This is a genomic window from Spirosoma pomorum, from assembly GCF_054776615.1.
On the sequence record NZ_BAAHBP010000039.1, the window covers coordinates 288,358 to 335,667 of the forward strand.

At 48.0% G+C, this 47,310-nt stretch carries 34 protein-coding genes and 1 rRNA gene (1 of these 35 only partly in view); 22 read left to right on the forward strand and 13 right to left on the reverse strand.

Features of this window, described 5'->3' with window-relative positions:
* A protein-coding gene (locus tag ACYVAD_RS25125) for a ComEA family DNA-binding protein (protein WP_461142296.1) crosses the window boundary here: on the forward strand, positions 1 to 2,050 show its 3' portion. 41 nt of this gene lie to the left of the window's left edge; only the last 2,050 of its 2,091 coding nucleotides appear in the window; its start codon lies off the left edge, out of view; its stop codon occupies positions 2,048 to 2,050.
* Positions 2,051 to 2,075: 25 nt separating this feature from the next.
* Here ACYVAD_RS25125 and ACYVAD_RS25130 read toward each other — a convergent pair whose 3' ends face one another.
* Positions 2,076 to 5,078: a PVC-type heme-binding CxxCH protein gene (locus ACYVAD_RS25130; RefSeq protein ID WP_461142297.1), complete on the reverse strand. Its 3,003-nt coding sequence runs from the start codon at positions 5,076 to 5,078 to the stop codon at positions 2,076 to 2,078.
* 300 nt (positions 5,079 to 5,378) lie between these two features.
* On the opposite strand from ACYVAD_RS25130, the gene ACYVAD_RS25135 reads away from it, so the two are divergent.
* From ACYVAD_RS25135 to ACYVAD_RS25155, 5 genes are all read left to right on the forward strand, one after another.
* Entirely contained in the window at positions 5,379 to 5,939 is a 561-nt protein-coding gene (locus ACYVAD_RS25135; RefSeq protein WP_461142344.1) for an RNA polymerase sigma factor, read from the forward strand.
* Positions 5,932 to 7,533: a hypothetical protein gene (locus ACYVAD_RS25140; protein WP_461142298.1), complete on the forward strand. Its 1,602-nt coding sequence runs from the start codon at positions 5,932 to 5,934 to the stop codon at positions 7,531 to 7,533. Before ACYVAD_RS25135 ends, ACYVAD_RS25140 begins: the two co-directional genes overlap by 8 nt.
* 4 nt (positions 7,534 to 7,537) lie before the next feature.
* Positions 7,538 to 8,005 carry a hypothetical protein gene (locus ACYVAD_RS25145; protein WP_461142299.1) on the forward strand — a complete coding sequence of 156 codons (468 nt, stop codon included), beginning with the start codon at positions 7,538 to 7,540 and terminating at the stop codon, positions 8,003 to 8,005.
* Positions 8,006 to 8,091: 86 nt separating this feature from the next.
* Complete coding sequence (locus ACYVAD_RS25150) at positions 8,092 to 9,339, forward strand: serpin family protein (protein ID WP_461142300.1); 1,248 nt, start codon at positions 8,092 to 8,094, stop codon at positions 9,337 to 9,339.
* Positions 9,336 to 9,770 (forward strand): META domain-containing protein, encoded by a 435-nt coding sequence (locus tag ACYVAD_RS25155; protein ID WP_461142301.1) that lies wholly within the window; start codon positions 9,336 to 9,338, stop codon positions 9,768 to 9,770. The genes ACYVAD_RS25150 and ACYVAD_RS25155 overlap by 4 nt, the downstream gene beginning before the upstream one ends.
* Before the next feature lie 1,157 nt (positions 9,771 to 10,927).
* On the opposite strand, the gene typA is transcribed toward ACYVAD_RS25155, so the two are convergent.
* Positions 10,928 to 12,742 (reverse strand): translational GTPase TypA, encoded by a 1,815-nt coding sequence (typA, locus tag ACYVAD_RS25160; RefSeq protein WP_461142302.1) that lies wholly within the window; start codon positions 12,740 to 12,742, stop codon positions 10,928 to 10,930.
* Positions 12,743 to 12,974: 232 nt separating this feature from the next.
* Positions 12,975 to 13,181 carry a hypothetical protein gene (locus ACYVAD_RS25165; RefSeq protein WP_461142303.1) on the reverse strand — a complete coding sequence of 69 codons (207 nt, stop codon included), beginning with the start codon at positions 13,179 to 13,181 and terminating at the stop codon, positions 12,975 to 12,977.
* Positions 13,182 to 13,252: 71 nt separating this feature from the next.
* On the opposite strand from ACYVAD_RS25165, the gene ACYVAD_RS25170 reads away from it, so the two are divergent.
* Positions 13,253 to 13,669 (forward strand): gamma-glutamylcyclotransferase family protein, encoded by a 417-nt coding sequence (locus ACYVAD_RS25170; RefSeq protein WP_461142304.1) that lies wholly within the window; start codon positions 13,253 to 13,255, stop codon positions 13,667 to 13,669.
* Positions 13,670 to 13,713: 44 nt separating this feature from the next.
* Here the strand turns inward: ACYVAD_RS25170 and ACYVAD_RS25175 are convergent, their stop codons facing one another.
* From ACYVAD_RS25175 to recF, 8 genes are all read right to left on the reverse strand, one after another.
* On the reverse strand, positions 13,714 to 14,019 hold the full coding sequence (locus ACYVAD_RS25175) for a hypothetical protein (protein ID WP_461142305.1): 306 nt from the start codon (positions 14,017 to 14,019) through the stop codon (positions 13,714 to 13,716).
* A 119-nt stretch (positions 14,020 to 14,138) separates the two neighbouring features.
* A complete protein-coding gene (locus ACYVAD_RS25180) occupies positions 14,139 to 14,996 on the reverse strand; it encodes a dienelactone hydrolase family protein (RefSeq protein WP_461142306.1) in 858 nt (285 codons plus the stop codon).
* A 78-nt stretch (positions 14,997 to 15,074) separates the two neighbouring features.
* Entirely contained in the window at positions 15,075 to 16,367 is a 1,293-nt protein-coding gene (locus tag ACYVAD_RS25185; RefSeq protein ID WP_461142307.1) for a metallophosphoesterase, read from the reverse strand.
* Between the two features lie 196 nt (positions 16,368 to 16,563).
* Positions 16,564 to 20,007, reverse strand: coding sequence for an efflux RND transporter permease subunit (locus tag ACYVAD_RS25190; protein ID WP_461142308.1), 3,444 nt, complete (start codon positions 20,005 to 20,007; stop codon positions 16,564 to 16,566).
* Positions 20,008 to 20,137: 130 nt separating this feature from the next.
* Positions 20,138 to 21,277 (reverse strand): efflux RND transporter periplasmic adaptor subunit, encoded by a 1,140-nt coding sequence (locus tag ACYVAD_RS25195; protein ID WP_461142309.1) that lies wholly within the window; start codon positions 21,275 to 21,277, stop codon positions 20,138 to 20,140.
* A 24-nt stretch (positions 21,278 to 21,301) separates the two neighbouring features.
* Positions 21,302 to 22,963 carry a TolC family protein gene (locus ACYVAD_RS25200; RefSeq protein ID WP_461142310.1) on the reverse strand — a complete coding sequence of 554 codons (1,662 nt, stop codon included), beginning with the start codon at positions 22,961 to 22,963 and terminating at the stop codon, positions 21,302 to 21,304.
* 21 nt (positions 22,964 to 22,984) lie between these two features.
* A complete protein-coding gene (locus ACYVAD_RS25205) occupies positions 22,985 to 23,581 on the reverse strand; it encodes a TetR/AcrR family transcriptional regulator (protein WP_461142311.1) in 597 nt (198 codons plus the stop codon).
* Positions 23,582 to 23,855: 274 nt separating this feature from the next.
* Complete coding sequence (gene recF, locus ACYVAD_RS25210; RefSeq protein ID WP_461142312.1) at positions 23,856 to 24,980, reverse strand: DNA replication/repair protein RecF; 1,125 nt, start codon at positions 24,978 to 24,980, stop codon at positions 23,856 to 23,858.
* A gap of 182 nt (positions 24,981 to 25,162) precedes the next feature.
* On the opposite strand from recF, the gene pdhA reads away from it, so the two are divergent.
* The 8 genes from pdhA (at position 25,163) to ACYVAD_RS25250 (ending at position 34,036) form a co-directional block, all read left to right on the forward strand.
* Positions 25,163 to 26,209, forward strand: a complete 1,047-nt coding sequence (gene pdhA, locus ACYVAD_RS25215) for a pyruvate dehydrogenase (acetyl-transferring) E1 component subunit alpha (protein ID WP_461142313.1) — start codon at positions 25,163 to 25,165, stop codon at positions 26,207 to 26,209.
* A 148-nt stretch (positions 26,210 to 26,357) separates the two neighbouring features.
* The gene (locus ACYVAD_RS25220; RefSeq protein ID WP_461142314.1) at positions 26,358 to 27,296 is read left to right on the forward strand and encodes a ring-cleaving dioxygenase; all 939 of its coding nucleotides are present in this window, start codon (positions 26,358 to 26,360) and stop codon (positions 27,294 to 27,296) included.
* 25 nt (positions 27,297 to 27,321) lie between these two features.
* Entirely contained in the window at positions 27,322 to 27,969 is a 648-nt protein-coding gene (locus tag ACYVAD_RS25225; protein WP_461142315.1) for an alpha/beta hydrolase, read from the forward strand.
* Between the two features lie 11 nt (positions 27,970 to 27,980).
* On the forward strand, positions 27,981 to 28,277 hold the full coding sequence (locus ACYVAD_RS25230) for a muconolactone Delta-isomerase family protein (RefSeq protein ID WP_461142316.1): 297 nt from the start codon (positions 27,981 to 27,983) through the stop codon (positions 28,275 to 28,277).
* An 83-nt stretch (positions 28,278 to 28,360) separates the two neighbouring features.
* The gene (locus ACYVAD_RS25235; protein WP_461142317.1) at positions 28,361 to 28,837 is read left to right on the forward strand and encodes a guanyl-specific ribonuclease; all 477 of its coding nucleotides are present in this window, start codon (positions 28,361 to 28,363) and stop codon (positions 28,835 to 28,837) included.
* Positions 28,834 to 29,280 carry a barstar family protein gene (locus ACYVAD_RS25240; RefSeq protein WP_461142318.1) on the forward strand — a complete coding sequence of 149 codons (447 nt, stop codon included), beginning with the start codon at positions 28,834 to 28,836 and terminating at the stop codon, positions 29,278 to 29,280. The genes ACYVAD_RS25235 and ACYVAD_RS25240 overlap by 4 nt, the downstream gene beginning before the upstream one ends.
* A gap of 100 nt (positions 29,281 to 29,380) precedes the next feature.
* Positions 29,381 to 32,734, forward strand: a complete 3,354-nt coding sequence (mfd, locus tag ACYVAD_RS25245) for a transcription-repair coupling factor (protein ID WP_461142319.1) — start codon at positions 29,381 to 29,383, stop codon at positions 32,732 to 32,734.
* A 39-nt stretch (positions 32,735 to 32,773) separates the two neighbouring features.
* Positions 32,774 to 34,036, forward strand: coding sequence for an SUMF1/EgtB/PvdO family nonheme iron enzyme (locus ACYVAD_RS25250; RefSeq protein WP_461142320.1), 1,263 nt, complete (start codon positions 32,774 to 32,776; stop codon positions 34,034 to 34,036).
* Between the two features lie 46 nt (positions 34,037 to 34,082).
* Here ACYVAD_RS25250 and ACYVAD_RS25255 read toward each other — a convergent pair whose 3' ends face one another.
* A complete protein-coding gene (locus ACYVAD_RS25255) occupies positions 34,083 to 34,667 on the reverse strand; it encodes a ComF family protein (protein WP_461142321.1) in 585 nt (194 codons plus the stop codon).
* Positions 34,668 to 34,859: 192 nt separating this feature from the next.
* On the opposite strand from ACYVAD_RS25255, the gene ACYVAD_RS25260 reads away from it, so the two are divergent.
* The 5 genes from ACYVAD_RS25260 (at position 34,860) to ACYVAD_RS25280 (ending at position 43,802) form a co-directional block, all read left to right on the forward strand.
* Positions 34,860 to 35,204: a hypothetical protein gene (locus ACYVAD_RS25260; protein WP_461142322.1), complete on the forward strand. Its 345-nt coding sequence runs from the start codon at positions 34,860 to 34,862 to the stop codon at positions 35,202 to 35,204.
* 21 nt (positions 35,205 to 35,225) lie between these two features.
* A complete protein-coding gene (locus tag ACYVAD_RS25265) occupies positions 35,226 to 38,528 on the forward strand; it encodes a DUF4175 family protein (RefSeq protein ID WP_461142323.1) in 3,303 nt (1,100 codons plus the stop codon).
* Positions 38,529 to 38,677: 149 nt separating this feature from the next.
* Positions 38,678 to 40,537 carry a tRNA uridine-5-carboxymethylaminomethyl(34) synthesis enzyme MnmG gene (gene mnmG, locus ACYVAD_RS25270; RefSeq protein ID WP_461142324.1) on the forward strand — a complete coding sequence of 620 codons (1,860 nt, stop codon included), beginning with the start codon at positions 38,678 to 38,680 and terminating at the stop codon, positions 40,535 to 40,537.
* Between the two features lie 82 nt (positions 40,538 to 40,619).
* Entirely contained in the window at positions 40,620 to 41,501 is an 882-nt protein-coding gene (locus ACYVAD_RS25275; RefSeq protein WP_461142325.1) for a class I SAM-dependent methyltransferase, read from the forward strand.
* A 537-nt stretch (positions 41,502 to 42,038) separates the two neighbouring features.
* Positions 42,039 to 43,802 (forward strand): tetratricopeptide repeat protein, encoded by a 1,764-nt coding sequence (locus ACYVAD_RS25280; protein ID WP_461142326.1) that lies wholly within the window; start codon positions 42,039 to 42,041, stop codon positions 43,800 to 43,802.
* A 51-nt stretch (positions 43,803 to 43,853) separates the two neighbouring features.
* Here ACYVAD_RS25280 and thrC read toward each other — a convergent pair whose 3' ends face one another.
* Entirely contained in the window at positions 43,854 to 45,164 is a 1,311-nt protein-coding gene (thrC, locus tag ACYVAD_RS25285; RefSeq protein ID WP_461142327.1) for a threonine synthase, read from the reverse strand.
* A gap of 118 nt (positions 45,165 to 45,282) precedes the next feature.
* Here thrC and pruA point away from each other — a divergent pair, with 118 nt between their 5' ends.
* Entirely contained in the window at positions 45,283 to 46,914 is a 1,632-nt protein-coding gene (gene pruA, locus ACYVAD_RS25290) for an L-glutamate gamma-semialdehyde dehydrogenase (RefSeq protein WP_461142328.1), read from the forward strand.
* Positions 46,915 to 47,245: 331 nt separating this feature from the next.
* A 16S ribosomal RNA gene (locus ACYVAD_RS25295) occupies positions 47,246 to 47,310 on the forward strand; the annotation flags it as partial.

Below are 47,310 nucleotides of genomic sequence, written 5' to 3' on the forward strand. Positions count from 1 at the left end.
AGTGAGTATATCTGTTTATGCGCAAACTGGCTCGCTCCAGCAGCGAGAGATTAACCTTACTGACTACTTACAGGAGCTGTTTCCAGTACAGATTGAGGGAATTGATTACCAGTCGGTTTATGACGGCCTGACGCAGTTATACGCAAATCCTCTCAACCTGAATACAGCCTCCCGCGATGAACTGGCGGCTACGTACCTGCTTACCGAACGGCAACTAAGTAGCCTGATCGAGTACCGAACTACGTTTGGCGATCTGTTGGCCATCCAGGAATTACAAGCCATTCCAGATTTTGATCTGCCCACCATTCGCCGGTTGCTCCCTTTCGTGACAGTTACAATAGGGAACGGCCTACTAGGCGCTCTACCCAATCCAACCGACCATTTCCTGATCGTTCGGTACGAACAGATTCTGGAACAACAAAAAGGGTTTTCTCCGGCCGTACCCGACAAAAAAGGACAATTACCAACGCGCTATCTGGGTAATTCGCAGCAATGGTATGCCCGATACCGCTACAGCCGACCAGGCGCTTTTAGCATTGGCCTAACAGCGGAGAAAGATCCCGGTGAGCTGACGGGCTGGCAACCAGCGAAACGCCAATATGGCGCAGATTACGTTTCGTTTCATCTGCAAATCCAGAACCGACGTCGCTGGCGAAACATCGTTGTAGGAGATTACCAGCTTCAAATTGGGCAGGGGTTAATTCTGTCATCAGGCTTTGTGCTAAGCAAGAGTTCAGAAACTGTGCAGACGGTTCGCCGGTCAACGCTGGGAGCCCGGCCCTACACGTCTCTTACTGAGTCCGGTTATTTTCGGGGTGTAGCTGCTACGTATGCGCTTACCGCCAATGTCGACCTGACGCTGCTGGCGTCCCGAAATCGGCGTGACGCCAATACAACGACGGGTAAGGTAGATGAAGGAGTGATAGCTACATCCCTGCAAACGTCGGGCCTCCACCGTACACCATCGGAGATTGACGATCAGGCTAGCCTTACCGAAAATAACGTTGGAATTCACCTGCTGTATCGGAACCGACGGCAGCTACAAGTAGGCTTAACTGCCTTACAAACTACGTACGACAAATTTTTTCGAAAGCGTGACCTGGCTTACAATCAGTATGACTTCACGGGCCACCGAAATCTGGTCGTTGGGGTACACGGCGGTTACGTCTGGCACAACTGGAATTTATTCGGTGAGTTAGCCCACAGTACGGGTTCGCAAACGAACAGTGGCGGAACCGGTTTTGTCGGCGGAGCACTAGCCAGCCTGACAAAGCGGCTGGATTTGGCATTTGTGCTTCGGCATTACAACAAGAACTTTCACAGTTTTTACGGTAATGCTTTCAGCGAAAGTGGCCAGAACAGCAATGAAACTGGGCTTTACATGGGAGCCAAATACGTTATCTACCGGAAATTAACGCTCGGCGGATTTTTTGATTTTTTCCGCTTCCCCGGCCTAAAATACCTAGTTGACGCGCCGTCAGCTGGTTTTGACTATTTAGTGCAGGCTCGTTACACACCTAATCGGCAAACGTCTTTTTACGTTGTCTACCACGACGAGCATAAGGAGAAAAATTTGCCCACTGATAGTAAGCTTAAAACCATAGTGGGTACTACGCGCCGAAGTTTTGTTCTCAGTGCCGAATACGTGCCCGTTCGGGGTTTAACGCTCCAATCCCGAGCGCAGTGGGGTAGTTTTGGGTACGCCGGTCAGTCGGCCTCCCGTGGCTTTGCCTTAGTTCAGGACGCTACGTTTACCTGGCGACGAGTTAGTATAGCGGGTCGGCTCGCTCTGTTTAATACGGATGATTACGATAGCCGTCAATACGTCTATGAGCGTAATGTTCTGTATGCGTTCTCGTTCCCCGCTTACTTCAACCGGGGCGTTCGGCATTATCTCTTATTCCAATACGGATTTAATCGGCACTTAGACGTATGGCTGCGCTGGGCTCGGACGGACGTAACGAATCAGCCCACGGTAGGATCCGGGCTCGATTTGATCGACAAACCCCATAAAAGCGAGCTAAAGGCCCAGATCCGGTGGCGATTCTGACCACCGGAATAGTACAGACGCACGCTTATTCTTTTTTCAGGAAAGCAATCAGATCCGTCAGTTGCTGATCAGTTAGGCCAATGGTTGACGCGCTGGGCATCAGGCTCCGATTATGCTGCCGCCGTGAGGTAACATCACTTACTTCTAATACGTGGTTTTGACCGGTAATTCCCCGAACAGTTAAGTTCTTGGTAGTTTCATTGGTAATGAATCCGTAATACGTTTGTCCAGATTTCGTCACGATCATCCAGGGCTCATAACCGGGAGTTAATTCTGCACCAGGATTAGTGATTGCTTTCAGCAGTCCGTCCCGATCCAGTTTTTGGTGGATATTCGTCAAGTCAGGGCCAACTTCTTTCCCCTTCGTACCGTAACGGTGGCAGTTGGCACAGCTGGTCGTAAAGACTAGCTGACCAGCCAGCACGCTGCGGTTTGTGCTTGCAGTAGTTGATTTCTTTCGGTTTTCAATCGTCAATACGTACGGTTCTTTGACGGCTACTTTGGTTGATTCGGCAATGACTTTGGCCGGCTCGGCGGTAGTTACCCGCACTGCCTCTTCGCGTGGAGCCGGCTTCACGGGCTCGCCAGTGGCTACCACCGCTGAAAGACTCGAATCCTGAGTGGACAGATCAGGCTGCACTTTGGTTTCAACGGGGCGACTCACCTGGGTTGTCTCGGCCTGTGCAACAACTTTTTCTTCCGGTTTGACAATCGGTTTTGGCTTAACTGGTTCGTCAACCTTGGGACTGGCAACGACGTTCTCTGTTGCTGGCGGTGGCGCTTGCCGAGTTCGGAGTCCGGGCGCGTTTTTTTTAAGCCAGAAGGCAGCTTGCTCAGCAACGGGCTTATCGGTTGTCGTTGATAGTTCCGTTAAGGCGCTGGTGGCCTCTGGATTACTAATGAATCCCAACGTAGTCACGGCCTGCTTTCTGTCGTCCAGTGACAGTTTTTTAGATTCTGCGCGCTTTCTCAGCATTGGTGTAGCCGCCGTTGGATGGAGCATCCAGATCAGATTGGCCACACGAGGGCTCCAATCGACCGGGTCAGCGGGTAACGTAGCGCGCAGATCAGAAAACAGAGCGTCAGCTTTGCCATCAGTCGCCTGACTAAGAGCGGCCAGATAAAAGGCATCCTTCCCATCGTAGTCCCGCACCAGGTTCATCAACATCCGACGGCAGTCATCGTAAGGGACATCACGGAGTGCAACGGCCACTTCTCGTCGAATGGCCGGGTCCTGATCTGTTGACAGGTTGCCTAAGAGCGGCAACAGCGTTTGCTGGCCAGCCGTTAGCTCTGGGTTAGCGGTAGAATTTTCGGGAGTAATGCTGCGCAGTGCTCGTAAGGCTACCAACCGAATACGCGGATCGCCAGACTTCAGTAGTTTTTCTACCTCGAACTGTCCTTCGGTACCCAACCGAGCCAGCAAGTATATTGCCCGCGACCGGTGATACGGATTCAGTGATGACAACAACGCCATAACCGGAGCCAGTGCTTTTTCTTTCTGAGCAGCCAGAGCCGCAAAGCCAGCCGCCCGAACGCTAACAGTCGGGCTTAGCAACGCACTAATCTGACCAGTGGTCGTCTGCAAATCGATGCGTGGATTTTGTAATGTTTTACCTCGGGGGAAAATCCGGTAAATTCGACCACGACCTTCACGATCGTTCATCTGATGACCACCCTCAACGGCATCATACCAATCGGTTACGTACAGCGCGCCGTCGGTTCCAATTGCTACGTCGTTTGGCCGAAACCAGCGACGGGTATCGGTTTCGATCTTGCCGGGTTTATAATCAGTCGGGAGTTCAGGTAATGTACTCAAAAGCGGATAGGGGATAAGGCGATAACCGGCCCCCAACGTACTGGCTCGATAACCGATCAACGCGTTACGTCCTGCATCGGTGGAGAGAATCATTCCCCGGTAAGGCGCGCCCAGGAAATCATCTTCGTAAACGACCATTCCCTTGGGAGAACCGAGCCCAGTTTGATCGCCGATAGGGAGAATGCCAGGATCATCCTGATGCCACTGTGCTATGTCAACTGGCTGACCGGGTCGCTGATCCTGTTGCCAGGTTCGGGTTCCTCTCGCCCCGTAAGCGCCTAGATTCGCTCCTTCCAGTAGCCAGTTGGTTCGGCTAATTCCGTTAGCTACGTCGCCATTGTTATCGCTTTGCCACTGGTTTCCGTACGAATCCATGGCTGTTTCGTAACTGTTCCGGTAGTTATTGCCAACGACTTTCATACCAGATCCGTCGGGATTAGTGCGTAACGTGAGCCCCCCCGTCCAGACGCGTCCGTCGTCGCTAACGAGATTACCTTCGTTACTTTTATTATAGGGCGAACCACCCGTATAAGGACTACCCGCTCGTAGCATCCAGCCGTCCTTGTCTGTCACGATATGCGGGCCGGCGTCACCAACGTTAACGTAATAGCGACCGTCGGGACCCGCGCTGAGCGCATGTAGGCCATGATCATGATCCAACCCGCCAAATCCAGCCAGTAGAATTTCTTTCCGATCCGGTATATCATCGCCGTTATCGTCGGAGTAGACAATGATATTCGGTGAGCAGGAAACATAAACCTTATTTCCAATCACCGAGATTCCATAAGGGGAGATCAGCTCCGGATCGGTTACGAAGACTTTACTCCGATCAGCACGACCGTCCCCGTCGCTATCTTCCAAAATGACAATCCGTTCGCCATTTGGGTGGTTAAGCCGTCCTTCTGCTTTGTTAGTGAACTGTCGGTAGTTAACACTCTCCGTGATCCAGACCCGCCCTTTCACATCAATATCCAAACTAGTTGGATTGTAGAACATGGGGGTTTCGGCCCACAACGTAGCATCCAGTTCGGGGGCCAGATAGAGCGTCTCATTAGTACGTGCCGGTTTCTCCGGCAACTTCTTAAAAACCTGATCCGAGGATTGGGTGAATACAGGTACTCGATGTGTTGATACTGGCACAGGCAGCAACGAAAGTGTTGCGAGCACAATGGGCAACGTATAAAGAAACGGGACGCTAAATCGTATCATGAAAAATCGGAAGCTACGGGTAGAGCCGCAGTTGACTTATTCTTTAACTGGATAAATACCATTATGTCGGTAGCTGGATCTATTTTTCCCGGAACCAACGTTGCGATCTCGTCGTAGCGCTGCGCCAGTTAACATACTATGACAGCAAAGATAATAGCTGGCAAAAGCTAATAACGGCCATACGACTCGTTAACGCTACGAACGCTCAAATCAGTAGGCTATCAAAAAAAGAGCCACATCTTTTTTTTACGTTTCCAACCCTTGCCCATGCGGGTGGGTCTATGGATTGTCAACGTTGTTATGTTGGATGAAAATGCTTTAGTCGAAGGATGCCGTCGGCAGGATCGGATTGTGCAGCGACAGCTCTATGAGCGGTTTGCCGGGCGCCTTTTTGTCGTGTGTAAACGCTACGTAAAAGACCCCGAAGAAGCTGAAGACGTACTGCAGGACTCATTCGTTAAGATCTTTCGGCACATTGATTCATTCCGGTTCGAGTGCCCGCTGGAGGCCTGGCTTAAGCGAATTGTCATCAACACCGCCCTAAAACATATTCGAAAAGAGAAACCCTGGGATAATACATCCGACGTGCAGGAAATGGCTCCTGTGCTGCCTCAGGCCGACGAAAGTTTACCAACGTTGAATTATAAGTACCTGCTGAATCTTGTTCAGGAACTCCCCGCTGGTTGCCGAACAGTCTTTAACCTGTATGCCATTGAAGGATACAGTCATCCGGAAATTGCCCGGATGCTTGACATAGCAGAAGGTACATCCAAGTCGCAGTATGCGCGGGCGCGCACCATGCTGCAACAGAAATTATTGAACGAACAACGATACGGGCTACCGCCAATAAAAAATGAATGAATTTGAACAAAATCCGGATGAGTTCTGGCGCACCGTATTCGACGATGCAGCAGAAACGCCCCCAGCCCGGGTTTGGGATGCTATTGAGCGTCGTCTGGATGAGCCAGATGAGACACTTGTTGTGCCTTTATGGGGTACCAGTTTCTTGTCGAAACGCTCGGTTTCGTGGGGATTAGGCATGGCAGCAACGCTTGCCCTGTTATTGATAGGCTGGTGGGTCAATACACCTTCCGATGTTCGGACATCAATTGCCGCTCATCAAACGAACTCTGGTATAGCTAACCCACCGCATTCCGATGCGGTAGCAATGAGTCAATCAGCTAACAAACGTTCATCAATTAGCAACAACAAGCAGCAACAACGTAATAACACGGGCGTTTCGGACAGGCTTTCTTCGCAGGCTAATCCTTCTGAAACCCGCTTATCCACGGTTACTGATCAGGCAAAAACTTCCGGGCAGCTGGCCCAGCGCACACGGCTTGGTTCTGCGCAATCCACGATAGCGAAGCTATCAATCAATAAACCTGCTGACGCTCAAGTAAAGGATCAAGTTTTCGCGTACGAACCAAATAAGTCAACGCAACCAGCCAGTGGGTTGGCACCATCGGTGGCCCGTTCGTTTTCAGCTGACCCGTCAACAGAAAGAGCAGGAGAGTATAGTCAATTGGCATCTTCAACGGAGAAGCTTTCTCCTCGGCCACTAAAAATAGCCGGTGCCAGACAGATTCACCGCATTGTCTGGATGCGTCCATACGAGGCAACCCAGGAGCCAGTCCTGGCGGAATCCAAACGGGCCTCCCACGAGCGTTGGGTGTCGCTTAATGTTATGCCAAGCGCATTCAATCCGGCCGTTTCGGTTCAGGCTGCGCAACCAATCCTTGCTAGTGCTTACGGATTTAACATTACCAATGCCAATCAGCCAGCTGTAAAGAGTCAAACTCAATTATCGATGGCTTATCAGGCAAACGCTGGTCTACAGCTTAACGATCACTGGTCTCTCGAATCGGGTGTTGGTTATCTGGCGGGTCGCGCAACGATTGATAGTCCAGCAAATCCTTATCCGGCATCGATGTTATCGTTGACATCCGCAACGCCTGGTATGTCCGCTAATACGTTATATACGGACGTTTTGCGGCAGAGTCTTCAGCGTAATACAAATACCGCAGCCGACCAGACGCCTAACAATTGGGCTAGATCCAGTACGTTCAATTCGTTGTATGCCTACGACCCGCAGACGCGCCAAACCTTAACAAACGACTATCAGTTTGTGCAGGTACCTCTTCAGGTGGGTTACCAACTCCGACCCCGCAAACGGCTTGGTCTGGCTTTACTGGGAGGCTTTATTACGAACATCTTCCTCCGGAATACGGTCGAAGATCAGTTAGTTATCAAGCCCGAAGATGGTGTTTACCAACCCTTGACGCTAGCAGCGGCCATGGGTGCCCGATTCCGCTATCGTTCCTCACAACGGTGGTCAGCTTCGCTGGCGGGAATGTATCAGCCAACCATTGGTTCGGCAACGAAAGCGGGTTCTAGTGTGCAAAGCCATCCAACCGCAACCGGTATGAGTTTCGGCGTAGACTACCATTTCTGAGGCTATGAAACTGTTGGCAATCATCCTAGTCATGGCATTATTGGCTGACCGCTGTACCGGATCAGTTACCGAAACTGTTAACCCAGATAACGTTGTTGTTCGTACGGGAACTTCCTTCGGTATGTGTGTTGGGTACTGTAATCAGGACTACGTCGTTCAGGGTTCGACCATCACTCTGACGCAACGAATAAATGGTGACCCACGACAGCGTCCAACCAAGACCTGTCAATTTTCGCTTGATGCAGGCGTGCAAAAGCAACTTCTGGCAATGATCAATTTGACGCAGTTCAAGCAGCAACCCGCCACAATAGGTTGCCCTGATTGCGCCGACGGAGGGGCAGAATACATCGAAGTGCAAGTAGGTGAGCAAAAACACCGCGTTACGTTCGACTATGGCCGAACGATCCCCGGTTTTGAGCCCCTGGTTGACTTATTACGCCAGCAACGTAATCAATTCAAGGCTTGTAGTTAAGACGAAGTCATTCGGATCACTTCATGTTCAGTCCATTAATACCGCGTACACACGACTACTGTTAATCTACCAAATTCCTGTGTGCTATGAAACCCAACCCATTTTTGTCACTAACAGGTATTGTTATTTGCTTTTTCCTGATGGCAGGAAGCTGTTCTAAATCGGCTTTGTCTCCTGATCGTGTAGATTCAACCGCTACAGGGGCCTTACAAATTTCTGCCCCGTTTGCGGAACAAACAACCCAGTTTGCGTTTGATTTAGCGCACCAGGTTGTCAAGGAAGAAGGTCAGACAAAGAACTTCCTGGTGTCGCCACTCAGCCTGCATATCGCGCTGGGAATGCTGCTGAACGGTGCTGACGGCCAAACGGCTCAAGAGATTCAGAAAACGCTGCAATTGAACGCTCAGACGCTAGCCGAAGCGAATCAGACGTATCGCAACCTGACGGACAATCTACCAGCCGTTGATCCAAGTGTTACGTTTACGCTGGCTAACTCGGTTTGGAGCCGTAATTCGTTTCCAGTGGAAACTTCCTTTCTGAACGTATTGAAACAGACGTTCGACGCCGAAGCTTCGGCTCAGGATTTTAACGATCCCGGAACAGTTGGTAAAATAAATTCCTGGGCCAGCAATCACACCAATGGGCGTATTCCGAAAGTGCTTGATCAGATTCAGCCGGACAACGTCATGTTTCTGCTGAATGCTCTTTACTTCAAGGGAAACTGGAAAACTCCATTCAATCCGGAGCAGACGACCAGTTCACCGTTTACACTAGCTTCGGGTAATCAGGTAACTGTTCCTATGATGCGGATGAATGACATCTTCCGCCGGGCTTTCCAACCGGGTTTTACAGCCATCGAATTGCCTTACGGGAACGATAAGTTTGCCATGACGGTGCTGTTACCGGCCGAGAACTCAACCGCCGACGCTGTCCTGACAAAACTCGATCCCGCAACCTGGACCGAGTTGCAGCGTACCATGACCGTAAGCAAACTCGATTTCGGCTTACCGAAATTTACGCTAAACTACGCTGTCAATCTGAATAAGATCCTTAGTACGTTAGGTATGCCTACGGCCTTCACCAATCAGGCAAACTTTAACAAAATCAACGCAAAGCAAGGCTTACTGCTTAGCTTTGTTAAGCAAAACACATTCATAGCCGTCGACGAAAAGGGTACTGAAGCAGCCGCTGTGACATCCAGTGGCATGTCTACTACCTCCGTTCAACTGCCTACGCTTTGCGATCGTCCCTTCGTGTTAGTCATTCACGAGAAAACTTCAGGAACGGTTCTTTTTGTGGGCAAAATCGCGGATCCAACAAAAACCAACTCATGAAAAACGTCCTGATCTTCTTTTTTACGTTGCTTCTGTTAACACAATGCCGAAGTGGCGGAACAGAGATTGATCCGACAATGGCCCGGTTGATGGGGGACTGGCAATTAAATAACTCGACGCCATTCAATCCGATCACGCTTACAATTGCGCTGGATACGGCTAATCCTCCCCACGATATAACGCCGTTCCTAGCTAGTGGTAAAGGCTTATTGAATAAATACACAGCCCGGTTCTACGCATCGATTGACGGTAAAATTTCGGCTGATACGTTCAGTAATACTGAGATTAGTGGTAGCTCAGAAACAATTCAAGCCGAGCAGGCTTATTTCGATCAATTGGCAAGAATAGTGCGGTATCAATTAGTGAGCGAGAATGAACTGGTATTGTACTACGGGGGCTCTCAGTCAGGGTCGTTGACTTTCAAAAAATAAATCAGTTATGAACCATTAATCGCACCGAGTGTCCAGTTTGTTGCTGCTCCTTTTTCTGGTAGTCAGGACTATATACGGAGCTATGTAACAAAAAGTATCCTGTACAGGGTGGAATGTTCTCAGCCGTTTCCCTAGGATGTATTGAGAAAAGGAATCTTCCTATTATTCGGCTACTACAACTCAATGATCGTTCGAGATTAAAAGTAATCCGAATGTAGTCCACGGGGCGCTACTATTGCCGATGGATCTACGTACTACCAATATCAACGATAATCAGTGCTATCTTTTTGTGTGAGACGAACATTACCCGGCCGTAGTCAAGACAGCCGGGTAATTTTTTATGCTTTTCCAACCGTTTCCGTTCTTTCTGAATCATACTCGTAAAAGCCATTAATTATGCATCGTCATTAATGACTAAATTGAGTATTTTATAATTATTCCAATATCAAACATTGCTAATTCTCTCAGTACAGAACATTTGATAAGAATAGCTTAACTTTTCATACATTCATTAGTTAAGCAACTAAGTTTGTAGGGTGCTGCGGTCTGGCAACAGGTTTGCTTATGTAGATAGAGTTAGCTTTAGCGATCGCTTGTTCTTACGCTGAAAGGTTCGAAGAAGCTAGTTATTGTTGCAACAAAACGAGGTTAACTCACTGTCTAACAGAAGAAAACAGGCTCTTTTTTCTAAGTTTGTAGAAATATTACGTGACTGGAATGAAAAATAGCGTCGTAATATTTCAAAAAGCGTGGAGTCACCCGACAAATTCTGTTCTTTTGCTACAATGTTTTGGTCATAAAAAGAACGGTTTTTTCTGGAAAGTTCAGAGAAGTAAAATCTGAAGATGGTATTAATAATCCAATATTCAGGCAGCTACACAACTAAAAGACTTTTGAAAAGGGGATAACAGTTATGAAAAAGTACGTTACGCTTATTACAGGATTTGTATTATTTACAGCCTGTTATTTTCACAATCGGCGACAGCAACAGTATATAGCTACACGGCAGACTTCGCTCAAATCCACCTATGCGGCTTCGCCATTAATTATCCCAAAAGAAACAAAGAATACGCTAGCTTTTCGGTTGATTAATCCTTCTTAAAACAAAAAAGCCCCTTCAAAATTGAAGGGGCTTTTTTATGTCTCTCGATTAGCAGTTAAGCCATCGCGAATTTACTCTGGTTGCGTTTCCGCTCATTCTCATCTAAATAGATCTTACGAATACGCATCGATTTAGGCGTCACTTCAAGGTATTCATCTTTCTGGATGTACTCCATTGATTCTTCCAGCGACAGCGAAATTTTCGGTGCAATCTTCACGTTCGTGTCCGAACCAGAAGCCCGCATGTTCGTCAGCTGTTTCGCTGTCTGTACGTTAACGACGATATCGTTCTGACGATTGTGCTCACCGATCACCATACCCGTGTAGATTTCATCACCTGGCTCAACGAAGAATGATCCACGATCCTGTAGTTTGTCGATTGAGTAAGCAGTAGCCGTACCGCTCGTCATCGAGATCAACGATCCATTGATCCGCTCAGGGATCGGGCCTTTGTAAGGCTGATATTCTTTGAAACGGTGACTCATAACCGCTTCACCGAAGGTTGCTGTCAATACGTTCGACCGCAGACCGATCAGACCACGCGATGGGATTTCGAATTCAAGGTGCTGCAGATCGCCTTTAGGCTCCATGATCAGCAATTCACCTTTCCGCTGGGTAGCCAATTCAATAACCTTACCAGCAGTTTCTTCCGGTACGTCAACAACCAGCGTTTCGACCGGTTCCAGACGACCACCGTCTTCATCCTGTTTGTATAGCACCTGAGGCTGACCAACCTGAAGCTCGTAACCTTCCCGACGCATCGTTTCGATAAGGACAGACAAGTGAAGGATACCCCGGCCGTATACCAGGAAGCGGTCTTCGCTGTCGGTTGTTTCAACGCGCAGTGCCAGGTTTTTCTCAATTTCTTTGTACAATCGATCACGCAGGTGGCGCGACGTAACGAACTTACCTTCTTTACCGAAGAACGGCGAGTTGTTGATCGTGAACAACATGTTCATCGTTGGCTCATCAACGGCAATCCGTTCGAGTGCTTCCGGGTTTTCGGCGTCGGTGAGCGTGTCACCAATTTCGAAATCTTCCAGACCCGTTACGGCGCAGATATCACCGGACTGAACTTCGGAAACTTTCTGTTTACCCAGACCTTCGAAGATCTGAAGTTCTTTGATTTTTACTTTCTTGACCGAACCGTCCGATTTTACCAGTGCCATGTTAGCACCTTCTTTCAGCGTTCCCCGATGTACACGACCAATGGCGATACGACCAACGAAGGCTGAGAAGTCAAGCGACGTAATCTGCATTTGGGGCAGACCTTCGTTGACAGGAGCCGGTGGAATGGTGGCTACGATCGTGTCAAGTAGATACGTGATGTTGTCAGTTGGGGTTTTCCAGTCTGGACCCATCCAACCCTGTTTCGACGAGCCATAGACCGTTGGGAAATCCAGCTGATCTTCAGTTGCGCCCAGGTTGAACATCAGGTCGAATACTTCCTCATGTACTTCATCTGGACGGCAGTTTTCTTTATCAACTTTGTTGACGATAACGATAGGCTTTAGTCCTAGCTGCAGGGCTTTGCTCAGTACGAAGCGGGTCTGCGGCATGGCGCCTTCAAAGGCATCAACCAGTAGACAAACGCCATCGGCCATTTTGAGTACCCGTTCTACCTCACCACCGAAGTCACTGTGGCCCGGTGTATCGATGATATTGATTTTTACGTCCTTATACCGAACGGATACGTTTTTAGAGACAATCGTAATTCCCCGTTCCCGTTCCAGGTCATTGTTATCCAGAATCAGGTCGCCGAATTCCTGGTTATCCCGGAAGAGCTTAGACGCATGGATGATCTTGTCAACCAGGGTAGTTTTGCCGTGGTCAACGTGGGCGATAATTGCTATGTTGCGAATTGATTGCATACAATCTTTAAACTGTGCTTACTCTGTATCTGACTACTTAAATGTTACTTTTCCGCTAATCAGACCAATGAGTTAATCAGCGAAAACGTTCCGGCTGGTTTATTAGACTCGGAATTCGCCCGCAAAGGTACGGAATTTTACACTGAAATACAGACTTTTACAATTAATACCAATAAAAAAAGCTCCAAATTTGGAGCTTTTTTATGAACATTATTTATTTATAACTATTTCATCAATGATTTGGACAACCGCAAGGGTTTTTCTTACGAAACAGACCCGTATTAAATAGGCCACCCCGTTTCGGTTTGTACCCTTTTCGTTTTCGACCAATTGCCGTTTCTTTACTAATGGTTGCACGTTCTGCGGCCATAGTTGTCAGAGGCACGTCGACCAGCATCAGCGACGCAACGAGCAAAAGAAAGGCGTTAGTCTTTTTCATAATTGAGTTGCAGTTTCATAAGTAACGCATAATCAAGGCATTTCGTCCTTTGTTTGCATTAATTTTCATTGATGGATACCGATCCCGACTTCTTGTTTGTTTACGGTACGCTGGGACCATCCTTCGGCAATCCTTGCGCCAGCTTACTGCATCAAAACAGCCAATACGTTGGTCCAGGGAGGCTTACCGGCTTATTAGTGAACCTAGGTGATTATCCGGCTGCTACCTATAATCCGTACGCAGCAACTTTTGTTCATGGTTACATTTACAATATTAGTACCAGAAAGACTGAACTGTTGGAAATACTTGATGCCTACGAAGGTATCGGCGCTGATTTTCCGGAACTACATGAATACGTTCGCACCATCTCGCCAGTACATGTCAACAGCAAAATAATTTTCTGTTGGACTTATCTTTACAACCTGGATATCCACTCGCATTCGCCCATCGACTCCGGCAATTATCTATCTTTTCTGGAAGGAAAATAAAAAAGCCGACTCGAATGAGTCGGCTTCTGACTAGTCAGTTAAACTTATCTGGGTCCGCGCGAACGACCTGGGCTGCCTCTAAAGCCGCCGTAGCCAGACCGGGCGTTTGGAGCCGATGGACGAACGTAGCTTCGTTGGGGCACTACATACGTTCTACGCTGTACAATAACGGGGGGGCGTCTATAATATCCTCCACCGTAATAACCGCCGTAGGGGCGATAGCCGTAGCCATAATAAGGACGCGTACCGTAATAACCAGATCTACCGTTTACGTAGGTGGGTCCGCAGCTGGCCAGCGATACTACCATTAATATGGCAGCCAGAAAGGGAATTATTCGTGTCGCTTTCATATCGTTTAGTATTTGCTTTTTTACTTAGACAAGCTAGTAAGCAAAAGGTTTAGTCGAATATGAAAAAACAAATCCCATAACTTTTTAGTGCCGTGGGATCTGTCTGCGAACAGGTAAGCCTATGCTTTGAGCCTGTCCTTGAGGTAATTCAGTGATAATTTGTAAGCATCAGCAGCAGCTTCCTTGTCATAGATTGGGTTGCTGGGATTCGCAAATGCGTGGTCCGCGTCGTACATCTTGATCGTAACGGTTTCGCCAGCTTTCCGCATATTTTCTTCGAAATTTTTCACCATTTCCGTCGAAATACCTTTGTCACGGCTACCGAAAATACCCAGCACATCCGTATCGAGCGTTTTCAGTTTGTCTACGTCTTGTTCGGGACGGCCATAATACATCACACAGCCTTTTGCCTGCTTACCTTCCAGCAGCGCAGACTGTAACGAAAGCATGCCGCCAAAACACCAGCCAACACTGGCGATTTCAGCATTAGGGCCCGCATAACCGATAGCACCTTTCATAATGTTTGTCAGCCGGTTTTTGTCAGCTCCCTGCATTAGTTTCCCAGCCTCAGCCCGCTCGGTAGCAACTTTGCCGTCATACATATCGACCGCCAGTACGTTCACGTCTTTCAGGTCGTTGTAATATGCTTCCGACTGTTGTTTGACGTAGTCATTCAAGCCCCACCATTCCTGGTAAACCAGCAACCATTTGTCCGATTTCTTTTTCGATTTCAGAAGGAAGCCCTGGGCGGGCTTACCATCCGGAGTCGAGAAACTTACCACTTCACCAGCACCCTTATACGTAAAAGCGACTGGATTAGCGTGCAAGTTCTGAAAAGCCTCGTCAGCCGCCATAGCTGACATGTCATTACCCACCGTATGACAAACGGGAATGGTCGCTTTTTCCTCCGGTTTGGGAGCCATCCAGGAAAACAGCGACGTAAAAAAGGAGAGACCGGTAATAAAGATGATTTTCATAGAGAACGATTGGTTATAAAACAATTCAAACAATTGATTGTGAGCAGCGCTGAGTTGGCGACTTACAATCAGTAACGACTAAGCTTTGACTAATTCAAAAATGGTGATTTCTGGTAATATACCGACCCGACCTGGGTACCCAATGTAGCCGTACCCGCGGTTGACGTACAACCGCTGATCGCCTTCCTGATACAGTCCGGCCCACTGCTTGTAAAAATACTGCGCAGGACTCCAGCGAACATCTACCAGATCGACACCAAACTGGGCACCATGCGTGTGGCCGCTAAACGTTACGTCGATATCCGAGTATTGCGGGCGTACCTGAGCATCCCAGTGGGTAGGATCGTGGGAGAGAAGCAGTTTAACGGGATACTCCTTCGTTCCTTCGTAAGCTTTCTCCAGGTTGCCAGCACGTAACGCAGCGGGACCAAAGCCAAGGTTCTGTACACCAATCAACGCAATTTTATCGCCGTTCTGCTCCAGAATTTTGTTTTCGTCGAGCATGATATTCCATCCCATCTGTTTGTGCGCGGCAATGACGTTTAGTACGTTCTGCCGCTCAGCCTGTGGGCTGGACCATTGTACATACTTACCATAATCGTGGTTTCCCAGTGTCGAGTACACCCCCAGGGGAGCTTTTACTTTGTCAAAGATGTTGATAAAGTCGTTTGCCTCCTCAGCGTGGCTGTTCACCAGATCACCGGTAAAGAATACTATGTCCGGCTTTTGATCTAACAACATCTCAACCCCACCTTTCACGGCCGTACGGTTGAAGAAACTGCCCGTATGAATGTCCGAGATTTGGGCGATGGTCATGCCATGAAAACCCGACGGCAGGTTTTTAAGTGGTAGCTTCACCCGACGAACGCGGTAGTCATGCGCCCCCGATACGATACCCCACGTAAAGCCAACCAATGGGACCGCACTAGCTACTAGTGCGGTTTTCATCAGAAAATCAGAACGCGATATGGCATCGTTCGGAACCGTGGTCGTTTGAATGGCTTCGCGAGAGTTATTAATGACGGATTCGCCAACTTCGGGTTTATAGAACAGCGAGACAATCCACTTGAAAAATCGACCGATATCATCAATAAAGATGATCAGAACGGCGAAAACCTTGGAGAAGTAAGGGATTGCGATAGTCGCCCATAAGAACGTCCGGGTGTTCTTACCGATTGAATCAGGCGGCAGATACTGCATGGCTACGTACAGCAGCAGCGCAAACGCGGTGAATCCCCAATAGATGATAGTGATAGACCGCTGAGTTGTTTCGCTGGTCGATCGCATAAGAGTTCGAACGGCCTGCCATACGTACCAGTCAATTAGTAGCATGATCGCAGGCAGAGCAAAGAAAAACGCAGTACGGTTCATTAGAATAAGAGAGGTAAGTAGTAAACCTTTTTGACTAACTGGCTAGCCCTGCCTTTGGTTTTTTCCTGCTCGCCAGCGGTTGAGCTTTCTTTCAGGCCCACGAAGTATGAACAAAAGAGCTAACCCCGGCCGGATGCCTTCACCAGTAAAATGGCCCGAATTACGCTTGTAATCCGGGCCATTCTCGGGGTACTTGTTATACGAGTGCTTCTTCGCGTTGTGATTGCTTTTTCATCTCAAGGGCAGGGTCTTTTTTACCAAACCACTTCATCCGAACACGCTCGTTGATCCAGTACAGACAGGGCACGATCACCAGCGTCAGAACCGTCGAGAACGTAAGCCCGAAGATGATGGTCCATGCCAGAATATTCCAGAATACGGCCGAGTCTCCACCGATAACCAGGTGAGGATCGAAGTCACGGAACAGGCTGACAAAATCGACCGTCAGACCGAGCGCCAGCGGGATCAGCCCCAATACGGCCGCCGATGCGGTCAGCAGCACTGGGGTCAGACGAATACCACCCGCATCGATGATCGCTTCACGTAAGGGAACACCCCGTCCGCGCAGCTCCTCAATAAATTCGATGAGCAGAATACCGTTCTTCACTACAATACCAGCCAGGGCGATGATACCCACGCCCGACATAATGACCGAGAACGTTTTACCCGCCAGCACAAAGCCCAGCAAGACGCCAATCAGTGACAGAGCGATGGTAACGAAGATAATCAGCGGTTTTACGACGGAGTTAAACTGCGTGGCCAGAATCAAATAAATCAACAGAATAGCAATACCAAAGGCCGAAATCAGGAAGTTCATCGACTCCTGCTGGTCTTCCTGCTCACCACCCATTTTGATCGTGTAGCCGTTTGGCACGTCTATGTCGTTGACGACCTGCTGGATCTGACCGACAATCTGGTTGGCGTTATATCCCGGCACAACATCCGAACTGAGCGTAACAAGTCGCTGCTGATTTTTGCGGTTGATCTGACTGAACGTAGTCGAGTAGCTGATGTTAGCCACCGACGTAATGGGTACTTGCCGCAGTTGCCCGCCCGAAGCCATATCGCGGTACACCACGTTCAGACTCAGTAATCGCTCGATCTGACTACGGTCGTCGGGGCGCAGTCGAACCATGATCGGGTATTCGTCTTTTGCGTCACGGAATTTCGAGATTTCCGTACCAAATAGCGCCGTCCGAATAGCCAGCGCGATCTGACCCGACGAGATACCTTCGCGCTCGGCTTTATCGCGGTCAATGTCGATCACGATTTCGGGCTTGTTGGTGATCAGATCTGATTTCAACTGGTCAATCCCCGCAATACCCGCCTGCTGAATGCGCTGACGTACCTGCTTTTCGATGTCGCTGAGCGTTTTAAAATCGTCACCCGCAATCTCGATGGCAATAGGTTTCCCCGTTGGTGGACCGTTCGACTCGCGTTCAACCGAAATTTCGCTCCCCGGCAATCCCTGCATAGCCGTCCGAACCTTGGCCAGGATCGTATCCGTTGGAATCCCCTCACGCTCTTCGTTTCCTTTGAACGCAATCGTCACCTTCGATTTCTGAGGTGTGGCTGACCGGTCGGGGTTGGTAGGATCACCGGCGTTTTTACCAACGTTAGAAATTACCGAGTTAACGATATGATCAGCCTTGTTATCCTTCAACACTTTGAAGATTCGCTTCTCAATTACCTTCGTCACCGAATCGGTTACCCGGGCGTCAGTGCCAACCGGCATTACGTTGTAGACGTAGATATAGTCAGGTTCACCACTGGGGAAGAACACAACATTTGGCGAAGCAATGCCCGTTATAACGAACGTAGCGATAAGCAACGCAAACGCGCCAGCCACTACCCAAACCGACCGCCAGCCCGTTAATACCCACGAAATCAGCCGACGGTAGTTGTTTTTCAGGGCAGGCAGTAAACGCTCCTGGAATGGCAAAATCATCTTCGGCGTCAGTATGTAGTGATTGAAGACGTACAGAAGCATGAACAGCACGAATAGATTACCGATACCCCGATCGAGAACGTAACCAATACCTGTCAGCACGGCCATGACAATCAGCGGGCGTTTTATCTCGTCAAAGCCCGGATTGACGTCTTCTTTGTGTTCCTCATCGTGGCGCTGCATGAACGTAACAGCAAAGACTGGGTTGATGACGTAGGCGACAAACAGCGATGCAAACAGGGTCAGGATCAGCGTCAGAGGCAGAAACTTCATAAACTCGCCCACGATTCCCGGCCAGAACAACAGCGGGAAGAAGGGGGCAATCGTCGTCAGCGTACCCGTCAGAACCGGTACAAATACCTCACCCGCTGCGGCTTTAACGGCCTGCTTGATATTCCAGTCTTTATTTTCGTTGAAGAGCCGGTGTGAGTTCTCGATAACTACGATGGCATCATCTACTACCAGTCCCAGTCCCAAGAGGAAGGCAAATAGTACGATCGTATTCAATGTGAAGGCTGTACCCACACCCGGGCCAATTACGGGCATCATCACGAATGCGACCAGCGCCGACAGCGGAACCGACAAGCCAATGAAAATGGCATCACGGACCCCCATGAAGAACATCAGGATCAATACGACGAAAATGAAGCCCAATACAACCGTGTTGATCAGATCATTTACGTTCTCGCGGGTCGGCTCCGATGAATCGGCGGTGATTTTAATATCCAGCCCCTGCGGAAAGCGCGTTTCTTTATATTCGTCAATCGTCTTTTCAATATTATCAGCCGCTGACAGCAGGTTGGCTCCCGCCCGTTTGATTACGTTCAGCGTGACAACCGATTTGTTGTTGAGCCGGGCGAAATCCTGTTGTTCCTCGAAGCTGTCCTGCACCTGCGCAATATCGCCAAGCCGGATCGTGGCGCCCGTGGCCGTACGTATCTGCAGATTTTCGATCTGCGCTACGTCGGTGAATTCGCCTTTTACACGAACTGTCCGCCGAACGCCATCAACGTTTAATTCCCCCCCCGATACGTTGACGTTCTCGCCCTGTACGGCCTGCTGAATATCAGTAAAGGCTAGGCCAGCCGACTGCATCCGGGGTAGATCAACATTAATCTGAATTTCCCGCGTCAGCGCGCCCACGATGTCCACACGCCGAATTTCGGGCATGGCTTCGATAGCATCCTGTAGATCCTCGGCGTACTCTTTCAGTTGCTTCAGCGAAAAGTTACCGGCCATATTGATGTTCATGATCGGAAACTCCGAGAAGTTTACGTCCTGTGCCGTCGGACCCGCGTCGAGTTTCTGCGGCAGGTCGGGTTTTGCTTTATCGATGGCATCGCGAACACGTTGCAGCGCTTCGGCCGTCTGTACGTCGGGGTTAAATTCGACCAAGATAACCGATACGTCCTGCAACGCATTCGACTTGATTCGCTTTACACCCGAAATCGACTTTAGCTGCTTTTCAATCTGCTTGTTGATCGTGTTCTCAATATCGGCCGGGGCTGTTCCCACGTATACCGTGTTGATGTACACCTGCGGCACCTTGATGTCCGGAAATTGCTCCTTAGGCAGGTTGTTGTACACGAACAGCCCACCGAGCGTAATCAGGAACGTGAAGATGTAAATCGCCGTCCTGTTCTCGACACACCAGTTGGTGAAACCGAGGGTTTTATACTGTTCAAATTTCATTTTAAGGGGAGTTTGTAGAGACGCCTATATGCGTCTTCTGTGCGTCAGCAATAGATCACTTTACCTAAAACCATCCGGTCATGAGACGCCTGTATGCGTCTCTACGAGTAATTAGCAATCAATCATCCGATCAGAAACTGATTGGTTGTCCATCCACTAAATCCTGATAACCAGTTGTTACTAACTGATCACCCGCTTTCAGGCCATTCGTAATGGTAACCTGCCCACCGTATGCCTGACCCGTTTTCACTGGTCTGGCTTTCGCGATTTTCTTACCACCTTCGGTTTCGGCAACGTAAACCAGCTGCCCATTTTCAGTGCTTTGAATCAGGTTTTGGTTGATGACGATGGCGTTAGTCTGCGTCTGATCGTTGATCTTCACCTGCGCCAGCATATTTGGCTTCAGACTGTTGTCGGCCGGTAGGGGAGCTTCGATAGTAAACGTCCGACTTAGGGGATCGACTGTTGTCGCGACAAACGAGATGGTCGAGTTCAGATTCCGATTTATATCCGGCAGCCGCACAACTACTGGAACACCCTTCTGAACACTGCCCGAATACGTATCGGCTACTTTAGCCACCACTTTCAGCTGCGACAGATTGACTACCCGAACCAGGCCCATTCCCGGTGCGGCTGACTGACCAATTTTTACGGCTACCTGATCGACAACGCCGGAGATCGGTGATGTTACGGTCGACTGGCCGATCTGCGCGTTGAGCGTCGACAGCCGCCGTTCGAGAGCTTCCTTGTTATTCTTGGCTTGCAGATATTGGATTTCAGTACCGATCTGCTGCTTCCAGAGAGCCGCCTGCTTTTCGTAAACCGTATTGGCCAGCGACAGCTGGGTTTTGAGTTCGGCCTGCGATTCGCGCAGCAACTGATCGTCGACCTTGGCAATGGCTTGCCCCGCCCGGACATTATCGCCCTCCTTTACGTATACCGCCGTAACGACACCGCCTGATTTGGGCGATACCTGCACGTTGTTCTTGGCATCGATTGTCCCCTGCAGCTCTACGTAATGCCGGAACGTAGTAGTTGTTATCGGAGCCACCGTTACATCCTTCACCCGGCTTTCGGTAGCTTTCTTTGGGTCGAGACGGGCCACTTCGGTTTCCAGCTCTTTGATTTTTTTGTTCAGTTCAGACTGCTGCGTCTTCAATTCCGATAGTTCAGCCTGTTTGCCCTGAAGATCGCCTTTCGTTTCTTTCTTCTCCGACGAGCAACTTATCAATAAGCCCGTAATCAAGACAATAGCGTAATGATTTTTCATGCAATTTTTCAAATTTCAGCGTTGTTATAATCCAATGTAAAGTCGGCCAAGTGCTCTATCCTGATCGACTTTAGCGATCAGAAAATCGTACAGCGATGCGAAGTAATTCGTCTGTGCTTCCCGAAGCGATGCCTCGGCATTCAGCACTTCGATGCTTGAACCAACCCCTTCCTTGTACTTGATCCGTGTCACCCGCACGATTTCCTGGGCCAAATCGCGGTTGCGCTGCTGGGTTTCCAGTGACTGCAGGCCGTTCCTGAGCGTAATACTCGACTGACGAATTTGCAGATCGATCGAATTGCGCAACAGCTCACCACTGTTGTGGGCTTTCTGGAGCGTTACGCGCTTCTGGGCAATCTGATACCGCTTTTGAAACCCGTCGAAGATGGGAACCTGCAGGCTTAGGCCTACCGTAGCAAAGTTGAGCCATGGAGCCGTAATGAGCTGACCAATCGCGTTACGTCCACTGTTGTAGCCGTAGTTAGCAAAGCCCGCCAGGGTAGGGAAGTAGCCTTTCTGCGTCAGTTCGATATCCTGCTCAGCCAGTTTGATCTGGGTTTCCAGCGTGGAATAATCAATTCGGCTGCTGTACCTGAACGTCGGATCGGATGAGATCAGCGGCCGTAAATCGTCTACTGAACGATCCTGTAACTGCTCAGCCAGCGTGATTTCGTCGTTGATGCCCATCCCCATCTGAAACTTGAGCAGGGTATAGCTTAGCTCAAGCAGATTCTGTACGTTCTGCCGCTCAGCGCGTAGGTTATTGGCCTGAACATCCAGTCGCTGCACATCCAGCTTTTCCACGAATCCCTGCTGGTTGAGCGCCCGCGTTTCATTCAGCAGCGTATCCAGCCGACTAATGTTGTAATCAAGCAGCTTGGCCCGCTCCAGTGACACCAGCACGCTGTAATAGGCTTTGGCTACCTGCTCGGCGACGGTGACCTTACTACCCTGTAGATTCCGCTGGGCTAGTTCACGGTACGTGGCGGCTGCCCGCAAACCAACGTTCAGACTCGGGCTGTAGATAACCTGGTTCAGGTTTATTGTGGCGTTACCAGAGTATTTCACCCCGAATTGCACAGGTACGGCTGGCGCATCAGGCGATGCGTTCGGGTCGAAGAAGTTGGCGGGTAAAAAGGCGCGCTGAATAATGAGGTTGTCGGTCAGTGATGCACTACCTGCTACCTGCGGCAGGGCCGAGGCTTTTATCTCCCGAATTCGGCCTTCGGCGCTGACACCGTCGAGTACGCTGTTCTTTACGTTGATGTTCTGCCGGAGCGCAAAATCGATGGCCTGCTGCAACGTAAACGACTGACCATTTGCCGATCCACCCGAAGGCCGCAAACCCGTTGGTGCCGGTCCCAGCCCCGAATTAAAGGTCGAAATTACGTTAGGCTGTAGATTAACCGGTCCATTGGCTCCGTCGAGCGAAGGAGTTCCGGCCGATGGACTTGTACTGGGCTGACCCGGTACAGCCACTCCGGTTCCGGGCGTTACGCCAGGCTGCGCAATTATGGCTCCTGTAGCGGCTGGCTGTTGTGCGCCCGGTTGCTGTCCGCTGGCAGCCGCCCCGGTTGGTTGTTGCCCAACGGAGGGCTGTGTAGCTACCTGCGCCATCGACGCCGGCAATAGCCACCCCGTCAACAGCCAGAGTGTTGCTACTCGCACTTTATTATTTACTTTCATACGCTTTCAGGTTGTATTAGTTTAATCATTCTTATACTCGTTGTAAATGGCGAATCCTTTTTCCGTCAGCATGCCCCGAACGAAGTGGTGCGTCAGCTCTCGTTGAATATCCAGTCGGCTTCCCTCGTCAAACGACGTAAAATCCGTACTCAGGGCGAGTTCGATCTGTTCGACGCGTATTCGGGCCATTATTTGTGGATTGACATCGTCCCTATATATACCGTCTCTTTTTCCCCGTAAAATATTGTTGACAACCTGCTTCATAATGTGATTATCTACGTGCTGTCGAATCAATTGATACGCTCGGGAGTAGTAGCGCTGAACGTCGGTGAACAGACAGGGATTGACGTGTTCCTGCTTTTTGCAGATCATTTGGAGCATACCCATCATTTCTTCAATGGGGTTCATCGTGACATCGGCGATGCAGTTCAACTCCGCAACATCGGCGTCCACTTTTGATTGCATGATCTGACAAAGGATATCTTCTTTATCGTTGAAATGCTGATAGATCGTCTTCTTCGATATACCAAGCTGGCGGGCAATGTCCTCCATTGTTACTGACCGTACACCGTGCTGCCAGAACAAACGCTCCGCTTCCGCCCATATCTTTTCTTTCATGCTACGCTTTTAGACTTCACCGGATCGAACCCAGGAAACTTTGCAAAGGTTCCGAGTTTCCATTGTATAATAATGGATTAAATGATGAACGGCTGGAATAGGGGAGTGAACAGACAAGTAAGCCCGACAAACTGGAAAATTTATCGGGCTTGAGTACTTAAAGACAGCAAAAAGCGATGATTTTGAGAGGAATCAGACGTCAGATCTGAACGAAATGACATGGGCGAATGAATGCACTTGGGAAATCATTTCCCGGAAACAACAGAATAGTATGTCAGCCCTTAAGAGGTTCGATGTCGAAAAAGCGAATGTCAGCAGTGACCTGTTTGAGTAGCTCGCGGGTACGTTCGGGGCGGGCGTCAGTGATGAAGAGTTGGCCAAAGGCACCTTCATCCATCTGCTGTATGAGTTTTCCGATACGTCGATCATCCAGTTTATCGAAAATATCATCCAGCAACAGTAAGGGCTTAATTCCTTTCTGCATCTCCAGCAAATCAAACTGGGCGAGTTTCAGGGCAATCACAAACGTTTTTTGCTGCCCCTGCGAACCGAATTTTTTCAGTGGCACCGACTCACCAATTGAATTACCGATCATAAAACCATAATCGTCTTTATGCACGCCCATGGTTGTTCGCTGTAAGAGAGTATCGCGCCGACGGCTATGCCGAAATTCATTCATAAAGTCAGCATTACCCACTTCCGACTCGTAAACGATAGAAACCTGTTCCCGTTCGTCGCTGAGATAAGCATAATGTTTCTGAAAGCTCGGCATATAGTCGGCAATAAACTGTACCCGCCGATCATGAATCTGCTTTCCTAGTGTCAGTAAGGGTTCGTCGTACGTATCCAGTAAGTCGTTGTCGACCTGATTACGCTCAGCAAAGAGTTTGAGCACACTGTTACGTTGTTTCAGAACTTGCTGATATTGGAGATAATTGCGCAGGTAATCCGCATCAAGCTGAGCGAGCACCCCGTCAAAAAATTGTCGTCGATCTTCACTGTGATCCCGCACCAAGTCCGTGTCGTTGGGCGCGACCAGCACGACCGGAAAGCGCCCAATGTGTTCGCTCACGCGTTCATATGGCTTCTTATCGGCCATTAATACTTTTCGCTGTCCACGCTGCAAACTAATGGTGATCTGAACCTGACGGGCATGGCTGGTCTCGCTGTTTTCCTCGAAAATGCCGTCGATGATAAAGTAATCGGCGTCGTGCAAAATGCTGAGCGCGTCCTGACTTTGAAATGCACTTTTGCTGAGGGCTAAAAAATAAATAGCGTCCAGTAGGTTCGTTTTCCCGCTTCCATTGGGCCCAACAAGCACATTTATCTGCTTTCCGAAGGTAAACCGGCTGTCTTCGTAGTTCTTAAAATTGGTCAGGCTCAGCTTTTCAAGGTGCATACGTATGGCGCATAACGCGAGATTCCGTAATTTCGCGGCAACGCCCGACTGCGTTACCTAGTGCCGAACGTTGTTATTGAAACGTTTACCGCTTCGGTACAGGCAACAAAGATACGGCCGGTTTGTTAGGTTAATGGACCTCCAGCAGAACATCGATTACTGATTTCATCGAACCCATCCTCATGGCAAGCGTCAAAGAGAAATCCGACACAAAGAATAATAAGGCTCCGGAAGCAGCAAAAACGCAACATCCGAATGAGCGGTATATGTACTGGTATGAGTCCATGCAACTGCAACGGAAATTTGAAGAAAAAGCCGGGCAGCTTTACGGACAGCAAAAAATTCGTGGCTTCTGCCACTTGTACATCGGCCAGGAGGCTGGTTCATCGGGTGCGGCTTCGGCCCTGACGAAAGATGATAAATGGATTACGGCCTACCGTGACCATGGTATCCCACTCGCATTGGGCTCTGATCCTAAAGCCATCATGGCCGAGCTGTTCGCAAAACAAACAGGCTCTTCGAAAGGAAAAGGCGGTTCGATGCACATCTTCGATAAGTCGGTAAACTTCGTTGGTGGCCACGGTATCGTAGGCGCACAAATCCCACTGGGAGCGGGTCTTGCCTTTGCCGAGAAATACAACAAAACCCAGAACCTGTGTATCTGTTACTTCGGTGACGGCGCGGTTCGCCAGGGTGCTCTGCACGAGGCTTTCAACATGGCTATGCTGTGGAAATTGCCCGTTATTTTCGTTGTCGAAAACAACGGCTACGCCATGGGCACATCGGTAGCCCGTACGTCGAACGTAACGGAGCTGTATACCATTGGCGAGGCCTATGATATGCCATCTGAACCAGTCGACGCAATGGACGTTGAAGCCGTTCACGAAGCCGTTAGCCGCGCGGCTGACCGGGCCCGTGCGGGTGAAGGTCCAACTTACCTGGAGTTCCGGACGTATCGTTACCGCGGTCACTCCATGTCCGATCCCCAGAAATACCGTTCGAAAGATGAGGTTGAGCAATATAAAATGCGTGACCCTGTCGAAATGGTGAAAGCACGTATTCTGGAGAAAGGTATTGCTACGGAAGAGGAGCTGGCTGCTATTGATAAGAAGATCAAAGGTATTGTGGATGAATCGGTTAAATTCGCTGAAGAGTCTCCATACCCACCAGTAGAAGAAGCGTACAAAGACGTTTACATGGAGCCAGACTATCCATTCCTAATGGAGTAGGCAGATTAGCTTTACAGAAGAAAAGTCCGGCATCCGATGTCGGACTTTTTTTATTGAACCAATTTTTCGATTTACATGTATATACATTAAATGTAACAACATTATACATTTGTAAAAACAATCCGACCATCTAACCAATTTCAATCCTATGGAAACGCTCATCAATGGTTTGCATCATGTAACAACAATAGCTGGTGATACACAGCGTAATGTTGACTTCTACACGGACGTTCTGGGCTTACGGCTCGTCAAAAAAACCGTCAATTTCGACGCGCCCGATGTGTACCACCTCTATTACGGTGACGAAACTGGTACGCCGGGAACCATCCTGACATTCTTCCCTTACGGGAATTTACCACGAGGCCGGAAAGGTGTTGGGCAGCTAACGTTTACCGCCTTCTCCGCACCAACGGCAGCCATGAGCTATTGGATGGATCGCCTGAACGAACGTAGTATCCCTTACGCTGGTCCGTACAAACGCTTTTCCGAAACGTATCTACGTTTTGAAGACCCCGATGGAATGGGCATTGAGCTCGTTTTCACGGACGACGATCAGCGCACTAGTTGGGACAACGGTCAGATTCCAGCCGCAAACTCGATCCGGGGTTTTCACACGGTTACGTTAAACAGCGCGACGCCTGATCAAACCGGCAAACTGCTGACGGATGTTATGCAACACACGCTGGTAGGCGAGGAGGACGGTCGTCTTCGATTCCAGGCGGGGAAAGGTGGATCGGGTAGCTTCGTCGATGTCCTGAAAACGCCGGAGGGTGTACGGGGGCTGCAAGGCGCCGGTTCAGTGCACCACGTTGCTTTCTCGACCAACTCCGACGAAACCCAGCTGCTCATTCAGCAGCAGTTGTCCGACGCTGGTTATCACGTGACGCCGGTTCAGGACCGCAACTACTTTAACAGTATCTACTTCCGCGAGCCGGGTGGTATTCTGTTTGAAGTTGCTACCAATCCTCCGGGATTCGCTATTGACGAATCCGTTGCGGAATTAGGTACGGCCCTCAAACTACCTCCTCAATATGAGCCAGCCCGCGCCAGAATTGAAGCAGGACTGCCTGAGATTACGGTTAAATAAATCAGATGTCTGAACGAACAAGATAATGATTCATAATCCCAACAACCTCCATTATGCTGGTAAACCAATCACCGAAGCCAGTAAGGTGATGGTGATGGTTCACGGGCGTGGCGGTTCTGCCGCCGATATTCTTTCACTGTCCAGGTACATCAGTTCCGACGAGTTTGCGTTTGTAGCGCCCGAAGCGCAGGGTAATACCTGGTATCCGTATTCATTCATGCGACCAACGGAAGAGAACGAGCCTGCTTTGTCGTCGGCGCTGGAGGTACTGAGCAGCCTTCGTGGCCGGCTCCAGGCAGATTATAATTTCAAGTTGCCCCAGATTTACTGGTTTGGCTTTTCGCAGGGAGCTTGTCTGTTGTTGGAATTTCTGGCACGTAACGCGACGCAGTACGGCGGAATTTTTGGTCTGAGTGGCGCCTTAATTGGCCCACCTGGCACAGCCCGCGACTACGACGGTTCCTTTGACCAGACGCCTATTTTTATGGGTTGCAGCGACCGCGATAGTCATATCCCAAAAGATCGTTTTCTGGAAAGCGAGCAGGTTTTTCGCAACTTAGGCGCCGAGGTAACGGCTAAATTATACCCTAATTTTCCGCACACAATCAACGAAGACGAGCTAAAGATTGTTAATTTGCTGATAGAGGGGGGCGTTTCCCCAACTGTTCACTAACAGCAATGCTTATGAGCCAGTACATGGTTGAATTTGACTTACCCACTCACATGGATGATGGGTTTATGAATCGAATCCCAGCACAACGGCTCAAAATTGATGAAATGATGGAAAAGGGGGTACTGTTATCCTATTCTTTGTCAGCAGATCGTCAGAAGTTGTGGTGCATTGTTAAAGCCGATTCAGAAATGGAAGTGATGGAATCAATTTCGGAGTTTCCGCTCATTAAATACATGACTCCCATGATTACGGAATTGATGTTCCATAATATGGTGGCGGCCCGAATACCACTTTTTTCCCTGAATTAGTCGAAGAAGCCCTCCCCCAGACGGAGGGCTTTTTTCATTCTATCTACTTTCTTTGTCTGTCGCTTTAATCTGCTTCAGAACGTATGCCATCACTTCGTTTATTCTTCCAGTTCTGCCTATTGATAGTCGGTTTGTTCAGCAGCCTTGCCTGTCGAACCGATCAAGGAGAATCTAACCGTCAGGACGTATTTCAGGATGATCACCGGCCGGAGCGTCAGTCCCATAAACGGCGGCATCAGTCCGAGAACTATCGATCAAATCAAGCCCAGCCATCGACACGTACCTCAAACCGGATTCCAGATAAGGTAATTAAGGTTTTAGATTACGTTCGAAAGAATGGCCAGGCTCCCGAAGGTTACGTTGGTGGACGGGTATTCGGTAATTTTGAAAATCATTTGCCCAGAAATGATCTGTCGGGCGATAAAATCAGGTACCAGGAGTGGGATGTTAATCCAAAAGTTCGCGGCCAGAATCGGGGAGCCGAGCGGCTGGTAACTGGTTCTGATAACCGCGCGTATTATACAGCCGATCACTACAACACGTTTACAGAAATAAAATGACACCCAACGTTCTCATTAGCCAGTCAGAGCGCGAGTTAGAAGCTCATTTCGCCGATTCATTTATTGCTCACGTCGACGGGAGCAAGACCCTTACGCTTCGTCAGTTTTACGAGGCTATGGCCGATCTGCTGGAGATTCCAGACTTTGGTTTTAACCTGGATGCGCTCAACGACTCGCTCAACGATCTACAATGGTTGGAGGATGAGCAGATTGTGCTTTATCTAACCAACACCAACGACCTCGTTAGCAAAGAGCGTGATCCCGCCAAAATGGCCAGTCTGCTGAATATTCTGGATGCAACCGCCGAAGACTGGAAATGGGTGGATGAAGATGATGCTATTGACCGGAAGGAAATTATTATTGTCTTTGAGGACAGTCCTCGTATTCGCAAGCTACTTGACAATGAGTCAATTGCTTATCAGATGCTGGCTGAACTAAACTAGTTTTCTGCAACAAATTTTGTAGACCTGCTGTTATGCCAGAAGCCGCCGGAATATTCTTTCTGCGGCTTTTCGTGCTTGCTCATTACAATCTGAATCTCGCTTGAAACCAGAGGAATTGCTCGGTATCTATACCGACGATAGTTACATAAAACTACTGGCTGCCCCGTTTAATCAAAAGCCGTCTGGAGACCCGCAACGACTACAGATAAAAGGGCTGGCAGGCAGCGTCGATGCAGTTCTGGCATCGGCTCTTATCAAGATGGTTGGTGGTAACCATCTCTTCATTCTGACCGATCGGGACGAAGCATCCTATTTCTTTAACGATTTACAAAACGTACTCGGTCGGGAGATTTTGCTGTTCCCGATGTCGTACAAGAAGCCGTATCAATACGAGGAGGTTGAAAACGCTAACGTACTGATGCGGGCTGAAGTCCTGAACAAGCTTAATCCGGCACCCAAAGAGGGTTTGCTGATGGTTACGTATCCGGAAGCCATGTCCGAGAAAGTAATCAATAAGCGCTCGTTACAGGCAAATACGCTGACCATCCGGGTAGGGGAGAAGCTGGACACAAATTTCGTTTCAGAACTGCTTCAGCAATACGAGTTTGAGAAAACAGATTTTGTGTACGAAGCGGGTCAGTTCTCGGTACGAGGTGGGATTATCGACGTGTTTTCGTTCGCCAGCGAGTTCCCCTTCCGAATCGATCTGTTCGACGATGAAGTAGAAAGCATCCGGAAATTCAATCCCGAATCGCAGCTCTCAACCGATCCGGTCGACTTTATCAACATCATCCCGAATATCCAGACTAAGCTCGTTGAGGAAACCCGCGAGCCTTTTTTCGATTTTCTTCCCGATACCACCACTATTTGGGCGAAGGACATCGATTTCACGCTGGAGATTATTGAGAAATGCTACGAGAAAGCAGAGCAGAGCTTTACCACGATATTAGCCAATAGCGGTGGGATCCAGATCGTCTCTGACCCCGGCGATCTGTTCGAGACAAGACGTTCATTTTTGAATCAGTTGAAGACGTTTCGAACGGTTGAATTCGGGCGCAAGTTTTACTTCAAAACCGAGGGTCGTCAGCAGTACCAATCCAAACCTCAGCCGTCGTTTAATAAGGATTTCAAGCGGCTAGTGGACGTACTGGGAGACAATCAGGCCAAAGGATACACGAACATTATAGCGGCTGAGTCTTTCAAACAGTTAGACCGGCTACGAACGATTTTTGAGGAGCTTGACCCCTTCGTCAAGTTTCAACCCTTGAACATCGGATTGCGGGAGGGCTTCATCGACGAATCGCTTAAGGTCGCCTGCTTCACCGATCACCAGATCTTTGATCGGTATTATAAGTACCGCGTTCAGGATAAGTTCTCGAAGTCAAAGGCGCTGACATTGCGTGAGTTAAAAACGCTACAGCCTGGTGACTACGTAACGCACGTGGACCACGGCATTGGCCGTTTTGCGGGCCTGGAGCGCGTTGATCACGCGGGTAACGAGCAGGAAGCTATTCGGCTCATTTATCGCGATAACGATATTTTACTGGTTAGTATCCACAGCCTTCATAAGATCGCCAAATACAGCGGTCGGGAGGGCGGTCCACCCACGATGAGTAAACTCGGCTCGCAGGAGTGGGAGCAGAAGAAATCCAAAATCCGGAAGCAGGTCAAGGACATTGCGCGAGAACTTATCGCCTTGTACGCTAAACGACGTAACGCGCCGGGTTACGCTTACAGCCGCGACAGTTTTTTACAGGCTGAACTGGAATCCTCGTTTCTCTACGAGGATACACCCGATCAGGCTAAGGCTACCAACGACGTAAAAGACGACATGGAACGGCCTAACCCGATGGACCGGCTCGTTTGTGGCGATGTTGGTTTCGGGAAAACAGAGATTGCCATTCGGGCTGCTTTTAAAGCTGTTACAGATAACAAGCAGGTTGCGGTCCTCGTACCGACTACGATCTTGGCTATGCAGCATTACAAGACGTTCTCGGAACGTATGGCTGACTTTCCGGTTAAGATCGAATACATCAATCGGTTCAGAACAGCAGGCCAGATCAAGGAAATCTTGAAAGGCGTTTCTTCGGGTGAAATTGGTATTTTGATTGGCACCCATCGGATTGTCAATAAAGACATCAAATTCAAAGATTTAGGGCTACTCGTTATTGACGAAGAGCAGAAGTTTGGGGTTAAAACCAAAGATCGACTGAAAGAAATGCGGGTTGAGGTGGACGTATTAACGCTTACGGCAACGCCCATCCCCCGGACATTGCATTTCTCGCTGATGGGTGCTCGTGACCTGTCAGTTATTGCTACGCCACCGCCTAATCGGCAACCCGTCACAACCGAAGTACACGCATTCAACGAAGCGACGATTCGCGATGCGGTTAGCTATGAAATACGCCGGGGCGGACAGGTCTTCTTCGTGCATAATCGCGTCAATGATATTGAATCCATCGGGAATCTGATCATGCGTTTAGTACCTGAAGCTCGCATTGGCGTTGCCCACGGGCAGATGGAAGGCGAGAAGCTGGAGCGAATGATGACTCGCTTCATCGAAGGCGAATATGATGTATTGGTTTCTACCAACATCATCGAATCGGGACTAGATATTTCCAATGCCAATACCATTCTGATCAATAACGCGCATCACTTCGGTCTGTCGGACTTGCACCAGATGCGTGGTCGGGTAGGGCGCTCGAACCGGAAAGCCTTCTGTTACTTGTTGACACCTCCGCCTTCTGTACTGACGGCCGATGCCCGCAAACGACTGCAAACGCTGGAAGATTTTTCTGATCTGGGCGAGGGCTTCAAGATTGCTATGCGCGACCTGGATATCCGTGGGGCGGGGAACCTGCTTGGTGCTGAGCAAAGCGGATTCGTGAATGACCTTGGCTTTGAAATGTACCATAAAGTACTCGACGAAGCCGTACAGGAATTGCGCGAAAGCGAGTTCAAAGACCTGTTCGAAACGAAGCCCGGCGATTTTAAGCTAGCGTTACCTGATACCGTTATTGAAACCGATCTACAGGTCGTCATTCCAGAGCGTTACGTATCCAATATCTCCGAACGACTGGCGTTATATACCCGTCTGGATAGTCTGCAGAATGCAGAAGAATTACAGGCCTTTCGGCAGGAAGTTCTTGATCGGTTTGGCCCACTCCCTGAAGAGGTCGAAAACCTGATTAAAATGGTGAATGTCCGCTGGAAAGCAGAGCGTTTATACCTTGAAAAACTGACGCTTAAGAATAATATCCTGAAGGGCTTCTTCGTTTCTAACGGGAACGATGATTTCTTCAAATCAGACCAATTTGGCAAGGTAATTGACTACATCAAGCGTAATCCGGCCAAATGTTCCCTGAAGGAGTCAAAAAATCGCCCTATTTTCACCCATGCTGATGTGTTTTCGGTTGAGCAGTTAGATGACATATTAGGCGATTTGACAAATTAATCACGACGTTTGCACCTACGTTTTTACACAAAAACAGCAATGATTCTGAAGTATCACCTGAAACAGGCAGCGTATGTGCTGCTGGCAACGGCAGCCCTGGCCGCTTGTAAATCAAAGCATCCTACCAGTGTGAAACCTGGTAAGAAGAGTACCGCAACGGGGATTGCCTACAACGAAAAAGATGGCTTCCAGGTGAAGAAGTTTGCCGGTCAGAAGGCAGGTCCAAACCTCGTTTTCATTGAAGGTGGTCGGTTCACGATGGGTGCCTTGGAAGAGGACGTAATGAATTCACGCGATAACCGCGAACGTACCGTTTCGATTCAGTCATTCTACATGGATGAAACCGAAATGGCGAACGTCCATTACCTCGAATACTTAAATTCCATTACGCGGGATTCGTCGGAAGAAGTGGTCAGAGCAGCTTTGCCTGATACGACTGTTTGGGCCAACCCCTTGTCGTTTAACGACTCATACGTCACTCAATATCTTCGTTACCCTGCGTTCCGTTACTATCCAGTAGTCGGCGTATCGTGGGTACAAGCAAATGATTACGCTATCTGGCGGTCAAATGCGGTAAATAATGAACTGGCAAAAGGTGGTCAGAAAACGAAAAAGGGGGGTGGTTTCTCGCTGAAACGTAAATCGAAACAAGCGGAAGATCCAGCTCTTGCCGAAGCTACAGCCTCTGCAGCGCCAGCTAAGCCAAGTCTGGAAAGCGGCATGGTCCTACCAGATTATCGTCTGCCGACGGAAGCCGAGTGGGAATACGCAGCTAAAGCGCTGATTGGTACTCAGTACATGGACGAAAACCAAATCAACCAGCGGATTTACCCCTGGGATGGTTCGTCAGTACGTAACCCGAAGAAAGGTCGGAAACAGGGTCAGATGTTAGCCAACTTCAAACGTGGCCGTGGTGACTACGCGGGTATCGCTGGCCGATCGAATGATGGTGCTATCATTACTGCCGAAATTTACGCGTATCCTGCTAACGACTTCGGTCTGTATAACATGGCCGGTAATGTAAACGAATGGGTGTATGACGTGTATCGTCCACTGTCTTACCAAGACGTGAATGACCTTAACCCGATCCGTCGGAATGGTTATCTGGATGACGCTAAAAACTACGATACTAAGAACAGACAGTCGCTGATCGATGATAAACTGCGTGTTTATAAAGGCGGCTCTTGGAATGATGTAGCGTATTGGTTATCGCCGGGTACACGTCGCTTCCTGGATCAGGATTCTGCTACAGCTATGATCGGTTTCCGTTGCGCTATGATTGGCGTCGGTCGAAACCGGTAGGGTTGACGATAGAATTACTACGTTTTTAATACATGATAGCGGCTACTCAGCGATGGGTAGCCGCTATTGTTATTACCCCCACCGACTGGCACCCAGCCTTCAACAATTCGATAGCGCAGGCTTCAATCGTCGCACCCGTTGTCAATACGTCGTCAACCAGCGCCACTCGTTTACCGATCAAATTCTCGGCATTGCTGACGCCGAACACTGTCTTTACGTTTTCCCAGCGTTCAATTCGATTCTGGCTGGTCTGTGATTTCTTGAACGACTGCCTTATTAATACGTTCGAAAGAACAGGAATTTTAAGCGTATCTGACAACCCTTCGGCAATCCAGTCAGCCTGGTTATATCCCCGTTGTCGAAGACGGCTCTTATGCATCGGAACGCTTACCAGAGCGTCGATCTGCTCATCAATTTTGCTTTCACTTTTCAACTGATACCCGTACCAGCTCGCAATTTCCCGGGCAGCTTCTTTTTGTCCCCTGTATTTGATCTGGTGAATTAGCCGCTGTGCTAATCCACCTTTCACGAAGTATATGTACGACAGAACAAAGCTAACTGGCACTCTTCCGGCAAACTTATTGAGCGAGTTTACGTCGTCGGCCAGCAGATGTTGCTTTGTTTCTGGCATGTTGATCCGGCATCCAGTACAAAGTATTTCACTCCGCGTATGAAGCACTTGATCGCATCCCAGGCACAACGTTGGGAAAAGTAAATCAATGAAATCAGTTAGGAGTGCACGAACAGATTGAAACACAGCGATTATTCGTTAGTTAAATGAAATCTGCGTAATTTAGATAGAAGAACAAATCAGCCACTTGTAGTGAACGAAAATACATTAAATGAGTCGTGGGAGATCTTGCTCGATCAACTCCAAACGTTGGTTGGTAAGCGCCCTGTAGACTTAAATGCAGTCTTATTTTTGATCGGTGTTCAAGAGTTAGGGCAGGGGCCTAAACGATTCTCTAAGGAAGCGAAACAAGACCTCATGCATATCGCCGTATGCCGGGTATTAAGCCAGTCAGGTTATTACACTTTCGACGGATATGACCAGGATAAGTGGCCTCAGTGGACGCAACTAAAACCCATACCCTCCGGCGATTTAGTTGCGCAAGAAAACTTTTTGAAAGAGCATGTATTGCTTTACTTCCAGGCCGCTCTTGTTTAGTTACTCAATCTTAATAACGTTATGCAAGCCACAAATTCCTACCTGACCTTATTGCAGCGTATTGACGAATACAAGAAACGTTATTTCCAGAATCAGCTTGTCAAGGGTAGTCTTTTCTTTGTAGGGCTCCTGGGAAGTGGTTATTTATTGGTCAACACAGCTGAATTTATCGGACGTTTTAGTACATCGGTACGCGCTGTGCTATTCTTCGGCTTCCTATTTATCGTCTTATCGGGCCTCTATTACCTGATTATCAAACCTTTACTAGGCCTTTATGGGCTAAATAAGCCCTTGTCAAATGACGAAGCGGCTCGTCAAATTGGTTCGTTTTTTCCAGAAATAGGGGATAAGTTGCTAAATACGTTGCAATTGCAGCGAGTTAGTGCCGAACAGAGCGATTTATTGCAGGCTAGTTTGAACCAGCGGTCACAACAACTTTTAATCAACCGTTTCTCAAACGCTATTCAAATCAGTAAGAATAGACAGTTTCTGAAATACGCTATTCCACCCTTGGCGTTGATTTTATTCATCTTGATTATTAATCCTGCCTTTTTTGCGAAGTCTTCCACACGGCTGGTTAATTATAATCAAGAATTTTTTGACGAAGCTCCGTTTCAATTTGTGGTGCAGAATAAGTCGATGAAAACGTTTCGGAATGAGGATTTTCCGCTGTCAGTCAAGCTAACGGGCGATGCTTTGCCAGAAGCCGTTTATGTTGTTACTAATGGTACCCGGTTCAAATTAGAGCAGTCCGGTAATCAGTTTACCTACCTCTTTGATAATCTACAGCGAGATTTAGATTTTCACCTAGAAGCTTCTGGTTTCAATTCAGCCAATTATAAGATTCAGTTGATAGACCGGCCTACCGTTCTATCCTTCAACGTCCGGCTTGATTACCCGGCTTATTTAAATAAACCGACTGAGCAATTAGTCAACGTAGGCAATTTGTTAGTCCCCCAGGGTACAGTAGTACATTGGGAATTTGCCGCTGATCATACTGATTCATTGGCGTTGCGGTTTGCCAACGAGAGTAAACCACTACCCGCTAAACTGACAGATGAGAACATGTTTTCGATTGACCGTCGGCTTATGCAGAATGCTAGTTATACGGTTTCGCTGAAGAATAAACAGATTGCCACACCTTCATTAATTCAGTACAATGTGCAGGTGATTCCAGATCGATTTCCGCAAATTTCAGTCGATCGAATTCAGGATAGTGTTACGTATAATTATATAGCTCTCTCTGGTTTGGTGTCGGATGATTACGGGTTTTCGCGAATGAAGCTCAATTATAAGATCGTCCGTAACGGAAAACCGTCTCCTCAATTCACGCGTGACATCCCAATCAATCGCACGACCACGTCTCAGAATTTTGTGTATAACTGGGTGCTGGATAGTCTGAAGTTAGGGCAGGAGGACCGTCTTGAGTATTTCGTTCAGGTGTGGGATAACGATGGCGTGAGCGGACCAAAATCGACTCGTTCCAGCCAACTGAATTTCATCATACCATCAAATGCAGAGGTTCAGAAGCAAGTCGATCAGTCGGCTGAGAACACCGAACAGCAGATCGATAATGCATTGTCTAAAACGCAGGAGATCAAGAAAGAGCTAAAAAGTATGGAAGAGCGGATGCGAACAAAGAAATCATCCGACTTTCAGGACAAGAAGCAACTTCAGGATGTGCTGAAGAAACGGGAAGAACTAGTCAAGGAAATTCAAAAACTTCAGGAGCAATTCCAGAAAACGAACGATACGCAGCAACGCTTCTCCGAGAAAAATCAGGCGCTTAAGGACAAGATGGACCAGCTCCAAAAGCTGTTTAACGAATTGATGGATCCAGAATCTAAGCAATTGTATGAACAATTGAAGCAGATGCTGGAGCGTAAGCAGGATGATAAAGCGTCTGAAATGCTGGATCGATTGAGTCGGAAAGAACGTAACATGGAACGCGATTTGGACCGGGCGCTTAAGCTATTTAAGCAGATGCAGCTGGAGCAAAAGGTCAACAACATTGCCGAGAATCTGGAAAAGCAGGCTGACCAATTAGATAAACAAGCTGAGCAAAATAGCAAGAAAGACGAAGCTTCGGAGGATCAAAAGCAGCAGCAGGAAAAATCAGAGAAGGATTTTGAGCTGACAAAGGAGCAGTTAAAAGAACTGGAGAAACAGGCAGAGAAAGATCAACTCAACAAGCCTGATGCATCTGAAGAAAATCAGAAGGACGTAGACAATCAGATGAAGGACGCTAAGCAGCAAATGAATCAGAAGCAGAGTAAGAAAGCCTCTTCTTCGCAAAGTAAAGCTGCTAAGTCTATGCGCTCCATGAGCAAAGCTATGAAAGAATCGATGCAATCGGCGGAGATGCAGGAGACGCAGGAGAACATGGATGATCTGCGCGATATTCTCGAAAACCTAATAACGCTTTCGTTTGGCCAGGAACGTATTATGAAAGAATTCCGGGGAATGAGTTTGCAGGACCCTCGCGTTATTAAGCTCTCGCAGGAGCAATTAAAACTTCAGGACGACGCTAAGATTATCGAAGATAGTTTAAATGCACTGGCTAGTCGTGTAGTCCAGATAGAGTCATTTGTCACCCGCGAGTTAACGAATATGAAGTTCTACATGGACGAAAGTGTTCAGCAACTCCGAGATCGTCGTTTGAACATGGCTTCATCTAAACAACAATTTGCCATGACTTCGATCAATAATCTCTCCCTAATGTTGAGTGACGTGTTGAAGCAAATGCAGCAACAAATGAACGCCATGTCTATGCCGGGCAAGGGGAAAGGCAGTAAGCAGGGTAACAGCAAGGAAGGGCTAGGGGAGATGCAGCAGAAGCTGAATGGCCAGATGAAAGACCATCAACAGGGTGGCAAATCGGGTAGACAACTATCCGAAGAACTCTCCCAGATGGCAGCACAACAGGCCATGATACGTAACATGCTTAAGAAGATGCAGGAGAATGCGAAAGGCACTGAAGTTGGTAAACAACAGGAAAAACAAGTTCAGGATCTGATGCAAAAGATGGACGAGACAGAAACTGACCTGGTTAATAAACGTGTCAATCAAAACACGATCAATCGCCAGAACGAAATAGTAACACGCCTTCTTGAATCAGAGAAAGCGTTGAAGCAACAGGAAGAAGACCCCAAACGTCAAGCCGAAGCGGCAAAGTCAATTAAGCGCAGTACGCCTTCCTTTTTCGATTCGACAGGTTTACAGAATAAAGTCAAGCAGGTTGAGGTACTCCGGTCGGTGACGCCTAATTATAACCTGTTTTACAAAAAGGAAGCGAATCAGTATTTGCAGAAAGTAGGTAAGTAATAATTCATTTTTAAAACATTGACCGTTAACCTGGCACAAAGGTTAACGGTTTTTTGTTGCCCTGTTTATTGAAAGATTACTCTTTTCGTAGATTCTTTCGTTTTCTTTAAAAGTTTCCACGTGAAACATTTTCACAAAACAGACCAAATATGCATTCGTCTTACGATGTAATAGTTGTAGGAGCTGGACACGCAGGCTGTGAGGCAGCAAATGCTGCTGCAACAATGGGATCCAAGGTTTTATTGATCACCATGAACATGCACACCATAGCGCAAATGTCCTGCAATCCTGCTATGGGTGGTGTTGCCAAAGGACAGATCGTACGCGAGGTAGATGCTTTAGGCGGTCTATCAGGAATCATCAGCGACAAGAGTATGATCCAGTTCCGGATGCTTAACCGCTCGAAAGGCCCGGCAATGTGGAGCCCGCGGTGCCAGAGTGACCGGGATACGTTTGCCAGAGAATGGCGCAAAGCACTGGAGCAAAATCATAACGTTGATTTCTGGCAGGATACAGTCAATGAGATCTTAGTTAAAGATGGACGCGTTGCAGGTGTAAAAACTACCATGGGCGTTACGTTCTTATCTCAAGCGGTTGTACTAACAAATGGTACATTTCTGAATGGGAAGATGTTTATTGGCGAGAAGGTGTTTGGTGGGGGACGGACAGCTGAGCGTTCAGCAACAGGACTAACCGAACAACTCGTTACGTTGGGGTTTGAAGCAGGACGGATGAAGACGGGTACACCCCCACGGGTGGATGGGCGTAGCCTCAACTATGCGTTGATGGAAGAACAGTTAGGCGACGAAAAGCCTGGAAAGTTCTCTTATACAAATACTCCTACGCTTACCCATCAGCGCAGCTGCTGGATTACGTATACCAACGACGCTGTTCACGATGAACTGAAGACAGGGTTCGAAAAATCACCCATGTTTACCGGACGGATCAAAGGTTTAGGGCCCCGTTACTGCCCGTCCATTGAGGATAAAATAAACCGATTTGCGGACAAAGATCGTCACCAGATTTTCGTGGAACCAGAAGGCTGGGATACTGTAGAAGTGTACGTCAATGGATTCTCGACGTCATTACCGGAGGATGTGCAATACGATGCTATCCGGAAAATTCCCGGTTTTGAGAATGTTCGGATGTTTCGACCTGGCTATGCCGTGGAGTATGATTACTTCCCGCCCACCCAGCTAAAGCCAACATTAGAAACACAGTTAGTATCAAACCTATTTTTCGCAGGCCAGATAAACGGAACAACGGGCTACGAAGAAGCTGCTTGTCAGGGTCTGATGGCTGGTATAAACGCTCACCGTAACGTAAAGGAAGCTGAGCCTTTTACGGTTAAGCGTTCTGAAGGATACATAGGTGTACTGATAGACGATTTGATTACCAAGGGTACAGAGGAACCTTACCGGATGTTCACATCGCGAGCTGAGTATAGAACCTTATTACGTCAGGATAATGCCGATTTAAGGCTGACAGAAAAGGGATATGCTATCGGTTTAGCCGACCAAGAGCGCTATGATGCCATGCTGGCAAAGCGTGATGGACTGGCTACACTGACACAAAGAATTAGATCAGCGAAGGTCAGTCCAGAGGATGTAAACCGCCTATTAGAAGAAAAGGGGAGTGCTCTGCTACGCGAAAAAAGTAGTCTGTATACCTTACTAAAAAGACCAGAAATCAATCAGGACGATGTGCAGACAATCCTGGATACCTTACCAGATTTCCCCCATTTTGATGAAGCAACGCTTGAGCAGACAGTCATTGAAATTAAGTACGAAGACTACCTGAACCGAGAGAAAAGCAATGCTGAGAAATTGGAGAAATGGGAAGGCCTAGCCATCAATCCAGAGTTTAACTATGATAACCTAAAGGCTCTGTCGTTTGAGGGTAAAGAAAAACTTAAGCGTTCCAAACCGGCTACAATTGGTCAGGCTTCTCGAATTAGTGGAGTAAGCCCTTCTGACATTTCAATATTACTGGTCTACATGGGCCGATAAATTAACCATAGACATAGACGGCTTGGTGACGATTGTCTAATTTCGTTACCAGGCCGTTTTTTCATTAATTAACTTCACTCTTTTGGAAACCATTAGCGTTTGCCCCGTCTGCAGCCACCATCATTTCGAAAGCGTATTGACCTGTAAAGATTACCTCGTCAGCAACGAGAATTTTACTATACAACAGTGCGCCCGATGTGGGTTTAAACTGACTAATCCTCGTCCTGATGCATCGTCCATAGGCTCTTACTACAAATCTGACCAGTACGTCTCTCACAACGATACCGGCGGGGGTTTGATCAACACGGCCTACCGGTTAGTTCGCAATTACACATTACAAGGGAAGGTAAATCTCATCAACAAGCTAAACGGTGGGGTAGGGGAGGTACTAGATGTCGGTTGTGGTACAGGTTCTTTTTTGCTGGCAAGCAAAGAAGCTGGTTGGAAAATCCGTGGCATGGAACCTGACGCTGATGCCCGTGCAATAGCTGAAGCAAAACTTACTACATCAATCGATCACAATTTAGAGGCAATCGAGGGTACGCAGCAATTTGACATAATCAGCATGTGGCACGTCTTAGAACATGTTCCAGATCTGAACAAGACAGTCGCGCAGCTGCACTCCTTATTGACAGATAAAGGCACAGTGGTAATCGCCGTTCCGAATTGTGCTTCGTATGATGCTGCTTATTACAAGAGCTATTGGGCAGCTTACGATGTCCCTCGACATTTGCATCACTTCACACCTGATACAATAACCGCTTTATTTAAGAAGCATGGGCTTACACTGGCCGACCAGAAACAAATGCCCTTCGATGCATTCTATATAAGTATGCTTAGTTCGATATACCGGACTGGTAAAACGGACTACGTTGAAAGCGTACGAGTAGGGCTGGCCTCGAACAGACAGGCTAAACGCACTGGTCAGTCGTCAAGTATTACGTATCTGTTTAAGAAGGCATAGTTCGGAAACCTTCAGTGCTGTTAACTGGTATCTTTGACTCCACCGGAAAGCAGGTCAATTCTAAATTAAAAAAGTTAAAATTATCGGTGAATAAGTGTGTGGATAAATGTTACACTCCTGTGGAAAACATGTTTACAAGCAAACGCCCCGGTGTGGAATAGTCTCGGAGTTCTCCACATCCGTAGAAATAGGCCAACAAACTGTGGAGAAACGGAAACATATCAACGTACTCATACACCCTTTATCCGCATGGTCGAGTGTGTATAAAATTTGTACACAAATGAGTGTAAAGTAAAGGCCTACTTTGTGGATAAAGTGTTATTATATTAATAACTAGACAGTTATATGTGGATAAGTAAAGCAATAGTTGTTAATAACATTGTATCTTTATCCACATACACGATTAAAAAAGGTGGACAACATACTTGTTCACTTTTCCACATGAATAATGACTATAACAACGTTTTTTAAAAAAGACTTTTATATAAAATGTTAATAAGGTTAATAGTTGTCATTACGTTGTGGAGCGGCCTTTGGATGAGATCTGAAGCGTGGGCGCAAAACGAACCATCGTTGGCGGATGAATACTATAAAGCCAACGAGTTTGAAAAAGCCGCAGTCGAGTATGGGAAGTTGATCAAAACGAACGTGACCTGGCTCCGGCTAAATCGGTACGTCACAAGTTTAACCAAAACAGGCAAGCGAGAAGAGGCCGTCAAGTTTTTAAAAAAACAAGTGCGGTCCGATGAAGCAAACAAGTCGTACTACGAAGTGATGCTTGGTCAGCTGGCCGAGTTGCAGGGGGATACTGTACAAAGCACAGCACAATACAAGGCGGCAATACAAACGGCAAAATCGGCAACTAGCAAATTAGAAAAGGTCGCTGAAGCCTTCAACGAGATTGGCGAAACGAAGTGGGCTGTGCAGGCTTTCGAAACAGCCCGGGAAGTGAGTAAAGACCCCACGGCGTATAGTAGCGACCTAATGAGTTTGTATCGGTCTACCGGCCAAACGGAGAAAGCGATAGACGAGATTCTGAAAACAGGAAAGCAACCCGAGCGACGGGAGAGTGTATTGGCAGCGCTACAGGGGTTTATCAACACAAAAGAGGAACCCTTGGTGGAAAAGTCGCTGTATACGAAAGTTCAGCAGGAGCCGAACGAACCTGCCTACAACGAGCTACTCATCTGGTATTTCGTACAAAAGCAGAAATTCAGTAGAGCACTACTTCAGGAGAAAGCAACGGACAAACGGCTGAAGCTGGCCGGGAACCGGGTCTATGACCTGGGCATGCTCGCCATGAACAACAAGGAGTACAAAGTCGCAGCGGATGCTTTTGACTACGTGGTGACCACATATCCACAGGGACAGCTGTATCCATTCGCCCGTCGGTTGGTGATCAATGCGCGTGAGGAACAAGTGAAAAATACGTATCCAGTTGATAAAGGTGAAATCCGTAAGCTGATCACCGATTACCAACGGATGCTTGCCGAAATCGGTACGAATGCCAAAACACTTGAAGCGTTACGTAGCACGGCCAATTTGTATGGCAATTACCTCGACAGTAAAGACACGGCGCTGACAGTACTGGATCTCGCTATCGATTTGGGGAAAACTGATCGGAATTTTGTGGATAAGTGCAAGCTGGATAAAGGCGATATCTTTCTCCTGAAAGGGGAGCCCTGGGAGTCTACATTGCTGTACTCCCAAGTTGAAAAATCGCAGAAGGAAGAATTACTGGGGCATGAGGCCAAACTAAAAAACGCCAAGCTGCATTACTACAAGGGTGATTTTACAGTGTCGAAAGATATCTTAGACATTTTGAAACTGGCTACCTCACGTGAGATTGCCAATGATGCTGAGCAACTGAGTTTGTTGATTGTGGATAACACTGGGTTGGATAGTACCGAAGCCGCCATGCGTGAGTATGCAGCTATCGATCTGCTTTTGTTTCAGAACAGAACCGACGAAGCTGTGGACAAACTCAATGGAATGTGGAAAAAATACGGAGAACATAGTCTGGCTGACGAAATACTCTGGCTTCGTGCTAAAACGTACATGAAGCAGGGAAAACAGGCTGAAGCACTGGAGGACTTAAAAACAATTACTACCAAATTTCCTCAAGATATTCTGGGCGACGATGCGCTGTTTACGCAGGGAAAAATCTACGAGGAACAACTGAAGGACAAGAATGCTGCGATGGAAATCTATCAGAAGATACTGACCCAGTATCCAGGTAGCATATACGGAGCTGAAGCGCGAAAACGATTCCGACTCCTTCGAGGGGACGTAGTAAACTAAACAAAAAAGCCGGATTCATCGTCCGGCTTTTTTGTTTAGGCAAAATGAGCGTTAGGCTACAGTCTGTAGTAAAGATTCTTTAAACGCGTCGTATTGCGCTGGGATACGAATACTTTGCTTTGTCCGATCTGACAGAATAGCGAGCCGCTCTGGTACCTCTACGGCCTGACCAATGACTTCTTCAACCAATGGTTTAAATTTCGATGGGTGAGCTGTTGCCAGTGAAATCACTAAACTATCCGAGTTGACGCTACGCTGGTAATCTTCGCCACCCATAATCCCGATAGCCGTATGCGGACAAGCTACATACTGGTAAGTCTCAAATATTCGCTTCATTCCTAACCGAGTCTGTTCGTCATCATAAAAGTAACCTGATACGTTACTCGTGATCGTGTCGTAATCATTTCCATAAAGGTGAGCCAATCGTGGGAAGTTGCTGGGCGCTCCCACATCCATGGCGTTTGAGATCGTAGCGATTGACGACTGGGGCGTGTATACGCCTGATTTCAAATAGGCGGGTACAACCTGATTAAGATTAGTGGATGCCACGAAATGCTGAACGGGTAATCCCATTTGTTGCACCATAACGCCAGCACTCAAATTGCCGAAGTTGCCACTAGGGGTGGAAAAGATGATAGGTTTACTGTGATGCCGGTTCTGACCATAAGCCCGGACGTAATAAAATCCTTGCGGAATCAACCGAAAAATATTGATTGAATTAGCCGAGGAAAGAGCCAGGTTCGCATTCAACTCAGCGTCGACGAAAGCCTGTTTGACGATCGCCTGACAATCATCGAACGAGCCATCTACTTCAAAGGCCTGTACGTTGCCACCGAGAGTCGTCAATTGTTTCTCCTGCAAATCACTCACCCGACCGCTTGGGTACAAAATTGATACCCGAACCCCTGGCACATTGTGAAACCCCATAGCCACTGCTCCGCCTGTATCCCCTGACGTAGCAACAAGGATGTTAATTTCTTTATCGCTCTTCTGGGAGTAGTAAGACATCAAGGCAGCCATATAGCGAGCTCCCACGTCTTTGAAAGCTAAAGAGGGCCCGTGAAATAACTCAAGCACACTACTTTTTCCAGGTACCAAATCAAGCGTTGGCGTATCGAATGGAAAAGCATGATGGATTAACTGCTCTAGCTCTTCATTACGGATCTCGTCACCAAATAAAGCTTTACTGATAGAAAAACCGATGTCTGCCAACGATTGCCCGGCAATATTTTCAAAAAATTCTACACCTAATGTTGGTAAAGGTGTAGGCATGTATAGCCCTTTGTCAGCAGGCATACTATGAAACAAAGCTTCCTTTGCCGAAACAGTTACCTGTGGATTATTCGTACTGTAAAAACGCATAGAAGTAATGGAAATAATAACGCAAAGTACGGTAAATCAGAACGTAAATGTGGAAAACTTACCTGAGTAGGTGGATAACTGGATCAATACGTAACTTTGCAAAAACAGACACTTCATTATGTCACTTGGATTTTTCAACATACCAACTCCGGTAAATGAGCCGGTCAAAGAATACAGACCAGGTTCACCAGAAAGAGAAGCTGTAAAACAAGCAATGGCTGCGTTTCGTGGTCAGGAAGCTGATATCCCGATGTACATCGGCAGCGAGGAAATCCGTACGAATCAGAAAATCAGACTAGCCCCTCCGCATGATCACCAACATACGCTTGGCTATTTTCATGAAGGAACGGCTGAGCATGTCAATAAAGCGATAAAAGCTGCTTTATCCGCTAAAGACGCATGGGCTTCGCTGAATTGGGAGCACCGGGCAAACATATTTTTGAAAGCTGCCGACCTGCTAGCTGGTCCTTACCGAGCGAAAATCAACGCAGCTACCATGCTAGGGCAGTCCAAGAACGCATACCAGGCCGAAATTGACTCCGCCTGCGAGTTGATCGACTTCCTGCGATTCAATGCGAAGTACATGGCTGAAATTTATTCGCAGCAGCCAAACTCCTCACCAGGCGTTTGGAACCGGCTAGAATATCGTCCCCTGGAAGGATTTGTGTTTGCCTTGACGCCATTCAACTTTACGGCTATTGCTGGTAATCTTCCTGCTGCGCCAGCCATGCTTGGTAACACAGTGGTATGGAAGCCTGCCTACACGCAGGTTTTATCGGCCAATGTTTTCATGGAAGTGCTCAAAGAGGCAGGACTACCAGATGGAGTAATCAATCTGATTTACGTCGATGGCCCGGTAGCTGGCGATATTATTTTTAATCACGCTGATTTCGCTGGCATTCACTTTACCGGAAGTACGAAAGTTTTTCAGACGATCTGGGGAGAGATTGGAGCAAACATCCACAAGTACAAAAGTTATCCGCGTATAGTTGGTGAAACCGGTGGTAAGGACTTCGTGTTAGTGCATGAATCAGCTGATGCCGACGAAGTAGCCGTAGGTCTGGTACGGGGCGCATTCGAATACCAGGGTCAGAAATGTTCGGCTGCGTCGCGAGCTTACGTCCCGAGTAATCTATGGCCAGCGGTAGAAGCCAAAGTAAAACAGTTCATGAGCGAGATAAAGATGGGTGGGGTAGAGGACTTCACCAATTTCGTTAACGCAGTTATCGATGAACGTGCCTTCAAAAAGATTGCTGCCTACATCGACGAGGCAAAAAGCAGTGATCAAGTTGAAGTTATTGCGGGTGGAAATTACGACAGCACTGTTGGATACTTTATTGAACCAACTGTCATTAAAATACGGGACCCAAACTATCGAACCATGTGTGAAGAAATCTTTGGACCGGTTCTTTCTGTGTACGTGTATGAACCCACTAAGTTCGCTAACATCATAAAGATCGTCGACAGTACATCAGAGTATGCCCTGACTGGCTCCATATTCGCCAAAGACCGTTACGTTATCGAAGAGGTGTCTAAAGCCTTAGAAAACGCAGCTGGAAACTTCTACATCAATGATAAGCCGACAGGAGCTGTAGTGGGACAACAACCCTTCGGGGGAGCTAGGGCGTCAGGTACAAATGACAAAGCCGGTTCAGCATTAAACTTATATCGTTGGTTATCAGCTCGTACGATAAAAGAAACATACGTGTCTCCCAAACATTACGGCTATCCATTTTTGCAGGGGGAATAATTTTCAAGATTTTTTTTGACAAACTGTTGCGTTTAGCCAAATAAGCCCATACTTTTGCACTCCCAAACACGAGAAAGGCACTCGATCTGAAAAGATAAAAGACTAATCAAAGTGTTTGGGAGTCAAGCAAAAGAGAGTAAAAAAAATAAATAAAAAGCTTGACAAGGAAAATGCAAACAACTACCTTTGCACTCCCAAACGACAACAGATCAGCAACGGTTGATCACCATCTCGAAAGAGAGCAAGTTCTTTGACGTATTGACATTAACAGGTTAGCACTAAATTAAGGCTAATGACAACGTAGCTGATTTATCAGTTACAAATAATATTTACGATGGAGAGTTTGATCCTGGCTCAGGATGAACGCTAGCGGCAGGCCTAATACATGCAAGTCGA

What these genes read in the sequence shown, in the direction of transcription:
- ACYVAD_RS25230 (WP_461142316.1), top strand. Translation starts at nt 27,981, where the DNA reads ATGAGCCAGTACATGGTTGAATTTGACTTACCCACTCACATGGATGAT.
- mnmG (WP_461142324.1), top strand. Translation starts at nt 38,678, where the DNA reads ATGCATTCGTCTTACGATGTAATAGTTGTAGGAGCTGGACACGCAGGC.
- ACYVAD_RS25175 (WP_461142305.1), bottom strand. Translation starts at nt 14,019, where the DNA reads ATGAAAGCGACACGAATAATTCCCTTTCTGGCTGCCATATTAATGGTA.
- ACYVAD_RS25165 (WP_461142303.1), bottom strand. Translation starts at nt 13,181, where the DNA reads ATGAAAAAGACTAACGCCTTTCTTTTGCTCGTTGCGTCGCTGATGCTG.
- pruA (WP_461142328.1), top strand. Translation starts at nt 45,283, where the DNA reads ATGTCACTTGGATTTTTCAACATACCAACTCCGGTAAATGAGCCGGTC.
- ACYVAD_RS25255 (WP_461142321.1), bottom strand. Translation starts at nt 34,667, where the DNA reads ATGCCAGAAACAAAGCAACATCTGCTGGCCGACGACGTAAACTCGCTC.
- ACYVAD_RS25180 (WP_461142306.1), bottom strand. Translation starts at nt 14,996, where the DNA reads ATGAAAATCATCTTTATTACCGGTCTCTCCTTTTTTACGTCGCTGTTT.
- ACYVAD_RS25200 (WP_461142310.1), bottom strand. Translation starts at nt 22,963, where the DNA reads ATGAAAGTAAATAATAAAGTGCGAGTAGCAACACTCTGGCTGTTGACG.
- ACYVAD_RS25195 (WP_461142309.1), bottom strand. Translation starts at nt 21,277, where the DNA reads ATGAAAAATCATTACGCTATTGTCTTGATTACGGGCTTATTGATAAGT.
- ACYVAD_RS25220 (WP_461142314.1), top strand. Translation starts at nt 26,358, where the DNA reads ATGGAAACGCTCATCAATGGTTTGCATCATGTAACAACAATAGCTGGT.
- ACYVAD_RS25265 (WP_461142323.1), top strand. Translation starts at nt 35,226, where the DNA reads ATGCAAGCCACAAATTCCTACCTGACCTTATTGCAGCGTATTGACGAA.
- thrC (WP_461142327.1), bottom strand. Translation starts at nt 45,164, where the DNA reads ATGCGTTTTTACAGTACGAATAATCCACAGGTAACTGTTTCGGCAAAG.
- ACYVAD_RS25280 (WP_461142326.1), top strand. Translation starts at nt 42,039, where the DNA reads ATGAGATCTGAAGCGTGGGCGCAAAACGAACCATCGTTGGCGGATGAA.
- ACYVAD_RS25155 (WP_461142301.1), top strand. Translation starts at nt 9,336, where the DNA reads ATGAAAAACGTCCTGATCTTCTTTTTTACGTTGCTTCTGTTAACACAA.
- ACYVAD_RS25190 (WP_461142308.1), bottom strand. Translation starts at nt 20,007, where the DNA reads ATGAAATTTGAACAGTATAAAACCCTCGGTTTCACCAACTGGTGTGTC.
- ACYVAD_RS25205 (WP_461142311.1), bottom strand. Translation starts at nt 23,581, where the DNA reads ATGAAAGAAAAGATATGGGCGGAAGCGGAGCGTTTGTTCTGGCAGCAC.
- ACYVAD_RS25225 (WP_461142315.1), top strand. Translation starts at nt 27,322, where the DNA reads ATGATTCATAATCCCAACAACCTCCATTATGCTGGTAAACCAATCACC.
- typA (WP_461142302.1), bottom strand. Translation starts at nt 12,742, where the DNA reads ATGCAATCAATTCGCAACATAGCAATTATCGCCCACGTTGACCACGGC.
- ACYVAD_RS25130 (WP_461142297.1), bottom strand. Translation starts at nt 5,078, where the DNA reads ATGATACGATTTAGCGTCCCGTTTCTTTATACGTTGCCCATTGTGCTC.
- ACYVAD_RS25145 (WP_461142299.1), top strand. Translation starts at nt 7,538, where the DNA reads ATGAAACTGTTGGCAATCATCCTAGTCATGGCATTATTGGCTGACCGC.
- ACYVAD_RS25140 (WP_461142298.1), top strand. Translation starts at nt 5,932, where the DNA reads ATGAATGAATTTGAACAAAATCCGGATGAGTTCTGGCGCACCGTATTC.
- pdhA (WP_461142313.1), top strand. Translation starts at nt 25,163, where the DNA reads ATGGCAAGCGTCAAAGAGAAATCCGACACAAAGAATAATAAGGCTCCG.
- ACYVAD_RS25170 (WP_461142304.1), top strand. Translation starts at nt 13,253, where the DNA reads ATGGATACCGATCCCGACTTCTTGTTTGTTTACGGTACGCTGGGACCA.
- ACYVAD_RS25250 (WP_461142320.1), top strand. Translation starts at nt 32,774, where the DNA reads ATGATTCTGAAGTATCACCTGAAACAGGCAGCGTATGTGCTGCTGGCA.
- ACYVAD_RS25185 (WP_461142307.1), bottom strand. Translation starts at nt 16,367, where the DNA reads ATGAACCGTACTGCGTTTTTCTTTGCTCTGCCTGCGATCATGCTACTA.
- ACYVAD_RS25150 (WP_461142300.1), top strand. Translation starts at nt 8,092, where the DNA reads ATGAAACCCAACCCATTTTTGTCACTAACAGGTATTGTTATTTGCTTT.
- ACYVAD_RS25235 (WP_461142317.1), top strand. Translation starts at nt 28,361, where the DNA reads ATGCCATCACTTCGTTTATTCTTCCAGTTCTGCCTATTGATAGTCGGT.
- recF (WP_461142312.1), bottom strand. Translation starts at nt 24,980, where the DNA reads ATGCACCTTGAAAAGCTGAGCCTGACCAATTTTAAGAACTACGAAGAC.
- ACYVAD_RS25135 (WP_461142344.1), top strand. Translation starts at nt 5,379, where the DNA reads ATGTTGGATGAAAATGCTTTAGTCGAAGGATGCCGTCGGCAGGATCGG.
- ACYVAD_RS25240 (WP_461142318.1), top strand. Translation starts at nt 28,834, where the DNA reads ATGACACCCAACGTTCTCATTAGCCAGTCAGAGCGCGAGTTAGAAGCT.